The sequence below is a fragment of the Enterobacter sp. E20 genome (genome assembly GCF_000801755.2).
Classification (GTDB): Bacteria; Pseudomonadota; Gammaproteobacteria; order Enterobacterales; family Enterobacteriaceae; genus Enterobacter; species Enterobacter asburiae_B.
The window spans coordinates 2,909,060-2,966,730 of record NZ_CP012999.1; the positions used below are offsets into that span (position 1 = coordinate 2,909,060).

The 57,671-nt window shown below is 56.8% G+C and carries 52 protein-coding genes (2 of these 52 running past the window's edge); 17 read left to right on the plus strand and 35 right to left on the minus strand.

All coding sequences use genetic code 11. The features are described 5' to 3' along the window. A protein-coding gene (exoX, locus tag NI40_RS13590; protein ID WP_010432611.1) for an exodeoxyribonuclease X crosses the window boundary here: on the plus strand, positions 1-135 show its 3' end. It extends 528 nt beyond the left edge of the window; 135 of the gene's 663 nt are visible here — the last part of the coding sequence; its start codon lies beyond the left edge, outside the window; its stop codon occupies positions 133-135. Here the strand turns inward: exoX and ptrB are convergent. Both ptrB and NI40_RS13600 read right to left on the minus strand, forming a co-directional pair. Continuing rightward, entirely contained in the window at positions 132-2,192 is a 2,061-nt protein-coding gene (gene ptrB / locus NI40_RS13595) for an oligopeptidase B (protein WP_039263649.1), read from the minus strand. The genes exoX and ptrB overlap by 4 nt on opposite strands. An 85-nt stretch (positions 2,193-2,277) precedes the next feature. Further along, positions 2,278-2,925 carry a tellurite resistance TerB family protein gene (locus NI40_RS13600; protein ID WP_039263650.1) on the minus strand — a complete coding sequence of 216 codons (648 nt, stop codon included), beginning with the start codon at positions 2,923-2,925 and terminating at the stop codon, positions 2,278-2,280. 170 nt (positions 2,926-3,095) lie between these two features. Between NI40_RS13600 and purT the strand changes: the two genes are divergently transcribed. Continuing rightward, the gene (purT, locus tag NI40_RS13605) at positions 3,096-4,274 is read left to right on the plus strand and encodes a formate-dependent phosphoribosylglycinamide formyltransferase (protein WP_039263651.1); all 1,179 of its coding nucleotides are present in this window, start codon (positions 3,096-3,098) and stop codon (positions 4,272-4,274) included. A gap of 41 nt (positions 4,275-4,315) precedes the next feature. Here the strand turns inward: purT and kdgA are convergent, their stop codons facing one another. The 3 genes from kdgA to zwf all read right to left on the minus strand — a co-directional run bounded on the left by kdgA (position 4,316) and on the right by zwf (position 8,516). Next, the gene (kdgA, locus tag NI40_RS13610; RefSeq protein ID WP_014884307.1) at positions 4,316-4,957 is read right to left on the minus strand and encodes a bifunctional 4-hydroxy-2-oxoglutarate aldolase/2-dehydro-3-deoxy-phosphogluconate aldolase; all 642 of its coding nucleotides are present in this window, start codon (positions 4,955-4,957) and stop codon (positions 4,316-4,318) included. 39 nt (positions 4,958-4,996) lie between these two features. Further along, a complete protein-coding gene (edd, locus tag NI40_RS13615) occupies positions 4,997-6,808 on the minus strand; it encodes a phosphogluconate dehydratase (RefSeq protein ID WP_039263652.1) in 1,812 nt (603 codons plus the stop codon). A 232-nt stretch (positions 6,809-7,040) separates the two neighbouring features. Then, positions 7,041-8,516 (minus strand): glucose-6-phosphate dehydrogenase, encoded by a 1,476-nt coding sequence (gene zwf, locus NI40_RS13620; RefSeq protein ID WP_023312228.1) that lies wholly within the window; start codon positions 8,514-8,516, stop codon positions 7,041-7,043. Positions 8,517-8,872: 356 nt separating this feature from the next. Between zwf and NI40_RS13625 the strand changes: the two genes are divergently transcribed. Both NI40_RS13625 and pyk read left to right on the plus strand, forming a co-directional pair. Further along, positions 8,873-9,742 (plus strand): MurR/RpiR family transcriptional regulator, encoded by an 870-nt coding sequence (locus NI40_RS13625; protein ID WP_023312229.1) that lies wholly within the window; start codon positions 8,873-8,875, stop codon positions 9,740-9,742. Positions 9,743-9,882: 140 nt separating this feature from the next. Beyond that, positions 9,883-11,325: a pyruvate kinase gene (pyk, locus tag NI40_RS13630; RefSeq protein ID WP_039263653.1), complete on the plus strand. Its 1,443-nt coding sequence runs from the start codon at positions 9,883-9,885 to the stop codon at positions 11,323-11,325. Between the two features lie 45 nt (positions 11,326-11,370). Here pyk and lpxM read toward each other — a convergent pair whose 3' ends face one another. The 3 genes from lpxM to znuA form a co-directional block, all read right to left on the minus strand. Further along, positions 11,371-12,342 carry a lauroyl-Kdo(2)-lipid IV(A) myristoyltransferase gene (lpxM, locus tag NI40_RS13635; RefSeq protein WP_023312230.1) on the minus strand — a complete coding sequence of 324 codons (972 nt, stop codon included), beginning with the start codon at positions 12,340-12,342 and terminating at the stop codon, positions 11,371-11,373. Between the two features lie 121 nt (positions 12,343-12,463). After that, positions 12,464-13,783, minus strand: coding sequence for a murein DD-endopeptidase MepM (gene mepM / locus NI40_RS13640; RefSeq protein ID WP_024909694.1), 1,320 nt, complete (start codon positions 13,781-13,783; stop codon positions 12,464-12,466). A 15-nt stretch (positions 13,784-13,798) separates the two neighbouring features. Then, complete coding sequence (znuA, locus tag NI40_RS13645; RefSeq protein ID WP_039263684.1) at positions 13,799-14,743, minus strand: zinc ABC transporter substrate-binding protein ZnuA; 945 nt, start codon at positions 14,741-14,743, stop codon at positions 13,799-13,801. 77 nt (positions 14,744-14,820) lie between these two features. On the opposite strand from znuA, the gene znuC reads away from it, so the two are divergent. Together znuC and znuB are read left to right on the plus strand one after the other, a co-directional pair. Then, the gene (znuC, locus tag NI40_RS13650; RefSeq protein WP_023312233.1) at positions 14,821-15,576 is read left to right on the plus strand and encodes a zinc ABC transporter ATP-binding protein ZnuC; all 756 of its coding nucleotides are present in this window, start codon (positions 14,821-14,823) and stop codon (positions 15,574-15,576) included. Beyond that, complete coding sequence (gene znuB / locus NI40_RS13655; protein WP_039263654.1) at positions 15,573-16,358, plus strand: zinc ABC transporter permease subunit ZnuB; 786 nt, start codon at positions 15,573-15,575, stop codon at positions 16,356-16,358. The genes znuC and znuB overlap by 4 nt, the downstream gene beginning before the upstream one ends. A 57-nt stretch (positions 16,359-16,415) precedes the next feature. Here the strand turns inward: znuB and ruvB are convergent, their stop codons facing one another. The 6 genes from ruvB to aspS form a co-directional block, all read right to left on the minus strand. After that, entirely contained in the window at positions 16,416-17,426 is a 1,011-nt protein-coding gene (gene ruvB / locus NI40_RS13660; protein WP_023312235.1) for a Holliday junction branch migration DNA helicase RuvB, read from the minus strand. A gap of 8 nt (positions 17,427-17,434) precedes the next feature. Further along, positions 17,435-18,049 carry a Holliday junction branch migration protein RuvA gene (gene ruvA, locus NI40_RS13665; protein ID WP_023312236.1) on the minus strand — a complete coding sequence of 205 codons (615 nt, stop codon included), beginning with the start codon at positions 18,047-18,049 and terminating at the stop codon, positions 17,435-17,437. Between the two features lie 80 nt (positions 18,050-18,129). After that, the gene (ruvC, locus tag NI40_RS13670; protein ID WP_003859749.1) at positions 18,130-18,651 is read right to left on the minus strand and encodes a crossover junction endodeoxyribonuclease RuvC; all 522 of its coding nucleotides are present in this window, start codon (positions 18,649-18,651) and stop codon (positions 18,130-18,132) included. Between the two features lie 34 nt (positions 18,652-18,685). After that, positions 18,686-19,426: a YebC/PmpR family DNA-binding transcriptional regulator gene (locus NI40_RS13675; protein ID WP_008500447.1), complete on the minus strand. Its 741-nt coding sequence runs from the start codon at positions 19,424-19,426 to the stop codon at positions 18,686-18,688. A 27-nt stretch (positions 19,427-19,453) separates the two neighbouring features. Further along, complete coding sequence (nudB, locus tag NI40_RS13680) at positions 19,454-19,897, minus strand: dihydroneopterin triphosphate diphosphatase (RefSeq protein WP_033145850.1); 444 nt, start codon at positions 19,895-19,897, stop codon at positions 19,454-19,456. Between the two features lies 1 nt (position 19,898). Continuing rightward, on the minus strand, positions 19,899-21,671 hold the full coding sequence (gene aspS / locus NI40_RS13685) for an aspartate--tRNA ligase (RefSeq protein WP_039263655.1): 1,773 nt from the start codon (positions 21,669-21,671) through the stop codon (positions 19,899-19,901). A 263-nt stretch (positions 21,672-21,934) separates the two neighbouring features. Between aspS and NI40_RS13690 the strand changes: the two genes are divergently transcribed. Genes NI40_RS13690 through cmoB form a run of 5 tightly spaced genes read left to right on the plus strand, consistent with a single transcriptional unit; the run spans position 21,935 to position 25,515 of the window. Further along, positions 21,935-22,501 (plus strand): hydrolase, encoded by a 567-nt coding sequence (locus NI40_RS13690; protein ID WP_039263656.1) that lies wholly within the window; start codon positions 21,935-21,937, stop codon positions 22,499-22,501. After that, positions 22,498-23,316 carry a DUF72 domain-containing protein gene (locus NI40_RS13695; protein WP_039263657.1) on the plus strand — a complete coding sequence of 273 codons (819 nt, stop codon included), beginning with the start codon at positions 22,498-22,500 and terminating at the stop codon, positions 23,314-23,316. The genes NI40_RS13690 and NI40_RS13695 overlap by 4 nt, the downstream gene beginning before the upstream one ends. Before the next feature lie 51 nt (positions 23,317-23,367). After that, positions 23,368-23,763 (plus strand): MAPEG family protein, encoded by a 396-nt coding sequence (locus NI40_RS13700; protein WP_021240443.1) that lies wholly within the window; start codon positions 23,368-23,370, stop codon positions 23,761-23,763. A gap of 40 nt (positions 23,764-23,803) precedes the next feature. Continuing rightward, the gene (gene cmoA, locus NI40_RS13705; protein WP_029741772.1) at positions 23,804-24,547 is read left to right on the plus strand and encodes a carboxy-S-adenosyl-L-methionine synthase CmoA; all 744 of its coding nucleotides are present in this window, start codon (positions 23,804-23,806) and stop codon (positions 24,545-24,547) included. After that, on the plus strand, positions 24,544-25,515 hold the full coding sequence (gene cmoB, locus NI40_RS13710) for a tRNA 5-methoxyuridine(34)/uridine 5-oxyacetic acid(34) synthase CmoB (RefSeq protein ID WP_039263658.1): 972 nt from the start codon (positions 24,544-24,546) through the stop codon (positions 25,513-25,515). Before cmoA ends, cmoB begins: the two co-directional genes overlap by 4 nt. A gap of 189 nt (positions 25,516-25,704) precedes the next feature. Here the strand turns inward: cmoB and cutC are convergent, their stop codons facing one another. Further along, positions 25,705-26,448: a copper homeostasis protein CutC gene (cutC, locus tag NI40_RS13715; RefSeq protein WP_039263659.1), complete on the minus strand. Its 744-nt coding sequence runs from the start codon at positions 26,446-26,448 to the stop codon at positions 25,705-25,707. 78 nt (positions 26,449-26,526) lie between these two features. Continuing rightward, positions 26,527-27,087, minus strand: a complete 561-nt coding sequence (locus NI40_RS13720) for a VOC family protein (protein WP_033145857.1) — start codon at positions 27,085-27,087, stop codon at positions 26,527-26,529. 239 nt (positions 27,088-27,326) lie between these two features. Between NI40_RS13720 and argS the strand changes: the two genes are divergently transcribed. Continuing rightward, a complete protein-coding gene (argS, locus tag NI40_RS13725; RefSeq protein WP_039263660.1) occupies positions 27,327-29,060 on the plus strand; it encodes an arginine--tRNA ligase in 1,734 nt (577 codons plus the stop codon). Positions 29,061-29,094: 34 nt separating this feature from the next. Here argS and bglB read toward each other — a convergent pair whose 3' ends face one another. From bglB to flhB, 5 genes are all read right to left on the minus strand, one after another. Next, on the minus strand, positions 29,095-30,234 hold the full coding sequence (gene bglB / locus NI40_RS13730; RefSeq protein ID WP_039263685.1) for a beta-galactosidase BglB: 1,140 nt from the start codon (positions 30,232-30,234) through the stop codon (positions 29,095-29,097). A 4-nt stretch (positions 30,235-30,238) separates the two neighbouring features. After that, on the minus strand, positions 30,239-31,822 hold the full coding sequence (locus NI40_RS13735; RefSeq protein WP_039263661.1) for an MFS transporter: 1,584 nt from the start codon (positions 31,820-31,822) through the stop codon (positions 30,239-30,241). Between the two features lie 261 nt (positions 31,823-32,083). Continuing rightward, on the minus strand, positions 32,084-32,476 hold the full coding sequence (flhE, locus tag NI40_RS13740; protein WP_039263662.1) for a flagellar protein FlhE: 393 nt from the start codon (positions 32,474-32,476) through the stop codon (positions 32,084-32,086). Further along, a complete protein-coding gene (gene flhA / locus NI40_RS13745) occupies positions 32,476-34,554 on the minus strand; it encodes a flagellar biosynthesis protein FlhA (RefSeq protein WP_033145862.1) in 2,079 nt (692 codons plus the stop codon). The genes flhE and flhA overlap by 1 nt, the downstream gene beginning before the upstream one ends. Continuing rightward, a complete protein-coding gene (flhB, locus tag NI40_RS13750) occupies positions 34,547-35,695 on the minus strand; it encodes a flagellar biosynthesis protein FlhB (RefSeq protein ID WP_033145863.1) in 1,149 nt (382 codons plus the stop codon). The genes flhA and flhB overlap by 8 nt, the downstream gene beginning before the upstream one ends. A gap of 505 nt (positions 35,696-36,200) precedes the next feature. On the opposite strand from flhB, the gene NI40_RS13755 reads away from it, so the two are divergent. From NI40_RS13755 to NI40_RS13770, 4 genes are all read left to right on the plus strand, one after another. Then, on the plus strand, positions 36,201-36,776 hold the full coding sequence (locus tag NI40_RS13755) for a fimbrial protein (RefSeq protein ID WP_039263663.1): 576 nt from the start codon (positions 36,201-36,203) through the stop codon (positions 36,774-36,776). 129 nt (positions 36,777-36,905) lie between these two features. Further along, positions 36,906-37,598: a fimbrial biogenesis chaperone gene (locus NI40_RS13760; RefSeq protein ID WP_039263664.1), complete on the plus strand. Its 693-nt coding sequence runs from the start codon at positions 36,906-36,908 to the stop codon at positions 37,596-37,598. 9 nt (positions 37,599-37,607) lie between these two features. Continuing rightward, a complete protein-coding gene (locus tag NI40_RS13765) occupies positions 37,608-40,148 on the plus strand; it encodes a fimbria/pilus outer membrane usher protein (RefSeq protein ID WP_039263665.1) in 2,541 nt (846 codons plus the stop codon). Positions 40,149-40,152: 4 nt separating this feature from the next. Continuing rightward, positions 40,153-41,319: a fimbrial protein gene (locus NI40_RS13770; RefSeq protein WP_039263666.1), complete on the plus strand. Its 1,167-nt coding sequence runs from the start codon at positions 40,153-40,155 to the stop codon at positions 41,317-41,319. A gap of 48 nt (positions 41,320-41,367) precedes the next feature. On the opposite strand, the gene cheZ is transcribed toward NI40_RS13770, so the two are convergent. From cheZ to NI40_RS13825, 11 genes are all read right to left on the minus strand, one after another. Then, positions 41,368-42,012, minus strand: a complete 645-nt coding sequence (gene cheZ / locus NI40_RS13775) for a protein phosphatase CheZ (RefSeq protein WP_023312251.1) — start codon at positions 42,010-42,012, stop codon at positions 41,368-41,370. A gap of 10 nt (positions 42,013-42,022) precedes the next feature. Then, entirely contained in the window at positions 42,023-42,412 is a 390-nt protein-coding gene (gene cheY / locus NI40_RS13780; RefSeq protein ID WP_008500431.1) for a chemotaxis response regulator CheY, read from the minus strand. Between the two features lie 17 nt (positions 42,413-42,429). After that, positions 42,430-43,479 carry a protein-glutamate methylesterase/protein-glutamine glutaminase gene (locus NI40_RS13785; protein ID WP_029741783.1) on the minus strand — a complete coding sequence of 350 codons (1,050 nt, stop codon included), beginning with the start codon at positions 43,477-43,479 and terminating at the stop codon, positions 42,430-42,432. Then, positions 43,476-44,342, minus strand: a complete 867-nt coding sequence (gene cheR / locus NI40_RS13790; protein ID WP_023312253.1) for a protein-glutamate O-methyltransferase CheR — start codon at positions 44,340-44,342, stop codon at positions 43,476-43,478. The genes NI40_RS13785 and cheR overlap by 4 nt, the downstream gene beginning before the upstream one ends. 19 nt (positions 44,343-44,361) lie before the next feature. After that, on the minus strand, positions 44,362-45,963 hold the full coding sequence (gene tap / locus NI40_RS13795; RefSeq protein ID WP_039263667.1) for a methyl-accepting chemotaxis protein IV: 1,602 nt from the start codon (positions 45,961-45,963) through the stop codon (positions 44,362-44,364). A 44-nt stretch (positions 45,964-46,007) separates the two neighbouring features. Further along, complete coding sequence (gene tar, locus NI40_RS13800) at positions 46,008-47,675, minus strand: methyl-accepting chemotaxis protein II (RefSeq protein WP_039263668.1); 1,668 nt, start codon at positions 47,673-47,675, stop codon at positions 46,008-46,010. Between the two features lie 84 nt (positions 47,676-47,759). Beyond that, positions 47,760-48,722, minus strand: coding sequence for a Csu type fimbrial protein (locus NI40_RS13805; RefSeq protein WP_033145871.1), 963 nt, complete (start codon positions 48,720-48,722; stop codon positions 47,760-47,762). Continuing rightward, positions 48,719-51,103 (minus strand): fimbria/pilus outer membrane usher protein, encoded by a 2,385-nt coding sequence (locus NI40_RS13810; protein ID WP_039263669.1) that lies wholly within the window; start codon positions 51,101-51,103, stop codon positions 48,719-48,721. Before NI40_RS13810 ends, NI40_RS13805 begins: the two co-directional genes overlap by 4 nt. Further along, positions 51,079-51,834, minus strand: a complete 756-nt coding sequence (locus tag NI40_RS13815) for a fimbrial biogenesis chaperone (protein WP_039263670.1) — start codon at positions 51,832-51,834, stop codon at positions 51,079-51,081. Before NI40_RS13815 ends, NI40_RS13810 begins: the two co-directional genes overlap by 25 nt. Before the next feature lie 16 nt (positions 51,835-51,850). Beyond that, positions 51,851-52,399, minus strand: coding sequence for a Csu type fimbrial protein (locus tag NI40_RS13820; RefSeq protein ID WP_039263671.1), 549 nt, complete (start codon positions 52,397-52,399; stop codon positions 51,851-51,853). A gap of 12 nt (positions 52,400-52,411) precedes the next feature. Then, positions 52,412-52,984: a Csu type fimbrial protein gene (locus NI40_RS13825; RefSeq protein ID WP_023312260.1), complete on the minus strand. Its 573-nt coding sequence runs from the start codon at positions 52,982-52,984 to the stop codon at positions 52,412-52,414. A 429-nt stretch (positions 52,985-53,413) separates the two neighbouring features. Between NI40_RS13825 and NI40_RS13830 the strand changes: the two genes are divergently transcribed. Then, the gene (locus NI40_RS13830; RefSeq protein ID WP_039263672.1) at positions 53,414-54,679 is read left to right on the plus strand and encodes a dicarboxylate/amino acid:cation symporter; all 1,266 of its coding nucleotides are present in this window, start codon (positions 53,414-53,416) and stop codon (positions 54,677-54,679) included. A 104-nt stretch (positions 54,680-54,783) separates the two neighbouring features. Here NI40_RS13830 and cheW read toward each other — a convergent pair whose 3' ends face one another. The 3 genes in view from cheW to motB are tightly spaced (at most 19 nt apart) and all read right to left on the minus strand, a layout consistent with a single transcriptional unit that may run on beyond the window. After that, the gene (cheW, locus tag NI40_RS13835; RefSeq protein ID WP_023312262.1) at positions 54,784-55,287 is read right to left on the minus strand and encodes a chemotaxis protein CheW; all 504 of its coding nucleotides are present in this window, start codon (positions 55,285-55,287) and stop codon (positions 54,784-54,786) included. 19 nt (positions 55,288-55,306) lie between these two features. After that, a complete protein-coding gene (gene cheA, locus NI40_RS13840; protein ID WP_039263673.1) occupies positions 55,307-57,343 on the minus strand; it encodes a chemotaxis protein CheA in 2,037 nt (678 codons plus the stop codon). Between the two features lie 4 nt (positions 57,344-57,347). Next, positions 57,348-57,671, minus strand: the 3' end of a protein-coding gene (gene motB, locus NI40_RS13845; RefSeq protein ID WP_032658606.1) for a flagellar motor protein MotB. 606 nt of this gene lie beyond the right edge of the window; only the last 324 of its 930 coding nucleotides appear in the window; its start codon lies beyond the right edge, outside the window; the stop codon is at positions 57,348-57,350.

Sequence of the window (57,671 nt, forward strand, 5' to 3'; positions counted from 1 at the left end):
GGTAAATATCGCGGGAAGCCGGTGTCCGAGGTGGCGGATAAAGACCCGGGCTATTTGCGCTGGCTGTATAACAACCTCGACAGAATGAGCCCGGAGCTGCGCTTAACACTAAAACATTATCTGGGCGACGCTTAACGCTCCGCACGGCCTGGCAGCGTGTCCTGCGCCAGGCCTATTAAAAAGGCATATTCCAGCGCAACCCCTTCGTACGATTTAAATCGCCCCGATTTCCCTCCGTGTCCGGAATCCATATCGGTACACAGCAGCAGCAGATTGTCATCGGTTTTCAGCTCACGCAGTTTTGCCACCCATTTTGCCGGCTCCCAGTATTGCACCTGAGAATCATGCAAACCGGTGGTGACCAGCATATGCGGGTAGGCTTTCGCCTCCACGTTATCGTACGGGCTGTACTCTTTCATATAGCGGTAGTACATCTCATCCTGCGGATTCCCCCACTCCTCAAATTCCCCGGTAGTAAGGGGAATGGATTCATCGAGCATGGTCGTGACCACATCGACAAAGGGAACCTGCGCGACAATCCCCTTAAAACGGTCGGGACGCTGGTTGATTGCCGCCCCCATCAGCATGCCGCCCGCGCTGCCCCCCATCCCAAAGCAGAGCTGCGGATCGCCGTATCCCTGCTCAATCAGCGCATCGCAGACGTCGAGGTAGTCATTGAAGGTGTTTTTCTTCTTCAGGAATTTCCCGTCTTCATACCAGTGCTGGCCCAGCTCACCGCCGCCGCGAATATGGGCGATGGCGAAAACAAAACCGCGATCGAGCAGGCTTAGCCGGCTGCTGCTGAAATCGGCGTCCATGCTTGAGCCATACGAGCCGTAGCCGTACACCAGAATCGGGTTTTTGCCTTTCTGGAAATGAGCCCGATGGTAAACAAGAGAGACCGGCACCTCCACGCCATCACGGGCGGTGACCCACAGGTGCTCGCTGCGGTAGTTTTCGGACTCAAACCCTTTTACCTCGGTCTGTTTAATCACCTGGCGCTGCCCGGTATCCATATCCAGCTCAAACAGGGTGTCCGGCGTGGTCATGGAGGAGTAGCCGTAGCGCAACCGCGACGATTCGGGTTCAGGGTTGAATCCAATCCACGTCACGTAGGCCGGGTCATCAAACGCAATCCCCACCACTTCCCGGGTTTTACGGTTGATTTGCCGGATACTGGTCAGCCCGCGCTGACGCTCTTCCACCACCAGCCAGTCGGTAAACAGGGTGAACCCTTCCAGCATTACCTGATCCCGCGCGGGGATAAGCACCTCCCACTTGCGCTCATCGCGGACTTTGGTTTTATAGAGACCAAAGTTTTTGCCCTCGCGATTGGAGCGCAAATAAAAGCTGTGCTGGAAGTGATCCAGGCTGTACTCGTGATCCTTGCGGCGCGGCAGGAAACAGAGCGGCTGGGCGTCCGGCAGTTCGGCATCCAGCAGCAGGACTTCCGACGTCGTCGCGCTGGCAAGGAAGATAATCACATAGTGGCGTGAGGAGGTTTTATGCAGGCTGACATAAAACGTTTCGTCTTTCTCTTCATAAACCAGCTCGTCGTCAGCGGAGTCTGTTCCCACGGTATGTCGCCACACCTGGTAAGGCAGCAGCGTCGACACGTGCTTTTTAACGTAGTAAACCGTCTCGGAATCATTCGCCCAGACAAAATCCGGGGAGACGTTTTCCAGCATTTCCGGATACCAGTTGCCGGTCTCCAGATTGCGAAACCGCAGGCCGTACTGGCGGCGGGAGAGATAATCCTCCGCCAGCGCCATCACCGCGTTGTCAGGGGAAATGGACATGCCGCCCAGGGTATAAAACTCGCTGTGGGCGGCGCGCTGGTTGGCATCCAGCAGAATATCCCACTCATCCCATTCGGCGCTTAACACCGACTGACGCTGGTAGATGGGATACTCATTGCCGGGCTCGTAAATATGGCGATAGCGATAGCCATTTTTGGTCCAGGGCGCGGAGATATCGCGCTGAGGAATACACTGCACCATTTCATTCAGGAGCTGGTCCTGAAGCGTCTGCTGGCTGGACATGACCTTGCGGCCATAGTCGTTTTCCTCGTGCAGGTAGTCGAGTACCTCTGGCCGGGAGCGAGAATCGTCCCGCAGCCAGTAATAGTTGTCTATACGCGTATCGCCATGCGTGGTGATCGCATAAGGAGTACGTCGGGCTTTCGGTGGCATGTCATCATTCTTTTAAGATTTACACCCTATAAGGTTGGCAAAACCCACGCATGATGCAAGCGAAACAGCGTCGCGACGGCGACGACTATCCCTGTAACGCCTGTTTTTGCTCCCGGATATCCCGCTCAATGCCCTCGCGCACGTCCTGAGGGATCTTTAACGCATCGCCCAGGGCGTTAAGGTAGCTCCGCTCCATAAAATGATCGATATCGATGGCTGCGCAGCTGAGGAAATAGAGCTCCAGCGCCTCTTCCTCATTTTTCACACTTTGGGCAAGACGCTGCGGCTCGAGCGGCTGTTCTATCGCCTGCGCCACCAGCACTCTTCCCTTCTCTTCAACGCCGGCTTCGCGCAGCTGCTGCTCGATCGCCGCTCGTTCCTTATCGTCAATATGCCCGTCGCTTTTCGCGGCAAAAACCAGCGCAAGAATGAGCCGTTCGGTACGCAGATCCAGCGGCGAGGTGTGCTCGCCGTAATGCGGTTCATCGCTGTGCGCGGTCCGTATTCTGTCCTTGTATTTATTCCACAGCACGGTGCCCGCGATGGCGCCGCCGCCGGCCAGCAGCGCGCCTGTACCATACTTTGCCAGCAGCTTGCGTGAGGATTTATTCGCGACCAGCAGGCCTGCAAGCCCGCCGAGCGCTCCGGGTACCAGCAGTTTGCTGAGGTCCCGCTCGCCAGACGATGTTTTCTGCCCTAACAGGGATTGCAGTTGATTTAACCAGCCAGACATGGTTTCCCTCGCTTAACGGTGAACATGTTTCACAGCGTAAGCGAGCGGGCGTCAGGAAATGTCTGGTCGGGCTAAAGAAGCGCAAATTTCTCTCCCCTCGCTTAGCCGTGCACGAGACAGACGCAAACGTTTTCGTTTATACTGCGCGCAACTTTTTCAGGGGGATTGTTATGATTCGTTTAGGAACTGCGCTGCGGCCTGCGGCGACGCGAGTGATGCTGTTGGGATCGGGCGAGCTGGGGAAAGAGGTCGCCATTGAGTGCCAGCGTTTAGGTGTGGAAGTCATTGCCGTAGACCGTTACGCCGACGCACCCGCCATGCACGTCGCCCATCGTTCTTATGTGATTAACATGCTGAATGGCAATGCCCTTCGCGAACTGATTACGCGCGAAAAACCCGATTTTGTCGTGCCGGAAATTGAGGCCATCGCCACCGATACGCTGATCGCTCTGGAGCAGGAAGGCCAGCGCGTGGTGCCCTGTGCGAAAGCCGCAAAGCTGACCATGAACCGCGAAGGCATTCGTCGCCTGGCGGCGGAAGAGCTGGGATTGCCCACCTCGAGCTACCGTTTTGCTGGCGATAAGGCCGCGTTTCTGCAGGCCGTCGAGGAAATTGGCTACCCGTGCATCGTTAAGCCGGTGATGAGCTCCTCCGGAAAAGGACAGAGCTTTATTCGCGACAGCGGTACCCTGGATAACGCGTGGGATTATGCCCAGCAGGGTGGCCGTGCCGGAGCCGGTCGCGTAATCGTCGAAGGCGTCGTGAAGTTTGATTTCGAAATCACCCTGCTGACCGTCAGCGCCGTTGACGGCGTCCATTTCTGCGACCCGATTGGTCACCGTCAGGAGGATGGCGATTACCGCGAATCCTGGCAGCCGCAGCAGATGAGCACCCTGGCGCTGGAGCGTGCTCAGGAGATCGCCCGTAAAACCGTCCTGGCGCTGGGCGGCTATGGCCTGTTCGGCGTGGAGCTGTTTGTGTGCGGTGATGAGGTGATTTTCAGCGAAGTCTCCCCTCGCCCGCATGACACCGGCATGGTCACGCTGATTTCGCAGGATCTCTCCGAGTTCGCCCTGCACGTGCGCGCCTTCCTCGGCCTGCCCGTCGGCGGTGTTCGTCAGTATGGCCCTGCCGCCTCGGCGGTGATCCTGCCGCAGTTAACCAGCCAGAACGTCACGTTTGATAACGTCGACGGGGCGGTGGGCGCAGGATTGCAGGTACGCCTGTTCGGCAAGCCGGAGATCGACGGAACTCGCCGTCTTGGCGTGGCATTAGCCACCGGGGATAACGTTGACGACGCCGTGGCGAGAGCGAAAGCGGCCGCTGCGAGCGTCAAGGTTGCAGGATAAAAAAACGGGCCGTAAGGCCCGTTTTTCATGCGGCGAGTGGCTTACTGCTTCGCGCCTTCAACCGCTTCACGAGCCAGTTTGGTGATGCGATCCCAGTCGCCCGCTTCCAGCGCATCCGCCGGAACCAGCCATGAACCGCCGATGCACAGCACGCTTTTCAGCGCCAGGTAGTCACGGTAGTTGGCAGGAGAGATACCGCCCGTCGGGCAGAAGCGTACCTGAGAGAAAGGACCCGCAATCGCCTGCAGCGCTTTGGTGCCGCCGTTCGCTTCAGCCGGGAAGAATTTGAATTCTTTCAGACCGTAGTCCATGCCCAGCATCAGTTCAGAGACGGTGCTGATGCCAGGGATCAGCGGAATAGTACCTTCGGTGGCGGCTTTCAGCAGCGGCTCGGTCAGGCCAGGGCTGATGGCGAACTGCGCGCCCGCTTCGGTCACTTCCGCCAGCTGCTGCGCGTTGAGAACGGTACCCGCACCGATGATGGCGTCAGGCACTTCTTTCGCGATAGCGCGGATAGCATCCATCGCGCAGGCGGTGCGCAGGGTCACTTCCAGAACGCGAACGCCACCCGCAACCAGCGCTTTCGCCATCGGTACAGCGTGCTCCAGCTTGTTTACCACGATAACCGGCACGACAGGGCCAGTGGTCAGGATTGCTTCTGCACTTGTTTTCCAGTTTTTCATCAGAGTTTTCTCTCGCCAGATCGTTAAAATCAAGTCGTCTTAAAACGTAATACAGGTTGCGCCCTGCTCCGCACCGGAGAGTTTCTCACGCAGCGCGCTGAACATTTCGCGCCCGGTCCCCACGCGCGATGCGCTCAGGTCAGGAATATGAGGCTGACGTGCCGCCAGCTCGGCTTCATCCACCAGCAGTGTTAACTCGCCCGTCTGGCCGTTCACGCGGATCATGTCACCGTCGCGTACTTTCGCCAGCAGACCACCGTCGTAGGCTTCCGGCGTCACGTGGATGGCTGAAGGCACTTTACCGGATGCCCCGGAGAGGCGTCCATCGGTGACTAGCGCAATTTTGAAACGGCGGTCCAATAATACACCAAGTGGTGGCATAAGTTTATGTAATTCTGGCATCCCGTTGGCTTTAGGCCCCTGGTGACGCACCACGACCACGCAGTCTTTATCAAGAAGACCGGCGTCAAAGGCCGGTAACACGTCGTGCTGGCTTTCAAATACCACCGCCGGCGCTTCGATCACCTGGTTCTCTTCCGGTACGGCAGAGGTCTTCATTACCGCGCGGCCGAGGTTGCCGCTCAGCACTTTGGTGCCGCCATGAGGAGAGAACGGTTTGTCGATAGTGGCAATCACCTGCGCATCAAGAGACGTGCTCGCCCCTTCACGCCAGTCCAGCTCGCCGTTGTTCAGCCACGGCTCCTGGGTGTAGCGCTGAAGGCCAAAGCCCGCCACGGTATTCACGTCTTCATGCAGCAGTCCGCCTTTCAGCAGCTCGCGCATCAGCAGCGGTACGCCGCCAGCAGCCTGGAAGTGGTTAATATCCGCCGGACCGTTCGGGTACAGGCGCGCCATCAGCGGCACCACGGAAGAGATCTCGGAGAAGTCATCCCAGTTAATCAGAATGCCCGCCGCACGCGCCATGGCCACCAGGTGCATGGTGTGGTTGGTTGACCCCCCGGTTGCCAGCAGCGCGACAATCCCGTTGACGATGACTTTTTCGTCGACCATTTTGCCCATCGGCATCCATTCGTTGCCGTTGCCGGTCAGACGCGTGACCTGACGGGCCGCGGCCTCGGTCAGCGCCTTGCGCAGCGGCGCATCTGGCTGGATAAAGGACGAGCCCGGAAGCTGCATTCCCATAAATTCCACGACCATCTGGTTAGTGTTAGCCGTACCGTAGAACGTACAGGTCCCCGGCGCATGATAGGACGCGGCTTCCGCCTCCAGCAGCGCCTGACGGTCTGCTTTCCCTTCCGCGTACAGCTGGCGGATACGCACTTTTTCTTTGTTCGGCAGACCGCTCGCCATTGGGCCGGACGGGACGAAGATCGCAGGCAGATGCCCAAACGACAGCGCCGCCATCACCAGGCCCGGGACAATCTTGTCGCACACGCCGAGGTACAGCGCGCCATCAAACATGTTGTGTGACAGGCCCACCGCGGCAGACATCGCAATCACTTCGCGGCTCAGCAGGGACAGCTCCATGCCGTCCTGCCCCTGCGTCACGCCGTCGCACATGGCAGGTACACCGCCCGCCACCTGGCCCACCGCATTTACGCTGTGCAGCGCGTTGCGGATGATAGTGGGATAGACCTCATACGGCTGGTGCGCGGAAAGCATATCGTTATAGGAGGTAATGATGGCGATATTGTTACGCAACATGCTTTTCAGCGACGCTTTATCATCAGGCTGGCAGGCGGCGAAGCCGTGCGCCAGGTTCCCGCAGGCCAGCTGAGATCGGTGGACGGTGCTGCTCTTTGCCTGTTCAATCCGGGCGAGGTAGGCCGAACGGGTCTCTTTCGAGCGCTCGATAATGCGCTGTGTTACGCGTAACAATGTCGGATTCATAAAAGCTCCTCTAAATTATCTGTCCGGCTCGGGAGTTTACAAAGTCGCTGGCAGTTGTTAACAACGCTGAAACGCTTGCTGTCCGGAGCTCAGGGGCAAAATCACTTCCGGCAGTGTAATAAAAAAAGCTCCGCGGGTGAATCCACGCGGAGCTTAAAAGTTGAAAATTGTGCCACTAGCTGTGTTAGATCATGTTACCGGTAAAATAACACTTTCGAGCTAGAGGATTATTTTACTCAAACTCGTTCCAGGAGCGGCCATCGCGGGTGATCATCGCCACCGACGCGACCGGTCCCCAGGTCCCCGCCTGATACGGTTTTGGCGCATCCTGATCGGCCGCCCAGGCTTCGGTGATGGAGTCGACCCATTTCCACGCCTCTTCCACTTCATCGCGGCGCACGAACAGCGCCTGGATACCGCGCATGGTTTCCAGCAGCAGACGCTCGTAAGCATCGGCCAGGTGCGTCTGGTTGAAGGTTTCGGAGTAGCTCAGATCCAGCTTGGTGGTCTGCAGGTTGTGTTTATGATCCAGCCCCGGCACTTTGTTCAGGATCTGGATATCCACGCCCTCGTCCGGCTGCAGACGAATAGTCAGCTTGTTCTGCGGCAGTTCCTGCCAGGACTCTTTGAACAGGTTCAGTTCCGGGTTTTTGAAGTAAACCACCACTTCGGAACATTTGGCTGGCAGACGTTTACCGGTGCGCAGGTAGAACGGAACGCCCGCCCAACGCCAGTCGTCGATATCCACGCGGATCGCCACGAACGTCTCGGTGTTGCTGGACTTGTTCGCGCCCTCTTCTTCCAGGTAGCCCGGCACTTTTTTGCCTTGCGCAAACCCGGCGGTGTACTGGCCGCGGACGGTCTTCTCACGCACGTTGGAGCGATCGATGCGGCGCAGTGACTTCAGCACTTTCACTTTTGCATCACGGATGCTGTCAGCCGTCAGGTCAGACGGTGGAGACATGGCAATCATGCATAGAATTTGCAGCAGGTGGTTCTGGATCATGTCGCGCATCTGACCGGCCTGGTCAAAGTAACCCCAGCGACCTTCAATCCCCACCTCTTCCGCCACGGTGATTTCCACGTGGTCGATAGTGCGGTTATCCCAGTTATTCACAAACAGGGAGTTAGCGAAACGCAGCGCCAGCAGGTTCAGTACCGTCTCTTTACCGAGATAGTGGTCGATACGGTATACCTGGCACTCTTCAAAGAACTCGCCCACCTGGTCGTTGATTTCACGCGAGGTTGCCAGCGACGTACCCAGCGGCTTCTCCATCACGACGCGCGCCGGTTTGGCGTTCAGTTTGGCTTCGCCCAGACCTTTGCAGATGGCGCCGAAGGTGCTTGGCGGCATGGCGAAATAGTTAATGGTGACACGGTTTTTCTGATCCAGCATCGCGCCTAAGCGGGTAAACGCGCTGACGTCATTAACGTCCAGGTTGCAGAAATCGAGGCGTCCACTCAGGGTATCCCACAAACTTTCATCAATTTTTTCTTTCATGAAAGTTTCGAGCGCCTCGCGGACGACTTTGGTATAAGCGTCCTTATCCCAGTCGGCGCGCCCGACACCCAGGATACGGGTATCCGGATGAATTTGGCCCGCTTTCTCCAGTTGATACAGGGAAGGCAGCAATTTTCGGCGTGCAAGATCGCCTTTCGCGCCGAAAATGACCAGGTCACATGCCTGGGCTGTTTGCGTTACCGCCATGTCATTCTCCTCAGTTGGATCACCTGGTACTTCTGCCAGGTATCGTTGTAATTTTATTACAATGCACTGTACTGCTTTTACGTCATTCCCGAAACCATTAGCGCTTATCGTCGCGTGCGATAACGCGATTTTTCCTCCTTTGGAGGATTACGACGGCGCAATGACGCAACAACCGTCGTTTCTTTGCGCAACGGGGTCACAGCAAAACCCGACACCGATCAAGTAATGAAAAAAAACAACAACATTATCTTGTCGATTGTTACCCTTAATGGAAGCCACAAGGGTAATATCGGCTAAATCGAATCACGATTTCATCAATTTATGAAATCGTTTACACCCATGAGCGTCCTGTTAACATGAACATGCTGGAAAAAATCCAGTTTCAACTGGAACACCTTAGCAAATCCGAGCGAAAAGTGGCCGAGGTCATTCTCGCCTCCCCCGCTCAGGCGATTCATTCAAGCATCGCCGCTCTGGCACAGGAAGCGGGTGTTAGCGAACCGACGGTCAATCGCTTTTGCCGCAGCCTGGAAACGCGCGGCTTTCCTGATTTTAAACTGCATCTGGCACAAAGTCTGGCTAACGGCACCCCATATGTTAATCGTAATGTGGATGAAGACGACAGCGTTGATGCCTATACCGCGAAAATTTTTGAATCGGCCATGGCTTCGCTTGACCACGTGCGCCAGTCTCTGGACATGAGTTCCGTGAATCGCGCGGTGGATTTGCTCACCCAGGCCAAGCGGATTGCGTTCTTTGGTCTCGGGTCGTCGGCCGCCGTGGCGCATGACGCCATGAACAAATTTTTCCGCTTTAACGTCCCGGTTATTTATTCCGATGACATTGTGCTGCAACGCATGAGCTGTATGAATTGCAGTGAAGATGACGTCGTGGTACTGATTTCGCACACCGGGCGCACCAAGAGTCAGGTAGAGCTGGCGCAGCTAGCCCGTGAAAACGATGCCATGGTGATTGCCCTCACCACGGCAGGTACGCCGCTGGCGCGTGAAGCGACGCTGGCGATCACCCTCGACGTGCCGGAAGACACCGACATTTATATGCCGATGGTCTCCCGACTGGCGCAGCTCACCGTGATTGACGTGCTGGCAACCGGTTTTACCTTGCGTCGGGGCGCAAAATTCCGGGATAACTTGAAGCGGGTCAAGGAAGCGCTGAAGGAATCGCGTTTTGATAAAGAATTGCTTATAAAGAGCGATGTTCCCTGATAGTTGATAACGAAGACGTAACCAATAATTACGATGTAACGATTTACGGCATTCGGTCCTCTCTCCGCTGCCTTGCAGCAGATGAAGGCCGATTCAATGTTCACGCAACACCAAAGTTGTTTCAGTCAACGGAGTATTACATGTCCAGAAGGCTTCGCAGAACCAAGATCGTAACCACCTTAGGCCCGGCCACCGATCGCGATAATAATCTTGAGAAAATTATCGCCGCCGGCGCCAACGTGGTGCGTATGAACTTCTCTCACGGTACGCCAGAAGACCATAAATTACGTGCCGATAAAGTGCGTGAAATCGCAGCCAAACTTGGCCGCCACGTTGCTATCCTCGGCGATTTGCAGGGTCCAAAAATTCGTGTATCGACCTTTAAAGAGGGTAAGGTTTTCCTCAATATCGGCGACAAATTCCTGCTTGATGCCAACCTGGGCAAAGGCGAAGGCGATAAAGAGAAAGTCGGTATCGACTATAAAGGCCTGCCGGCTGACGTGGTGCCGGGCGATATCCTGCTGCTCGACGACGGTCGCGTACAGCTGAAGGTGCTGGAAGTTCAGGGCATGAAAGTGTTCACCGAAGTCACCGTCGGCGGCCCGCTCTCCAACAATAAAGGCATCAACAAACTGGGTGGCGGCCTCTCTGCAGAAGCGCTTACCGATAAAGACAAAGCGGACATCGTGACGGCTGCGCTGATCGGCGTTGACTACCTGGCGGTCTCCTTCCCGCGCTGCGGTGAAGATCTGAACTATGCGCGTCGTCTGGCGCGTGATGCAGGCTGCGATGCTAAAATCGTCGCGAAAGTTGAACGCGCGGAAGCCGTTTGCGATCAGGATGCCATGGACGATGTGATCCTCGCGTCCGACGTGGTGATGGTTGCGCGTGGTGACCTGGGCGTGGAAATTGGCGACCCTGAGCTGGTAGGGATCCAGAAAGCGCTGATCCGTCGCGCACGTCAGCTGAACCGCGCGGTGATCACCGCGACTCAGATGATGGAATCGATGATCACCAACCCAATGCCAACCCGTGCAGAAGTCATGGACGTGGCTAACGCCGTGCTGGACGGTACCGATGCGGTGATGCTCTCTGCGGAAACCGCTGCGGGCCAGTATCCGGCAGAAACCGTGGCCGCCATGGCGCGCGTCTGCCTGGGCGCTGAAAAGATCCCAAGCATCAACGTCTCTAAACACCGTCTGGACGTGCAGTTTGACAACGTGGAAGAAGCGATTGCGATGTCTGCGATGTACGCGGCAAACCATCTGAAGGGCGTTACCGCGATCATCACCATGACCGAATCTGGCCGCACCGCGCTGATGACCTCTCGTATCAGCTCTGGTCTGCCGATCTTCGCCATGTCCCGTCACGAACGTACGCTGAACCTGACCGCGCTGTACCGCGGCGTGACGCCGGTTCACTTCGACAGCACCAGTGACGGCGTAGCTGCGGCGCACGATGCCGTAAACCTGCTGCGCGATAAAGGCTATCTGGTGTCCGGTGATATCGTCATCGTGACCCAGGGCGACGTGATGAGCACCATCGGCTCAACCAACACCACGCGCGTTATGACCGTCGAGTAATAATGTCTGTGTTAAAAAGCCCTCTCCAGATGGAGAGGGCTTTTTTTATTTCCGCGGATAAAGCTCTTTGCGTTTATAGGGCTCAGTTTCACCCGGCTTACGCGTTTTAAGCAGCTTCAGGATCCACGTGTACTGTTCGGCATGCGGCCCCACCAGGATTTCCACCTCTTCGTTCATTCGACGCGCAATGGTGTGGTCGTCCGCGGTCAGCAGATCATCCATCGGCGGACGGACCTCAATACTCAGGCGATGCGTTTTGCCGTCATAGACCGGGAACAGCGGGATCACGCGGGCACGACAGACTTTCATCAGGCGACCAATCGCGGGGAGCGTCGCTTTATAGGTCGCAAAGAAATCGACAAACTCGCTGTGCTCTGGGCCGTGGTCCTGATCCGGCAGATAGTAGCCCCAGTACCCCTGACGCACCGACTGAATGAAGGGCTTAATGCCATCGTTACGCGCATGCAAACGTCCGCCAAAACGACGACGCACCGTATTCCAGACAAAATCGTAGATTTTATTTCCCTGGTTATGGAACATCGCCGCCATTTTCTGGCCCTGAGACGCCATCAGCATCGCCGGAATATCAACGCCCCAGCCGTGGGGAACAAGGAAAATGACTTTCTCGTCATTGCGGCGCATCTCCTCGATGATGTCCAGCCCTTTCCAGTCAACGCGATCGACGATTTTATCCGGCCCTTTCAGCGCCAGTTCAGCCATCATCGCCATTGCCTGCGGCGCGGTGGTATACATCTCATCAATGATTGCCTCGCGCTCGGCGTCGCTTTTCTCAGGAAAACAGTAGTAAAGGTTGATCTGCGCGCGACGGCGGGCGCTCTTGCCTAAACGCCCGGCCAGACGGCCAATTTTCCCCAGAACGGGATCGCGTACGGAAGCAGGCAGCATCGCCATCCCCGCAAAGGCGTAGACACCAAGCCAGGCGCCCCAGTTGCGCGGATGGCGGAAGGATTTTTCAAACTCAGGAATGTATTCAATATTGTTTTTTTTGGTTTCCATGCTGGATCCAGGGTCTGATGACGCAAAATTTTATTCAGATAGTGTAGCGAGGCAGTCGTCCACGCACAAAAGAAAAAGCCGGCGTCAGTGTGCGCCGGCTTTTTTAACAAAAACAGAGGGCTTAGTTTAAGCTCAGCTGCGGCATCACCTCTTTCACCTGCGCCAGATAATCAGTACGATCTTTACCTGTCAGGCCTTCGGTGCGCGGCAGTTTCGCCGTCAGCGGGTTCACGGCCTGCTGGTTGATCCACACTTCATAGTGCAGGTGTGGGCCGGTAGAGCGTCCGGTATTGCCGGAGATCGCGATACGGTCACCACGCTTCACCTTCTGGCCCGGCTTCACCAGCAGCTTACGCAGGTGCATATAGCGGGTCGTATAAGTACGACCATGACGTACCGCGACATAATATCCGGCGGCACCGCTACGCTTGGCCACCACAACTTCACCATCTCCAACCGCCAGTACCGGCGTGCCCTGCGGCATGGCAAAGTCAACGCCACGGTGCGGCGCGACGCGCCCGGTTACCGGGTTCAGACGACGCGGGTTAAAGTTAGAGGAAACGCGGAACTGTTTTGCCGTCGGGAAACGCAGGAAACCTTTTGCAAGGCCCGTACCGCTGCGGTCATAGAACTTACCGTCTTCGGCACGAATCGCGTAGTAATCTTTGCCTTCGGAGCGCAGACGTACGCCCAACAGCTGGCTTTGCTCGCGCTTGCCGTCCAGCATTTCGCGGGACATCAGGACGGAGAACTCATCGCCCTTCTTCAGCTTGCGGAAATCCATCTGCCACTGCATGGCTTTGATCACCGAGCTGATTTCAGCGCTGGTCAGGCCTGCATCGCGCGCGCTGGAGACAAAGCTCGCGCCCACGGTGCCTTTCAGAACGCTGTTGACCCAGTCGCCCTTCTGCATTTCGCTGGTCATCTTGAAACCGTTTGCAGTGCGATCGTAGGTGCGGGTTTCGCGGCGGGACATTTCCCAGGTCAGACGCTGGAGATCGCCATCCGCCGTTAATGTCCAGGAGAGCTGTTGTCCGATTTTCAGGTTACGAAGATCTTTATCCGCAGCCGCCAGCTGGCTGATATTGCCCATGTCGATGCCGTACTGGTTCAGCACGCTGCTCAGCGTGTCCCCGGTAGAGACAACATATTCGTGGATACCCGCCTCGTTCTCGGTTTTATCGTCCAGCTCATCCTGCGGAATAGCTTCATCTTCCTGAGCCGCCTGGTCGATAGGCTCACTGGCTTCAGGCAGCAAAGAACGGATTTCGCTCTTTTCAAGCTCAATGGTTTTAATGATAGGGGCAGAACTCGGGTGGTAAACATAGGGCCGCCAGACGGCGACCGCTAAGGTGAGTACTGTAAGCGACCCCAGCATAACGCGATGGGGTCGTGGCAGATTGTTAAATGCCAGGGCGACAGAGCGGGCTATCTGTTGCACGTATTCACTTCCTCGTTAATCTCCTTTCAGGCAGCTCGCATACTGGTTCGCCAGTTGGCTGAGAAACTGCGAATAGCTCGCTTTGCTCAACTGGATATTCGTACCTAGCGGGTCAAGGGTTCCCATGCGCACGGATGTTCCCCTGGCCACGGCTTCTACGACCGCTGGCCTGAACTGTGGCTCAGCAAAAACGCATGTCGCTTTTTGCTCAACCAACTGTGTTCTGATTTCATGTAAACGCTGCGCACCAGGCTGAATTTCAGGGTTGACGGTGAAGTGGCCCAGCGGGGTCAAACCGTAGTGTTTTTCGTAATAGCCGTAGGCGTCATGAAAAACGAAATACCCTTTACCTTTCAACGGTGCGAGCTCATTACCAACCTGCTTATCGGTTGCGGCTAATTGTGCCTCAAAATTCTTCAGGTTGGCGTCTAGTTTGGCTCGACTTTGCGGCATAAGTTCCACTAATTTGTCGTGGATTGCAACCGCTGAAAGCCGCGCTATCTCTGGGGATAACCAAAGATGCATGTTGTACTCGCCGTGATGGTGATCTCCATCACCTTTTTCGCCGTCTGCGGCATGATGGTCATGTTCGTCGCCGTCGTCATCCGCCCCTTTCATGAGCAACGGTTTCACGCCGGAGAGTTCGGCAATCGCGACCTGTTTTTCGCCAGCAACCTGTTTTGCTGACTTTTGCATAAACGCTTCCATTTCAGGGCCAATCCAGACAACTAAGTCCGCGTTTTGTAAGCGTTTTACATCTGACGGGCGCAGGGAATAGTCATGCTCGGATGCACCATCAGGGAGCAGAACCTGGGTTTCCGTTACCCCGTCTGCAATGGCAGACGCGATGAATCCGAGTGGTTTAAGCGAAGCGACAACCGCAGCGTTAACATCTTGTGCGGTTGTACCCCAAAGGGCAGCGGATAATGCTGCGAAAAGAAGCGTATTTTTATGTAACATAATGCGACTAATCATCGTAGTGAATGCGTGGAATGTGATATTATAACATTCGTTGACTTCTTCAAGCTTAAAATGACATGACGACATTGGTTTCTCTTGAAAATATTTCGGTCTCATTCGGGCAGCGCCGCGTCCTCTCTGACGTGTCGCTCGATCTGAAGCCCGGCAAAATTCTGACGCTGCTCGGCCCCAATGGCGCAGGTAAATCCACCCTGGTGCGCGTGGTGCTGGGTCTGGTCGCCCCCGATGAAGGCGTAATTAAGCGCGAGGAAAAATTGCGTATTGGCTATGTGCCGCAAAAACTTCATCTCGACGCCACGCTGCCTCTGACGGTCAGCCGTTTCCTGCGCCTGCGCCCCGGCACCCGTAAAGCCGATATTCTCCCGGCGCTGAAACGCGTGCAGGCGGGCCATCTTGTCGATGCGCCGCTGCAAAAACTGTCCGGCGGTGAAACTCAGCGTGTTTTACTTGCCCGCGCGCTGCTGAGCAGCCCGCAGCTGCTGGTACTGGATGAACCAACTCAGGGTGTGGATGTGAATGGTCAGGTTGCGCTTTATGATTTGATCGACCAGCTCCGTCGGGAGCTTGATTGCGCCGTGCTGATGGTGTCGCACGACCTGCATCTGGTGATGGCAAAAACCGACGAAGTGTTGTGTCTCAACCACCACATCTGCTGCTCCGGTACGCCTGAAGTGGTGTCAATGCACCCGGAGTTTATCTCCATGTTCGGCCCCCGCGGCGCTGAACAGCTGGGTATTTACCGTCATCATCATAATCATCGCCATGATTTACAGGGACGAATCGTACTGCGTCGGGGAAATGGACACTCATGATTGAACTGTTACTGCCCGGCTGGCTGGCCGGGATTATGCTTGCCTGCGCCGCGGGCCCGCTCGGCTCGTTTGTTGTCTGGCGCAGAATGTCCTATTTTGGCGATACCCTGGCGCACGCGTCTCTGCTGGGCGTTGCCTTTGGTCTGCTGCTGGATGTAAACCCCTTCTACGCGGTGATTGTGGTCACGCTGCTGCTGGCCGCCGGTCTGGTCTGGCTGGAAAAACGCCCTCACCTCGCGATTGATACGCTGCTTGGCATTATGGCGCACAGTGCGCTGTCTCTGGGCCTTGTGGTGGTCAGCCTGATGTCGAACATCCGCGTGGATCTGATGGCCTACCTCTTCGGGGACCTTCTGGCCGTGACGCCGGAAGATCTCATCGCTATCGCCATTGGCGTGGTGGTGGTGCTCGCTATTCTGCTCTGGCAGTGGCGGAATTTACTGGCCATGACCGTCAGTCCGGATCTGGCATTTGTCGACGGCGTGAAGCTGCAGCGCGTGAAACTGCTGCTGATGCTGGTGACGGCGTTAACAATTGGCGTCGCGATGAAGTTTGTCGGCGCGCTGATTATTACGTCTCTGCTGATCATCCCTGCCGCCACGGCGCGTCGTTTTGCCCGTACGCCGGAGCAGATGGCTGGCGTAGCCGTGATTATCGGAATGATTGCGGTAACGGGTGGGTTAACCTTCTCGGCGTTCTACGATACGCCTGCGGGGCCGTCAGTGGTGCTGAGTGCGGCGGTGCTGTTTATCTTCAGTATGATGAAAAAGACCGCGAATTAACATGGAGGGCGCTGAAGCCCTCACCTGGCCCTCTCCCTCGGGAGAGGGAACAAAACATTACGGCATTGCCGGTGGCGTAATGCCGAAATGATTCCACGCCCGCACCGTTGCCATACGTCCACGCGGGGTACGCTGTAGGAAGCCCTGCTGGATCAGATACGGCTCCAGCACATCTTCAATCGTCTCACGCTCTTCTCCGATTGCCGCCGCCAGGTTATCCAGCCCGACAGGGCCGCCAAAGAACTTATCCAGCACCGCCAGCAGCAGTTTACGGTCCATATAGTCAAAGCCTTCAGCATCGACGTTCAGCATATCCAGCGCCTGAGCGGCGATCTCCGCGGAAATCGAGCCATCGTGCTTCACCTCGGCAAAGTCACGCACGCGGCGCAGCAGGCGGTTGGCGATACGCGGCGTACCGCGGGAACGCTTCGCCACTTCAAACGCGCCCTCTTCGCTCATTTCGAGCCCCATATAGCGGGCGCTACGGCCAACGATGTGCTGGAGATCCGCCACCTGGTAAAACTCGAGACGCTGCACGATGCCGAAGCGGTCGCGCAGCGGAGAGGTCAACGAGCCGGCGCGAGTGGTGGCGCCAATCAGGGTAAAGGGCGGCAGATCGATTTTGATAGAGCGCGCGGCCGGGCCTTCACCGATCATGATATCCAGCTGGTAATCTTCCATCGCCGGATAGAGCACTTCCTCCACCACCGGGGACAGGCGGTGGATCTCATCGATAAACAGCACGTCATGCGGTTCGAGGTTGGTCAGCATCGCCGCGAGATCGCCCGCCTTCTCCAGCACGGGGCCGGAGGTGGTGCGCAGGTTGACGCCCATTTCATTGGCGACGATATTCGCCAGCGTGGTTTTGCCTAAACCGGGAGGGCCAAAAATGAGCAGGTGATCGAGCGCATCGCCGCGCAGCTTTGCCGCCTGGATGAAAATCTCCATCTGGGAACGAACCTGCGGCTGGCCGATATACTCATCAAGCAGTTTTGGGCGGATCGCGCGATCCACCACGTCATCTGCCTGAATAGTGCCTGCCGACACCAGGCGGTCTGCTTCAATCATCCTTTACCTCACAATGCAGCGCGCAGCGCTTCACGAATCAGGGTTTCACTGCTGGCGTCCGGTTTGGCAATTTTGCTCACCATACGGCTGGCCTCCTGAGGTTTATAGCCCAGCGCCACCAGCGCGGCAACCGCTTCCTGCTCGGCGTCATCATCCGTCGCAGGGCCTCCAGGAGAGGTCAGTACCAAATCGGCAGCCGGAGTGAACAGATCGCCATGCAGACCTTTAAAGCGGTCTTTCATTTCGACAATCAGGCGCTCGGCGGTTTTCTTACCAATGCCCGGGAGCTTAATCAGCGCCGCAGGATCTTCGCGCTCGACGGCATTCACAAACTGTGGTGCCGACATGCCGGACAAAATCGCCAGCGCCAGCTTCGGACCGACGCCGTTGGTTTTAATCAGCTCGCGGAACAGGGTGCGTTCCTGCTTGTTATTGAAGCCGTACAGCAACTGGGCATCTTCACGCACCACAAACTGGGTAAAGACAATCGCCTCTTTGCCCGCGTCCGGCAGCTCGTAGAAGCAGGTCATCGGCATATGGACTTCATAGCCCACGCCACCTACTTCCAGCAGCACTAACGGGGGTTGTTTTTCAATGATGATGCCTCTGAGTCTGCCTATCACGTGACGCTCCTGCGTTCTGAGAGAAATTAACTGCCGACATAATAAAAAAAGGCTGGATGTTTATCCAGCCTGATTTCTGATTATCGTAACCTGCCTCGCGCCAGATTGAGCCGCGACTCGCTCATTTGCATCGCATTCTGGCTGACGTGACAGTGGGTAATCGCAATCGCCAGCGCATCCGCGGCGTCGGCCTGCGGGTTCGCGGGAAGCTTCAGCAGGGTACGCACCATATGCTGCACCTGGCTTTTCTCCGCGCTCCCAATGCCCACTACCGTCTGCTTGACCTGACGTGCCGCGTATTCGAATACCGGCAAATCCTGGTTCACGGCAGCGACGATGGCGACACCGCGCGCCTGACCGAGCTTTAGCGCTGAATCGGCGTTTTTCGCCATAAAGACCTGCTCAATGGCGAAATAGTCCGGCTGAAACTGGGTGATGATCTCCGACACGCCCGCATAAATGAGCTTCAGGCGCGAAGGAAGATCGTCCACTTTGGTGCGAATACAGCCGCTGCCCAGGTAGGTTAACTGGCGTCCCACCTGACGGATAACGCCATAACCGGTGACGCGTGAGCCTGGGTCAATTCCGAGAATAATCGACATCACGCGTCTCCTGTAACGGGTTTAAACGCTCTCATCAGAGAGTCGCTGCAACCTCATCAGAGATTTCACCGTTGTGGTACACTTCCTGAACGTCGTCGCAGTCTTCGAGCATGTCGATCAGACGCAGCAGTTTCGGTGCAGTTTCAGCATCCATGTCCGCTTTGGTGGACGGGATCATGGACACTTCAGCGTTGTCCGCTTTCAGGCCAGCCGCTTCCAGCGCATCGCGCACGGCACCCATCTCTTCCCACGCGGTATAAACGTCGATAGCGCCGTCATCGAAGGTCACTACGTCTTCCGCACCGGCTTCCAGCGCCGCTTCCATGATCGCATCCTCGTCGCCTTTCTCGAAGGAGATGACGCCTTTTTTGCTGAACAGGTAAGCAACGGAACCGTCAGTACCCAGGTTGCCACCGGTTTTGGTGAACGCGTGGCGCACTTCCGCAACGGTACGGTTACGGTTGTCGGACAGACACTCAACCATCACCGCAGTACCGCCAGGGCCGTAACCTTCATAAATGATGGTTTCCATGTTCGCGTCTTCGTCACCGCCCACGCCACGTGCGATAGCACGGTTCAGGGTGTCACGCGTCATGTTGTTTGACAGCGCTTTATCTACCGCCGCGCGCAGACGCGGGTTAGATGCCGGGTCGCCGCCGCCCAGACGCGCTGCTGTCACCAGCTCGCGAATGATTTTGGTAAAGATCTTACCGCGCTTGGCATCCTGTGCCGCTTTGCGGTGTTTGGTGTTGGCCCACTTGCTATGACCTGCCATAAAAAGTTCTCCAAAAATCGCGCCTTCTCAGGCTGCGTTAATTACAAATTCTTCAATCGCCTGCCGGTTGCTCCACGACTTGGTCAGTGCGGCGGCATCCGCCGCATTCACCCAGCGGTAGGTCAGGTGTTCGGTAAACACGATCTCCCGTTCATGGGGGAGCGCGAGACAGAACCACGACTCCGTATTGCGCTCGGTACCCGGCGCGTAGCGATGACGTAAATGGCTAAAAATTTCAAACTCCACCGTGCGCTGGCAGTCCTTCAGGGTCAGTTGCTCGCGGGCAACGTCAATGGTGACCTCTTCCTTTACTTCGCGCGCGGCGGCCTGCGACGCGGTTTCCCCCTCTTCCAGACTGCCGGTAACCGACTGCCAGAAATCAGGGTCATCGCGCCGCTGCAACATCAGCACCCGCTTCGTGTCTTCTGCATAAATGACCACCAGGACCGAAACGGGAAGCTTATATGCCATATCAGTTTTTCTCTTCCTTCTTCACCACTTCAATGCCCAGTTCGGCCAGAGAGGCCGGGTTGGCAAAGCTTGGCGCTTCGGTCATCAGACACGCTGCGGCAGTGGTTTTCGGGAAGGCAATAACATCACGAATGTTATCGGTGCCGGTCAGCAGCATGGTCAGTCGGTCAAGACCGAAGGCCAGGCCCGCGTGCGGCGGCGTACCGTATTTCAGGGCGTCCAGCAGGAAGCCAAACTTCTCGCGCTGCTCCTGCTCGTTGATGCCCAGAATGCCGAACACGGTCTGCTGCATTTCGCCGCTGTGAATACGCACGGAACCGCCGCCCACTTCGTAGCCGTTGATGACCATGTCATAAGCGTTGGCGACCGCATCTTCCGGTGCCGCTTTCAGCTCTGCCGCCGTCATGTCTTTTGGCGAGGTGAACGGGTGGTGCATTGCGGTCAGGCCGCCTTCACCGTCGTCTTCAAACATTGGGAAGTCGATAACCCACAGCGGCGTCCATTTGTTTTCGTCGGTCAGGCTCAGGTCTTTGCCAAGCTTCAGACGCAGCGCGCCCATCGCATCCGCCACGACTTTCTTGTTGTCTGCGCCGAAGAAGATCATGTCGCCGTCCTGCGCGCCGGTGCGCTCAAGGATCGCTTCCACGATGTCCGCGTTCAGGAATTTCGCTACCGGGCTGGTGATGCCTTCCAGACCTTTCGCACGCTCGGTCACTTTAATATAGGCCAAACCTTTCGCGCCGTAGATCTTGATGAAGTTGCCGTAGTCGTCGATCTGCTTGCGGCTCAGTGCCGCACCGCCCGGTACACGCAGCGCTGCTACGCGGCCTTTAGGATCGTTAGCCGGGCCAGCGAAGACGGCAAACTCAACGCCTTTCACCAGGTCTGCTACGTCCACCAGCTCCATCGGGTTACGCAGGTCTGGTTTGTCGGAGCCGTAACGACGCTCGGCTTCAGCGAAGGTCATGATAGGGAAATCGCCCAGCTCAACGCCTTTCACGTCGTTCCACAGGCTACGCACCAGAGCTTCCATCACTTCACGCACCTGCTCGGCAGTCATGAAGGAGGTTTCCACGTCGATCTGGGTAAATTCTGGCTGGCGGTCAGCGCGCAGGTCTTCGTCGCGGAAGCATTTCACGATCTGATAGTAGCGATCGAAGCCGGACATCATCAGCAGCTGTTTGAACAGCTGCGGAGACTGCGGCAGCGCGTAGAATTTGCCTTTATGAACGCGGGATGGGACCAGGTAATCGCGCGCGCCTTCCGGCGTGGCTTTGGTCAGCATCGGGGTTTCGATGTCGAGGAAACCGTGGTCATCCATAAAGCGACGCACCAGGCTGGTGATTTTCGCACGGGTTTTCAGGCGCTGAGCCATTTCCGGACGACGCAGATCCAGGTAGCGGTATTTCAGACGCGCTTCTTCAGTGTTGACGTGGTTGGAGTCCAGCGGCAGCGCTTCTGCACGGTTGATGATCACCAGATCGGACGCCAGCACTTCGATGGCACCCGTCGCCATGTCGGCGTTGACGTTTTTCTCGTCACGCGCGCGCACGGTGCCGGTAACCTGAATGCAGAACTCATTACGCAGCTCAGAGGCCAGCTTCAACGCATCTGCGCGATCTGGATCGAAGAACACCTGAACGATACCTTCGCGGTCGCGCATATCGATGAAGATAAGGCTACCAAGATCACGACGACGATTGACCCAACCACACAGGGTGACCTGCTGTCCGACGTGGGACTGACGCAGCTGCCCGCAATATTCTGTACGCATGAGATATCCCTTAATTAGCCGCAGGCTAAATGTCGCCTGGTATGCAGGCTACTATGTCGCAGCTTTCTGTATGTCACAACTGGATGAAAAAAGGCGGCTATTATACTGGAAATTCCGCCGGACGATAAGAGCGAACCACGGCCAGGCGGTCGTTTGCTGCACTCTTATTGCGCATTCTCACAAAAATTAACAAAATTATCCGCCCAGGAACAGGCCATCACATCGTATGGTGTCTGGAAGTGATTCATTTAACGGGAGTAACGATGTTAACACTTGATGCCAGTAAAACCGCACTTGTCGTGATTGATTTACAGGAAGGCATTCTGCCCTTCGCCGGTGGCCCGCATACCGCGGATGATGTGGTCAGCCGCGCAGCTCGCCTGGCGGAAACATGTCGTGCCAGCGGTGCGCCTGTTGTCATGGTGCGCGTCGGCTGGTCTGCGGATTACGCTGAAGCGTTAAAACAGCCCGTTGATGCCCAGGCTCCTGCACGCGCCCTGCCGGAAAACTGGTGGACGTACCCGGCCGCACTTGGCAAACGCGACAGCGATATTGAAGTGACCAAACGCCAGTGGGGCGCATTTTACGGTACCGATCTCGAGCTGCAGCTCCGCCGTCGCGGCATCGACACCATCATCCTGTGCGGCATTTCCACCAACATCGGCGTGGAGTCTACCGCCCGCAACGCGTGGGAGCTGGGCTTTAATCTGGTGATTGCCGAAGATGCCTGCAGCGCGGCCTCCGCGGAACAGCACCAGGGCAGCATGACCCATATCTTCCCGCGCATCGGCCGCGTGCGCAGCACGGATGAGATTGTCAGCGCGCTATGATGTACGTGGGCCTGCCCCAGTGGTCGCACCCGAAATGGGTGCGCCTTGGCATCACCAGCCTTGAGGAGTATGCCCGGCACTTCAACTGTGTCGAGGGTAACACCACCCTGTATGCGCTCCCTAAAGCCGAGATTGTTGCGCGCTGGCGGGAACAAACGACCGACGACTTCCGCTTCTGCTTTAAGTTTCCGTCCACCATTTCCCACCAGGCCGCGCTGCGCAACTGCGGGGATTTGACCGAAGAGTTTTTTACGCGCATGTCGCCGCTGGCGAACCGCATCGGTCAGTACTGGATCCAGCTGCCCGCCACGTTTGGCCCGCGCGATTTACCTGCGCTCTGGCAGTTCCTGGATGCCCTGCCCCGTGAATTCACCTACGGCGTTGAAGTCAGGCATCCTGAATTTTTTGCGAAGGGCGAAGCAGAAAAAGCGCTCAATCGCGGCCTGCTTGAGCGTTCCGTTAACCGGGTGATCCTCGATAGCCGGCCGGTGCACAGCGCTGTCCCCCATAGCGAAGCCATCGTTGAAGCTCAGCGTAAAAAACCGAAAGTGCCGGTCCATGCCATCGTGACCGCGCATAACCCAATGGTCAGGTATATCGGCAGCGATAACATGCAGCAAAATCAGGCGATGTTCGCCGTCTGGCTGCAAACGTTAGCGAAGTGGGAACACACCACCACGCCGTATCTCTTTTTGCATACGCCGGATATCGCCCAGGCGCCCGAACTGGTCGATGCTCTGTGGCAGGCCTTGCAGGCTGCGGTGCCGTCCGTGGGCAGCGCCCCTTCCATCCCACAACAATCTTCTCTTTTCTGATATCACCCCCTATCATAGTGAAGTGCCATCTGCCAAAAACAGGGAGTTTGTATGGTCAGCGCGCTGTATGCGGTGTTAGGTGCATTACTGCTGATTAAGTTTTCATTTGATGTTGTGCGCCTCAGAACGCTGTACCGCGTCTCTTACGGTGACGGCGGATTTTCCGAGCTACAAAGCGCTATCCGCATTCATGGCAACGCGGTCGAATACATCCCCGCAGCCTTAATCCTGCTGCTTTTTATGGAGATGAATGGCGCAGAAACCTGGATGGTGCACATCTGTGGCCTGCTTCTTATTGCTGGCCGCCTGATGCACTATTACGGTTTTCACCACCGCTTAATCCGCTGGCGTCGTTCCGGCATGAGCGCGACCTGGTGTTCGCTTTTGCTGATGGTGCTGGCTAACCTGTGGTATATGCCGTGGGAGTTGGTTTTCTCCCTCCATTAGCGCACAATACGCCACTTTATTTTTCCCGGATTTTTACGTTATGTCAGATCGCGACACGCTTTTTTCCGCGCCTATCGCCAGCCTGGGCGACTGGACCTTCGATGAACGGGTAGCCGAAGTCTTCCCGGATATGATCCAGCGCTCTGTTCCCGGTTATTCCAATATTATCTCTATGATCGGCATGCTGGCTGAGCGCTTCGTTCAACCCGGCACGCAGGTCTATGACCTGGGCTGCTCGCTCGGCGCGGCAACGCTGTCGGTTCGTCGTAACGTTCACCACGAAGGCTGCCGAATCATTGCCGTCGATAACTCCCCGGCGATGGTTGAGCGCTGCCGTCGCCACATTGACGCGTATAAAGCCCCTGTTCCGGTAGACGTGGTGGAAGGCGATATCCGCGAGATTGAGATCAATAACGCGTCGATGGTGGTGCTGAATTTCACCCTGCAGTTCCTGGTGCCTGAAGACCGCCAGCTGCTGCTGGACAAAATTTATCAGGGGCTGAATCCCGGCGGCGCGCTGGTGCTCTCGGAGAAATTCAGCTTCGAAGATGCCGAGGTTGGCGAACTGCTGTTCAATATGCACCACGATTTCAAACGGGCGAACGGCTACAGCGAGCTGGAGATCAGCCAGAAGCGCAGCATGCTCGAAAACGTGATGCTGACGGATTCCGTAGAAACCCACAAAGCGCGTCTGAGCAAAGCCGGGTTTGAGCACAGCGAACTGTGGTTCCAGTGCTTTAACTTTGGCTCTCTGGTGGCGCTGAAAGCGGGAGAATCCGCATGATCGAATTCAGCAACTTCTATCAGCTGATTGCCAAAAACCAGCTTTCCCACTGGCTGGAAACCTTGCCCGCGCAGATTGCCGCCTGGCAGCGCGATCAGCAGCACGGCCTGTTAAAGCAGTGGTCAAACGCGGTGGAGTATCTGCCCGAACTGACCCCGCATCGTCTGGATCTTCTGCACAGCGTAACCGCCGAGAGTGAAGAGCCGCTCCCGGCCGGGCAGATCAACCGCATCGAAACGCTGATGCGTAACCTGATGCCGTGGCGCAAAGGGCCGTTTTCACTTTACGGCGTGAACATCAATACCGAATGGCGCTCGGACTGGAAATGGGATCGCGTGCTGCCCCACCTTTCCGACCTGACCGGACGTACCATTCTGGACGTAGGCTGCGGCAGCGGTTACCACATGTGGCGCATGATTGGTGCGGGGGCGCATCTGGCGGTAGGTATTGACCCGATGCAGCTGTTCCTGTGCCAGTTTGAAGCGGTGCGTAAGCTGCTGGGTAACGACCAGCGCGCGCACCTGCTGCCGCTGGGCATTGAACAACTGCCTGCCCTGAAAGCCTTTGATACCGTCTTCTCCATGGGCGTGCTGTACCACCGTCGTTCCCCGCTGGAACACCTGTGGCAGCTGAAGGATCAGCTGGTCAGCGGCGGCGAGCTGGTGCTGGAAACGCTGGTGATTGAAGGCGATGAACATGCCGTTCTGGTGCCGGGCGATCGCTACGCGCAGATGCGCAACGTTTACTTCATCCCTTCCGCGCTGGCGCTGAAAAACTGGCTGGAGAAGTGCGGGTTTGTGGATGTGCGGATTGCCGACGTCAGCGTGACCTCAATTGAGGAACAGCGCCGCACCGACTGGATGATCACCGAATCGCTGGAGCAGTTCCTCGACCCGGCCGACCACAGCAAAACCATCGAAGGCTATCCAGCCCCGATGCGTGCGGTGTTGATTGCGACCAAGCCGTAGTTTTCCCCTCACCCCGGCCCTCTCCCCTATGGGGCGAGGGAGAAAAACCGCACCGAGCCGTCCCCTCTCCCCTATGGGGAGAGGGTTAGGGTGAGGGGATAAAAAAAGGCCCCTGTTGAAATTGCAGGGGCCTGGTACAAGCAAGCATCATATTGGGCGACATGATGCGCGGTAAAAATCGGTACGTTGCTACACGTGATGGCGCTCAATCAGCGACTTCATTTCCGCAACCGACTCTCCCTCTACGCCATAGCGTGAATACTCATCCGCTTCAGCATCCGTCGACATTGACAATCCTGTATTGCGATAACGCATGGGCGAAGGTATCCATTTACCCGCGGAGCTGTGCAGCTCTTCTACCCCTGCGTTTAAAAACCGTTCCAGATTGCTGGCGCGGACTCCCGCACCCGCCATTATTATTGGAACACCGGAATGTGCTTTTAGTTCCGTAATTAATTGCAGTCCTTTTTCAGCTGACGCCTGCTGACCCGATGTCAGGATGCGCGCTACGCCAAGTTCTCCAAGCGTTTCAAAGGCCTGAAGCGGATCTTTACACATATCAAATGCGCGATGAAAAGTGACGGCCAGCCCCTGCGCGGCGCTCATAATCTGACGCATGCGCGGTATATCGATATTGCCGTCTTCATCCAGCAGGCCGGTCACCAGCCCTGGAAACCCCAGGTCCCGAACGAGTGCGATATCATCAAGCATGGCACTGAACTCGCCCGCCGTGTAACAAAAATCACCGCCGCGCGGACGAATAATCGGGTGTATGGGAATGGTGACGGCCTGACGGGCAGACTTCAACACGCCGTAGGACGGCGTCAGCCCGCCCTCTTTGGGTGCCGCGCACAGTTCAATGCGGTCAGCCCCGTGCTTTTGCGCGGTCACGGCACACTCCACGCTGTAACAACAAATCTCCAGCAGCGCCATTTAATCCTCCTGAAATTCCACTAAACGAAACATCATGACACGCCGTCCGTTTTCAGTCCCGGCGTGAACTCACATCTCTTACGCTTCGCTGGCAACGATCTGCTCAATGGTCCACGGATGAAACTTCACCGTGACCTGTCCGTCCGTAACGGCCAGCGTCGGGTTTGGTAACCGCTCGCGCTCGCCTTTGGGTGAACTCGTCTTCACAAAAATCCCCGGCTTGCTTAAGCCTTCGTCGGAAAGGAGGGCCAGCGCGCGCGCGTTCAACGTTTCCGGCTCACCCGGCAGGACTATTTCGATATGCTCCCAGCCTTCGTGCGGATAGCGTTTCTCGCCCGGCCACGGCAGCTCAACCACGCTGAATTGCCAGTGCGCCACGTTCACCGGTTCATGCAGTTTGAACAGGCAAATGGGGCGACCATTGATGATGTTCTCGGAGAGCAACTCGCCGCACCGTTCGAACCCGCGACGCCAGCGCTCGGCCGTGGCATTCTGATGACAGCGCAAAGAGATGTGATCGGCCTCAAGCGGCGCGATATCCAGACCAAGACGGGTGGCAAGTTCTGTGAACGCCTGGGTGAAGCGCGGTAAATCTGCGGAAATATCATGCAGTTCGTCAATGGATTGCCAGTTCGCCATAAGTCACTCTCTTTTCATGTCGCAAAGCCGCTAATTTACTCTGTTGCCCTGTTTTGACCAACCGCAGAATCCGGCTTTTTGCGACTGCATGATTATGCACACCTTCACCGCCTGGATTCTGAGCAATCTTCAGGCCCCGCAATGCTGACGCCAGAGGGCATTTGCAGTATACTCCCGCCCTAAATTCTTTAACTGGCGCGGGCGGTTGTAAGCCCGCATCAAAAACGTAAGGTATCCAGGTGAATATTCAGGCTCTTCTCTCCGAAAAAGTCAGTCAGGCACTGATTGCCGCAGGCGCACCTGCTGATTGCGAACCGCAGGTTCGTCAGTCAGCAAAAGTACAGTTTGGCGACTATCAGGCTAATGGCGTGATGGCAGTGGCTAAAAAACTGGGCATGCCGCCGCGACAGCTCGCTGAGCAGGTACTGACGCATCTGGATCTTTCCGGCATTGCCAGCAAAACCGAAATCGCCGGTCCGGGCTTTATCAACATCTTCCTTGAGCCTGCATTCCTGGCAAGCCACGTTGACGCGGCCCTGAAATCTGACCGTCTGGGCGTTTCCCAGCCGGAAGCGCAGACCGTCGTGATCGACTACTCTGCGCCGAACGTGGCGAAAGAGATGCACGTTGGCCACCTGCGCTCCACTATCATCGGTGATGCCGCGGTGCGCACGCTCGAGTTCCTCGGTCACAAGGTGATCCGCGCGAACCACGTGGGCGACTGGGGTACCCAGTTCGGCATGCTGATTGCTTACCTGGAAAAACAGCAGCAGGAAAACGCGGGTGAAATGGCGCTGGCGGACCTGGAAGGGTTCTACCGCGAAGCCAAAAAACACTACGACGAAGACGAAGCCTTTGCCGAGCGCGCGCGCAGCTACGTGGTTAAACTGCAGGGTGGCGACCAATACTTCCTCGAGATGTGGCGCAAGCTCGTCGACATTACCATGTCTCAGAACCAGCTGACCTATAACCGTCTGAACGTCACCCTGACCCGTGACGACGTGATGGGTGAAAGCCTCTATAACCCAATGCTGCCCGGCATTGTGGCTGACCTGAAAGCCAAAAACCTGGCGGTAGAGAGCGAAGGCGCAACGGTGGTGTTCCTTGATGAGTATAAAAACAAGGAAGGCGAACCGATGGGCGTGATCATCCAGAAAAAGGATGGCGGCTACCTCTACACCACCACTGACATCGCCTGTGCGAAATACCGTTACGAGACGCTGCATGCTGACCGCGTGCTGTACTACATCGACTCCCGTCAGCACCAGCACCTGATGCAGGCGTGGACCATCGTGCGTAAAGCCGGTTACGTGCCGGATTGCGTTCCGCTGGAACACCACATGTTCGGCATGATGCTGGGTAAAGACGGCAAGCCGTTCAAAACCCGTGCGGGCGGTACCGTGAAGCTGTCCGACCTGCTGGACGAAGCGCTGGAACGCGCCCGCCGTCTGGTGGCCGAGAAGAACCCGGACATGTCTGCCGATGAGCTGGAAAAACTGGCCAACGCCGTGGGTATCGGTGCGGTGAAATACGCGGATCTCTCCAAGAACCGTACCACCGACTATATCTTCGACTGGGATAACATGCTGGCGTTTGAAGGCAACACGGCGCCTTACATGCAGTATGCCTACACCCGCGTGCTCTCGGTGTTCCGTAAGGCGAACATTGATGAAAACGTACTGGCGAATGCGACAGTGATCATCACGGAAGATCGTGAAGCACAGCTGGCAGCGCGCCTGCTGCAGTTTGAAGAGACGCTGACGGTTGTCGCGCGTGACGGCACGCCTCACGTGATGTGTGCTTACCTGTACGATCTGGCGGGGCTGTTCTCCGGCTTCTACGAACACTGCCCTATTCTGTCTGCGGAAAACGAATCGGTCCGCAACAGCCGCCTGAAGCTGGCGCAGCTCACGGCGAAGACCCTGAAGCTGGGTCTGGATACCCTGGGTATCGAAACCGTAGAACGCATGTAATACAAAAAACCCGGCAAGCGCCGGGTTTTTCTTATCAGAAATACTTCCGCAAATATTCCGTTAAACAGAGAATCGCCATCGCCTGTCCGTACGGCATCGACGTCAGCGGGATCTGGCGATAAAACTCAAGATCGCTGCCCATGCCCGTGCCGAACGACGTTTGCAACAGCTCGCCTTCCGGCGAAATATTTTTGACGATACCGCGAATCGCTTTTTCTGCCACTCCGGCATACTCCGCGCCAACGTAGCGCTTGCGCACGGCTTTCAGAATACCGTAGGCAAACCCTGCCGTGGCGGACGCCTCAAGATAAGAATGTGGATCGTCGAGCAGCGTATGCCATAGCCCGCTGTCGTCCTGATATTTCGCCAGCGCGGCAATCTGCGCATTCAATACCTGCACCAGGTAGCGGCGCACGGCGCTGTTTTCCGGCAGATCCACAAGCTCGAGGAAGTCCGGGATCGCGATGGTGAGCCAGCTGTTGCCGCGCGCCCAGCGGGCACGGGCAAAGTTATGGTTGCCGTCGTAGCTCCAGCCGTGGAACCACAGCCCGGTCTCCCGGTCCATCAGGTTCTGCACGTGCAGCAGGAACTGATACACCGCCTCTTCTACATATTCCGGTTTGTTGAGCAGCTTGCCGATTTTCGCCAGCGGCAGCACCGTCATCATCAGCGTGTCATCCCACATCTGTTGATGGTTTTCTTCCGCCAGGGTGATGTGCTGCATCCCGCCGTGTTCCGTGCGCGGCATCTCGGCCATCGCCCATTCCGCCCAGCTTTCCAGCCACGGCCGCCAGGCCTGATTTTTGGTCTCTTCGTAGCGATAAGCCAGCGTCAGGAACGGCGACATGGTATTCACGTTTTTGGTGGTCGCGCCTTCCGCAAAGCGGTCGGCAAACCAGCTGTCGATGATGTCTCGCATACCTTCGTCGCCGGTCTGGCAGTAATATTGCCAGATACCGTACAGGCCAACGCCGTGCGTCCACTCCCATCCGGCCCAGCCTTTAGTGTCGATCACGCGCCCGTCGTCCAGCCGCAGCAAAAATTCACCCGTTTTGTCGTGGATATTGACCAGGCTATGCGTCACCTTTTGAATCAGCGATTTCAGTTCGTCCCGGGCGATAAAGCGCTCTGGCTGACGTAATAACGGGCTATGTTTGACAGGCCAAACTTTCATCATCTTAACCTCTGTTGTATGTCGAATTCAGTACCGCGCGATCCTTCAGCGAGGGTGCCGCTGGCTTATTGCGATTCAGATAACCGATGTTGTTATTGCCCCACAGTGACTCATAAGGCATACCGGCCAGCATCTCAACGGTGGCGCGGGCGTGTGGCGTCGCTGACTCAGGCATCGCATGACCACACTCACGCATTTTCGCGGTCTCCTCGCGCAGCGTGCTGTGGGTCTGCAAATTGAGCCTGAAGCGCAGGGAAACGAGGAAGCCGCAGAACAGGACCAGGATGGTGCCCACGCTCAGGATCGTCAAAATGGTGTGGCTCACTTCCGCAGGCTGTACTTTCTGACCGCTAACAAAGCCGGACATCTGCATCACGATGCCCACCAGCATCACCGCACCGGCCTGTGACGCCTTACGGGTCAGGGTCATGATGCCCGCGAAGATCCCTTCGCGGCGCTGGCCGGTGATCGCTTCATCCACGTCAGCAATGTAGGTATAGGTGTTCCACGGCACGTAGTTGATACCGCCGCGACCGAGACCGGCAACCGCTGAGATCAGCAACAGCAGAGCGTAGACGTCACTCAGGCCCGCGTAATAGAGCATGGCGTAAGAGAGAGACGCCAGACCAAACAGCACCACGACCATGCGGTAGGACGGTGCAGGCCCGAAACGGATGCACAGCGGGATCATGGCGATAACCGCAAAGAACTGGAAAATAGCCATCGTGCCCAGCAGATTGGACGCCATTGACGCTTCCTGCATCAGCACGAACACCACGTAGTAGGTGAATACCGCATTAAACACGTCCTGCGCGATATAGCCGCCAAGGTACATGCCCAGATGCTGACGGAAAATCTTGATGCGCAGCGTGGAGCTTAACTCAACGATCAGGCGGTTGAGGCTCTGCCCCAGCGTCAGCTTCTTCTTCTCTTCTTCAGCACGCAGCGCCGCTTCTGACCACTCTTCGCGCGGGCGTTCCCAGGTAAAGAACCAGACGAAAGTTAGCATCAGCGCGCAGAGCAAGGAGAAGACCAGGCTTGCGTAGAAGAAGGAGATGGCGTTTTCTTTCCCGAAGTGGGTTAACAGGATCCCCGGCAGGAAGGAGGCCAGAATGGCGGACATCTGCGCCATTGAGATACGCGCCCCGGAGAACTTGGTTTTCTGTTTAAAGTCATCAGTCATTTCCGGCACCAGCGTTTCGTACGGCACCAGAATCATGGTGTAGACAATATCAAACACCAGATAGGTCAGCAGGTAGTACCAGAAGCTCATGTCCCCAACCCACATCAGCGAGTAGCTGAACACGCACGGAATCCCCAGCAGGATAAAAAACTTACGGCGGCCGAAGCGCTTACCGAGCCAGGTCGTCCCAAAGTTATCGGTTAAAAAGCCCATTAACGGGCTAACGACGGCATCAAGCACCCTTGCAGCGGCAAAGATAAACGTTGCTTCGATCGGTGAGAGCCCGCAGAAGGTGGTATAAAAATATAAAAGCCAGGCCGCCGTCAGGGCGGTGGTACCCGCCCCGAGGAAATCGCCTGACCCGTAAGCGAGATAATTTGCGAGCCCAATTTTACGTGTTCTCATTGCCGTCACCCCTAATCAGTTTTGGGAGACTCCCTGCAAGCAAGCGTCTTTCGGGAGCTTTTAGACGGCTACAGTAAATGCATCGACCGGTTGATACCTTTCTGTTTCTGCCATCCCTAAGAGGGTCAATGGCAATAATGCAAAGAGTACCGTCACGCGCGTCACTGATTTATAAAACAGCGTTTCTATTTGATCAAAAGGTGAGGTCAATTTTGAGAGCCAGCCATCAAAATTGCTGATGGCTGGTGAAAAGGCAGGGTGTTAGCGGTAGTTCACGATGACTGAATTACTCTGTACTTTCAGCGCCGGGATTAAACGTCCCCCGCCCGGCACTTCCCAGATGAAACGCAAAGGTTCAATGGCCGGTACGCCGTTGAACGCCTGCGTCGTGCCATTTTCGCCGTCAATTTCCGTGCAGCGCGTCTGAGAACAGAGGCGCACCCGCAGCCCTGCGGGCGTTGGGCCAATCAGCCGGTAATTCCAGACCACAAGGCCCATCTGACCGGAAACGCCTTCAGAAGGCGACAGCGGGTTAGATGACATAGCAACGCCCCGGTTGCTGAGGGTCACGCCCATGCTGCTTGCCTGCCAGGAGCCCTCCCCGGCCGCGTGCGCCGCCAGCGGGAAGAACAAAATCCAGAGCCATTTACGCATTATTTTCCTCCAATCGTCGCAGTCATGCGGATGTGACGGTTATCCGACAGCTCCATATTCGACAGCACGACCAGCTGGTTCAGGCTACGACGCAGGAAGCGCGACAGCAGCGGACGCAGCGCATGGTTCACCAGCAGCACCGGCGGCGCGCCCAGCATCTCCTGGCGCGCCAGCGCCTCCTGCGTTTGCGCCAGCAGACGGTCCGCCAGGCCCGGCTCCAGGCCGCCCCCGCCCTGCAGGGCCTGCAGCAGCAGGCGTTCAAGCGGCGTATCGAGGCCAATGACCTGCACTTCTCCGGTTCCCGGGAACCACTGCTGGGTGATCGCACGACCCAGCGCCACGCGTACCACCGCCGTCAGCTCGTGCGGATCGCTTTGTATCGGCGCATGCTCGGCAAGGGTTTCGAGAATGGTGCGCATATCGCGGATCGGCACTTTCTCTTCGAGCAGGTTTTGCAGCACCTTGTGCAGCGTAGTCAAAGTCACCACGCCCGGGACCAGATCTTCCGTCAGCTTCGGCATCTCCTGCGTGACGCGGTCCAGCAGCTGCTGCGCTTCCTGACGGCCAAACAGCTCTGCCGAGAATTGCCCAATCAGGTGATTAAGATGGGTCGCCACCACGGTACTGGCTTCAACAACCGTATAGCCCTGGATTTGCGCCTGCTCTTTCAGGGCACTTTCAATCCAGATAGCGGCCAGGCCAAAGGCCGGATCGATGGTTTGCTCGCCCGGCAGCGTGCCTGCGGCGGTACCCGGGTTAATCGCCAGCCAGCGGCCCGGATAGGCATCACCGCTGCCAATTTCGACCCCTTTCATCAGAATGCGGTAGCGCGCGGGCGGCAGGTCCATATTGTCGCGGATGTGTACAACCGGCGGCAGGAAACCCATATCCTGCGCGAATTTTTTACGGATACTGCGGATACGGCCAAGCAGCTCGCCATCCTGCTGGAAATCGACCATCGGAATCAGGCGATAGCCCACTTCCATTCCCAGGGAATCTTCCAGCTGAACGTCGTTCCAGGTCGCTTCGACGGCCTGGGTATTCTCCGGCATTTTTACCTGAACAGGCTCCGCTGCCGGTTTGATTTCACGACCGCGCATCCACCAGGCAAGCCCCAGCAGACCCGCCGTAAACAGCAGGAACACCAGGTTTGGCATCCCCGGCACCAGGCCGAGCAAACCCAGAACGGCAGCGGCCAGCAGCATAACGCGCGGGTTGCTGAAGAGCTGGCCCACCATCTGCTCGCCAACGTCCTGATCGGTACTCACGCGGGTCACAATCACACCCGCCGCAGTAGAGATAACCAGCGCCGGGATCTGCGCAACCAGACCGTCACCAATGGTCAGCAGCGTATAGCTTTCCGCCGCGTGGCCCATGTCCATCCCGTGCTGCAATACCCCCACCAGCAGGCCGCCGACCACGTTAATCACCATGATCAGAATGCCCGCGATGGCGTCACCGCGCACAAACTTGCTCGCACCGTCCATGGAGCCGTAGAAGTCCGCCTCCTGCGTCACTTCCGAACGGCGTTTTTTGGCTTCATCCTCGGCAATAAGGCCGGCGTTCAGGTCGGCGTCGATCGCCATCTGCTTGCCCGGCATCCCGTCCAGCACAAAACGCGCGCCCACTTCCGCGATACGCCCTGCACCTTTGGTGATAACCATAAAGTTGATGATAACGAGGATAACGAACACCACGATACCGATAGCGAAATTGCCGCCCACCAGGAAGTGGCCGAACGCCTCCACCACTTTACCTGCCGCTGCCGCACCGGTGTGACCTTCCATCAGGATGATACGCGTGGACGCCACGTTCAGCGCCAGTCGGAGCAAGGTGGTAAACAGCAGAATGGTCGGGAATGCGGCGAACTCCAGGGTACGCTGGGTGAACATCGCCACCAGCAGCACCATAATGGACAGCGCAATGTTGAAAGTGAAAAGCAGATCGAGGATGAACGCCGGGAGCGGCAGTACCATCATCGACAGAATTAGCAGGATCAGAATCGGCCCGGCAAGGATTTGCCATTGGGTCGATTTCAGGTTGCCGGGCAGGCGCAACATTGCCACCAGATTAGCCATCAGTGTCCTTCTCGTTCATAAAATCCAGCGCGGCAGGCACCGGAAGGTTTTCAGGTTTCACAGGCCGCTGACCGCCAGCCAGACGCCAGCGCTTCAACTGCCACACCCAGGCCAGCACTTCCGCCACGGCGGCGTAGAGTTGTCCCGGGATCTGTTGTCCGATATCCGCATGGCGGTACAGGGCACGCGCCAGCGGAGGGGCTTCCAGGATCGGCACGCGGTTTTCAGTGCCAATTTCCCGGATACGCAGTGCGATCAGCCCCGCCCCTTTCGCAACGACTTTCGGCGCGCTCATTTTGTTTTCGTCATAGCGCAGCGCAACGGAATAGTGTGTCGGGTTGGTGACGATGACGTCGGCCTTCGGCACATCGTCCATCATCCGGCGACGGGCGGCGGCACGCTGCATCTGGCGGATGCGCCCTTTCACGTGCGGGTCACCTTCCATCTGCTTATATTCGTCACGGATATCCTGACGCGACATGCGCAGCTTTTTGAAGTGGGTATAAAGCTGGAAGATCACGTCAAAACCCACCATCGGGATAATGCTGAGCACCACCAGCAGCGCGCAGAGCCCGACCAGATTCAATGCGTTGCTCATCGCGGTGAGCGGCGATTCGCTGATAAGACGCATCATTTCCGGCCAGTGGTACCAGAGGTAAAACCCCGCGGAACTGCCCATCAGCACCGATTTGAGAACGGCTTTGAGCAGCTCAGCCCCGGTCTGCGCAGAGAACATTTTCGCGATACCCGGCAGCGGGTTCAGTTTGGAAAATTTCGGTTGCAGCGATTTGGCACTAAAAACCAGACCGCCGAGCATCACCGGAGAGACCAGCGCGACCAGCACAACCCCGGTAATCAGGGGCAGCAGCGCGACCATGGCCCCTTTAATAAGCTGAATAATCTGGCTGAGGATCAGATTCGGATCGTTGACCATGCTGTGGTCAAAACGTAAGCCGGTGGACAACATTCCCGCCAGCTTGCGGGCGAGCGACTCCCCGCCCCACCAGATAATGCACACCCCTACGATAAGGATCAGCAGGGAGGTCAATTCTCGGGATCGGGGGATCTGCCCTTCCTCACGCGCCTTTTCTAGTCGGTGGGGTGTGGGGGCTTCCGTTTTGTCGTCGTTCTCTTCTGCCACAGTGCATGCTCAGCCCATTACGTCACGGGTATCATGCCAGCACCGCCTTTCATCAATGGGTTGATAAACCCCTATAACCGGGTCTTTTTATCCAGTTTAAGACCACCCTCCGCAATTCGGGTGAGTGAAGAGAGGGCAAGTAATGTTCGAACGAACATTCTCCAGCTTTTGTGATGTGTTTCATATTACAAAATGAATTAAGCGCAGTTTTAAAGAACATCTACTCTAAAAATATTCCGAAAGAAAATTAACATAACCGTCGATTTTAACTACCTGGTATTGCAGGAATGATGTAATTATGTAAATTCAATAATTCAGAGCAATCGATAACATATAAATTATTACCCCACACAATCCTAAAAAGGATAAATCTGCATAACATTAATCCTGAGACTCAATTACCCGCAGAAAATTAAATGTTATAATTTCACGCGACATAATTTACTTTCCACCAGAAAGCAAAATGCATGCCAGATAATTATTTTTACTTAAAGGAACATTTAAGATGGATTTGAAAAAGAATATTATTGCGGGCTTAGCCCTTGCAACACTGTCGATGAATGGTTTCGCCGCAGAAATGAATGCTGGCACTATTCACTTCACGGGTGAAATTATCGAATCAAGCTGCACCGTTCAGGGTGACGACGGCACGGACAGTACTATCCCACTGGGAACCTATCCTTCATCATTGTTTACAACCGTTGGGACGGAAACCGCACTTATGCCATTCTCCATTACGTTGGCGAATTGCCCGTTAAAAAGCGATGGACTTCCGGCTGTACAGTTAACCTTTAACGGCCCGACGACCCTGACCAAGACCAAGACGCTGCTGGATGTCAGTAAAATTACCACCACGGGCGAAACCGCGGCTACCGGTATCGGCATTGCCGTCAGCCCGTCGGGTAAAGATGATCAACTCGTTACGATGGACGGCGCTGAGGGGCAGATCTATATCGAACTGGCGACAAAATCCGAAGATACAATTAAAGCTGATTTTAATGCCCGCTATAAATCATTTGCAGATGCGGTTACCGCCGGTCCGGCAGATGCTGATATGACGGTAAATATTCTTTACCGTTAACAAACGCATTACTGATATTCATAATATATATATTTAGGCGTCATGACGTTTAAGGAGTCATGATCTGATAATAGTCCGGACTCGGACTATTATCATTTCCCTTCAACCTCCTTTATTAAAGGTTTCACCATGCGCATTTTACTCCAGGTCTTATTATGCATTCCTGTTATTGCGAGCACCTTTTGTCACGCAGCAGGTATTCAGAACGGTCGCACACGCATAATCTACGATGCCGCGAAAAAGGAAGTTGCCCTGCCCTTACAAAATAATGATAAAGAGCTTCCATGGTTAATACAGTCATGGACGGATACAGGTGATGGTAAAACGCACGGACCGTTTATCGTGACACCGCCTCTCTTTCGGCTCGATCCGCAAAAAGAGCAAAGCCTGCGTATTACCTGGAACGGGACAACCTTAGCAGGCGATAAAGAGTCTCTGTTCTATATGAACGTACGAACCGTTCCTGCCACGGCTACGGATGAGGGAGACAAAAACGTCCTGCGGTTAATCTATAAAACGCGTCTGAAACTGTTCTGGCGCCCTGTCGGACTGAGCGGTACGCCCTCTGAATCCTGCAAAAACCTGCGCTTCGCTCGTCATGGTCAACAGCTCACTGTCATCAACGAGGGGGCGTTCTACAGCGTCTTTGATTCACTTGCGCTGGGAGCGCACAAAGTGGAGAAAGCCGACATGGTTGCCCCTAAATCCCGCGCTGACATTCCTCTCCCTGACAATGCTCAGGGGACGAGCGTCACCTGGCGCTGCATAACCGATTATGGCAATGCTTCCGAAAAATACACCGCCACCCTGGCGCAGGATTAAAAGACCGCGATGATGACAGGACGTAATGATATGTCATACGAGCGGCTCTTTAGACCGAATCCGCTTCTTCGCTGCCTTGGCGGTGTCTTGCTCATCGCGAGCTTCTCGACGCTGGCCCGTGAGTATCGTTTCTCTCCCTCATCGCTTGAAGGGGACATGCTGGCCCAGCAGGATATCGACCTTTCACTCTTTTCAAAGTCGAATGCTCAGTTACCCGGCACCTATTCTTCACGAGTGCAGGTGAACGAACACCGCCTGAGCACCACCAGTATCGCTTACGTCAGCTCCCCGGAAGGGTCACTGATACCGCAGCTCACACCGGATATGCTGCGGGCATGGGGGGTTGCTATCGACCAGTATCCCGCCTTGCTTGCGTTACCCGCCAATAAGGCTTTGCCTAAAGATATCAGCAACTATATCCCCCAGGCCTCCGCGCGGCTTGATTTTTCAAACATGACATTAGCGTTGAGTATTCCTCAGGCCGCGTTAAGGGGTACCGGTCGCGATTACATCGATCCTTCGCGGTGGGACGACGGTGTTCCCGTGTTGTTCAGTGACTACGCTTTCTCAGGATCAAAAAATCAGGAGAGCGGCGACAACAGCGCCACCAGTCAGTATCTGAATTTGCGCACCGGCGCCAACCTGGGTGGCTGGCGAGTGCGCAATTATTCAACGTGGAGCAATTCAGAGAATGAAAACCTGTGGGAAAACATCAATAGCTTCCTCCAGCATGACGTTGACGCCATCAAGGCACAGTTCACGGCCGGAGAAAGCAACACGCGGGGCGAGGTATTTGATAGCTTACAGTACCGGGGCGTTAACCTTGCGTCGGATGAAGAGATGCTTCCCTACAGCCAACGCGGCTATGCTCCTGTCATACGCGGCATCGCCAGTTCAAATGCGGAAGTCTCGGTGCGCCAGAATGGCTACCTCATCTATCAGCAAAATGTCGCGCCGGGCGCGTTCGAAATCGACGATCTCTACTCCACGACCAACAGCGGCGATCTGGACGTTACGGTGAAAGAGGCTGACGGCACCGAGCATCACTTTACGCAGCCCTACTCCAGTATCGCGGTTATGCTGCGGCCTGGGCATATGAAGTACGAAATGACAGCAGGCCGTTATCGTGCTGAAAGCGGGAGCGACCAAAAGGAACCCGACTTTTTCCAGGGAAGCATGATTTACGGTTTAAATAACCTTCTCACCTGGTTTGGAGGGCTGACGCTCTCGAAAGACTATAACGCAGCCAATACCGGTGCCGGTCTGGCGCTCGGTCCGCTGGGCTCGCTGTCCGCTGACGTTACCATGGCCGATACCCGGCTAGACGATAACAGCCAGCATACCGGCCAGTCATGGCGTTTGCTTTATACCGGTAAACTGGATTCGACCGATACCAACTTCAGCCTCGGCAGCTACCGATACTCCAGCCGCGGGTATTACAGCTTTGCCGACGCCAACCAAAAACTTGACGCTCACGAAGACGATCTGCAGTTTCGTTACAATAAACGCAACCGCATTCAGGCCAGCGTTAGCCAAACCGTTGCTGGGGTGAGTTTGTATCTTAACGGTTATCAGCAGGATTACTGGGGCACCTCTAAAAAAGAGCGCAGCCTGTCCCTGGGATTCAATACCGTTGTTGCCGGCACGAGCTATCACATTGCCTATACGTACAGCAAAACCAACGGCGACGAGTCTGACAGGATGGTCTCTTTGGGATTTAGCATTCCTCTCGCCAGATGGCTGCCACGCGCCTGGAGTAGCTACAACATCAGCAACACTAAAAATGGCTATACGCGGCAAAACGTGGGCCTCAGCGGCACGCTTCTGGAGGATGAGCGTCTGAGCTACTCGTTGCAGCAGAGCCACTCCAACCACGACGGGGAAGATATCAGCAGCGTCTATGGCAGCTACCGCTCGCAGTACGCCAATCTGACCGCAGGCTATTACGCTTCCACCGATCACTCTCAGCAGCTTAACTACGGCATTGGCGGCGCTATTGTAGCCCATCCTCAGGGCATCACGCTGGCTCAACCTTTAGGAAGCCAGTTTGCTATCGTGAACGCCAACGACGCTTCCGGCATCCGTTTCCTGAACCAGCGGGGTATTCGGACCGACTGGCAGGGTAACGCAGTCATTCCATCGCTCACTCCCTACCAGGAGAACAATATTCGTATTGATACCTCGAGCCTGCCGGAAAATGTGGACAGCAGTGATACCGCCATCACCGTCATTCCCTCGCGCAACGCGGCGGTGCTGGCCAGATTTGACGCCCACACAGGCTACCGGATGCTGGTCACCCTGAAGCGTCCAAGCGGCCTCCCCGTTCCGTTCGGCGCCATCGCGACCAGTAGCGACCCGGTGATGAGCGGGATTGTCGATGAAACTGGCACCGTCTATCTGGCAGGCGTTGGAGAGACCGCGCAAATCACCGTGAAATGGGGCAACGGCACGGGCCAACAGTGCCGCGCCAGCATTACGCAACAGTCAGCCAACCAAACCGAAAGCCCTAACGGTATTCGCTCGGTTAGCGAGCTTTGTCAGCAGGAATAAGCACATGATAACTATACTCAAGAAACAGGCCGCCTGGGCTTCATTGGCCACGGCACTGAGCCTGAGCGCAGCCAGCCCGAGCAGGGGAGCAGTGACTTTACTTCATAGCTGCTTTAGTGCACCACAAGCCTACACCACGACGTTCGATCATGAGTTTTCGTCCAGCGAAAATATCGCCAATCATGACTATGATGTGCCAAATCATCTGGTCGGCAATGGCCCGGAGATAGTGGCCAACTGCAGCTGTCCCGCAAATATGTTTTCTTCGAGTATGGTCTATGAAAAAACGTTTGCCGGAAGTCCGCTGAATCCGGGAACAAACGGATACGGCTATTTGACCGAAAAAATCGATGCCGATATCACCGCCTACGCTGATGCAATCAACTCTCCGGACGGCACTTCTTTGACCCCGATAGCTGTCAATGAATACCCGACGCCCAGAGCTAATATGCGTAGCACTACCGAGAATGCACTCGCCAAAACGGAGGGAGATGCCAACGTTTGCAGCAGAGGCACCCAGCCGAGTTATGCCGCTGCAACAAAGCGTAATTTCCGCTGGAACGTCGTTGCGATCCTGCTTCACATTAAAAAACCCATCCTGGGCCAAGAGGTGATCCCTTCGACGATTGTCGCGCAAAACTATGCCTGCCTCTATTTCGGTACGGGGACAAGCTGCGATTCGGGGCAGGCAGAACAGGTCTCTGATATCTGGTTTGGCGGCACGCTGTCTGCGCCGCTAAGCTGCACCATCAACGCAGGCAGCACCATTGAGGTTGAGTTCGGCGGCATCGTCAGCAAGCAATTCGTCATCAAGGGGCAACCGCCAAAACGTTATGCCATCAAAAACGTCGATATTGCCTATCACTGTGATGATAACGCAGTGGGAAACACGGACCGGATAAAGCTCACGCTCACAGCAGATCAGGGCGTGGCGGACAGCAGTACGCCGTACATTGCTAAACTTCTGGACAGGGACGATCTCGGGGTGCGTGTATATGATGAAAACAGTCAGAACGTCGCGCTGGACGGGACCTATGAGTTTCCGGTGACGATGGACGCGCAGGGAAACGGTGTGGTCAAAATTCAGGCTGTACCGGTCAGCACGACCAATGCCCCTCCGGCCCCGGGCCGCTTTGAAGGTAACGTGACGGTGAAGATGGATCTTCGCTAACCGAAATACCCTCAGGTTGACGCCGCAGCCTGAGGGTAATCAGAACAATCAGAAGCCGAGGCTGTCCAGCAGATCGTCGACCTGATCCTGGCTTGCCACAACGCCCGCCTTGCTGGCGTCAAGCTGTGGACCATTGAGCAGGCTTTCGTTCTCGCGTTTTGGACGGGCCGCCGGTTCCGGGATGTTCTCCAGCAGAACCATCAGCAGCTGACGCTCAATCTCCTGGATAACATCCATCATGCGCTTGATCACCTGACCGGTCAGGTCCTGGAAATCCTGCGCCATCATGATGTCCAGCAGCTGGGCGTTGGTGAAGCTGGTGTGGCCCGGCACATCACCCAGGTACTGACGGGTATCCGTCACCAGCTCGCGGGCATCCGCCAGCTCGATAGGATTTTCAAACCACTCGTCCCAGCGTTTGCTCAGCGCTTTCGCCCCCTTTTCCATCGCATCCTGGTGCGGCTGTGACGCTTCAACGCTGTTCAGCGCACGCTCCGCGGCCTGAGCGGTCATCTGCACAACATAGTCCAGACGATCGCGGGCATCAGGAATAGCTTCTGCCGCTTCGGCAATCGCCTGATCCAGACCCAGCTCACGCAGGCTGTCACGCAGCATGCGCGTCAGGCTGCCGATGCGGACGATGATATCGCTCGGCGAGTGTTCTTCAACGGGTTTCATAGCAGGTTGCAACATTTCCATCACCTCACATGCCGAGTTTCTCGAAGATCTTACCGAGCTTCTCTTCCAGGGTTGCCGCGGTGAATGGCTTCACCACATAGCCGCTTGCGCCCGCCTGTGCAGCGGCAATGATGTTCTCTTTTTTCGCTTCTGCAGTAACCATCAGAACCGGCATAGACGCCATTCCGGCATCGGCACGAATGGTTTTCAGCAGTTCCAGACCGTCCATGTTTGGCATGTTCCAGTCGGAGATAACAAAACCAAACCCGCCAGCCTGCAGTTTGTTCAGCGCATCAACGCCGTCTTCTGCTTCTTCAACGTTGTTGAAGCCCAGCTCTTTCAGCAGGTTGCGCACGATGCGACGCATGGTGGAAAAGTCATCCACAACCAAAAACTTAAGCTCTTTATCCGCCATAAAATAATACTCCTGAGTCAAATACGTATTGCCTGTCCGGCACTGATTTTCGCCAGCATCTGCTGGCTTACCTGGCTAAGATCGACCACTTCGCTCACGCCACCCATATTGATGGCCTCGCGCGGCATGCCGAACACCACACAACTTGCTTCATTCTGCGCAATCGTCCAGGCGCCAGCCTGGTGCATTGCAAGCATTCCGGCGGCACCATCGTTGCCCATCCCCGTCAGGATCACCCCAACGGCGTTGCGCCCCGCATGTTTCGCCACCGAATGAAACAGCACATCCACCGACGGACGGTGCCGGTTGACCGGCGGTCCGTCATGAATTTTGATTTGATAGTTAGCGCCGCTGCGCGACAGCTCCATATGCTTGTCGCCCGGGGCGATATAGGCATGTCCCGGGAGCACGCGCTCGCCGTCTTCCGCCTCCTTCACGCTGATCTGGCACAGCTTGTTCAGGCGTTCGGCGAACGAACGGGTAAAGCCTGGCGGCATATGCTGAGTGATCAGAATACCCGGACTTGAAAGCGGCAATGGCTGGAGTACATGACGAATTGCCTCTGTTCCTCCGGTTGACGCCCCAATAACCAGCAGTTTTTCCGAGCTGAGTAAGGGACCGGCCTTCAGGGTCGCAGGCGCGGCCAATGGCGTATGGGCAGCAAGCTTCGCCCGCGACGCGGTGCGGATCTTCTCCGCGATCATTTCGCTGTAGGCCAGCATCCCTTCGCGAATGCCGAGCTGCGGTTTGGTGACAAAATCCACCGCCCCCAGCTCCAGCGCGCGAAGGGTGATTTCCGATCCTTTTCCGGTAAGGGAGGAGACCATCACCACCGGCATGGGCCGAAGCCGCATCAATTTTTCGAGGAAATCTATGCCATCCATGCGCGGCATCTCGACATCCAGCGTTAGCACGTCGGGGTTATATTTTTTAATTAAATCCCGCGCTACCAGAGGATCGGGCGCAGTCGCCACCATCTCCATGTCGCTGTGGCTATTGATAATTTCAGTCATGATCTGACGCATCAGCGCTGAATCATCGACAGACAACACCCTGATTTTACTCATGCTTTTTCCTTACTCAGCGCATATACCGTTTGCCCACGCAGGCTAAACTCACGCGCGAGGTTGCTGAAGTTTTCCGAGTGCCCGGCAAACAGTAAACCGTCAGGCTTGAGCAACGGAACAAACCGACGCAAAATGTCCTGTTGCGTCGTTTTATCAAAATAGATCATGACGTTACGGCAAAAAATGGCGTCGAACGGCCCCGGCACGTTGTACTGCTTATCCAGCAGGTTAACGGGCGCGAATTCGACGCAGTTCGCCAGCTCCTGGCGTACGCGCACCAGGCCTTCATGCGGGCCCGTGCCGCGCATGAAATAACGCTGCAGCTGCTGCGGCGACAGCGTTTTCAGTTCATCCTGGCGATACACGCCGTTACGCGCCTTCTCCAGCACCTCGGTATCGATATCGCTGGCGTAGACTTTCCAGCGTCCGGGCGTCATGCCCAGGGTGTCAGCAAGGGTTATCGCCAGCGAGTACGGCTCTTCACCCGTCGAGGCGGCCGCGCTCCATACGCGATACTCCCCGGTGCGACGGCGGGCGTGCTCGGCCAGGACCGGGAAGTGGTGAGCTTCACGGAAAAACGCCGTCAGGTTGGTGGTTAACGAGTTAATAAAAGCCTGCCACTCTGCGCTGTTCTGGTTCGCCTCGAGCATGCTCAGATAGCGGCCAAAATCATCCAGCCCCAGCGTACGCAAGCGCCGCACCAGGCGGTTGTAGACCATGTCCCGCTTATGATCCGCAAGCACGATCCCCGCACGCTGGTAGATTAACTGACATATCCGACGAAAATGCGCGTCGGACAGCGCGAGGCGCTGTGTCATCTGCAACAATAATGACGTTTGCCCAGGGGGCATTGGTGATGTCATAGCGCCTTCTTAATTACATTCAGGATACAACTGGCACGGCCTGCGACCGCCCGACTTCTGTTACTGCTTCAACGTGCTCTTTCACATTAAATACCGCGACCAGTCCGGTCAGACGATCCGCCTGGCTGGCCAGCTGATCGGTTGCCGCTGCCGCTTCCTCAACTAACGAGGCGTTCTGTTGCGTCACCTGATCCATCTGGCTGACGGCCTGGGCAACCTGCTCAATCCCGCGGCGCTGTTCATCCGACGCAGAGGCAATCTCGCCCATGATGTCGTTCACCCGCGTCACGGAGGTGACGATCTCGTGCATGGTTTTCGCCGCCGTATCCACCAGCGTTGAGCCCTGCTGAACGCGCGAAACCGACTCTTCGATCAGCACCTTAATCTCTTTCGCCGCGTTGGCGCTGCGGCTCGCCAGGTTACGCACCTCCCCCGCCACCACCGCAAACCCGCGCCCTTGCTCACCGGCGCGCGCCGCTTCCACGGCGGCATTCAGCGCCAGAATGTTGGTCTGGAACGCGATACCGTCAATCACGCTGATGATGTCACCAATTTTCTGCGAGCTGGTGGCAATCTCCTGCATGGTGCTGGCGACATGGGACGCCTGGTCGCCGCCTTTCTTCGCCGTCATCGCCGCCTGTTTTGACAGGTCAGACGCCTGACGCGCGTTATCGGCGTTCTGGCCTACCGTCGCGGTTAACTGCTCCATGCTGGCCGCCGTCTGCGCCAGCGAGGCCGCCTGCTGCTCGGTGCGGGACGAGAGATCGTTGTTCCCCGCCGCAATCTCAGAGATCCCGGTGTGCATGGCATAGCTGCCCTGCCGCACGTCGCTCACCGTTTCCCGCAGGGATCCCTGCATCGCCTTAAGGCTGGCAAAGATCGCCGAAATTTCGTTCTTGCCGAACACCGCCACCGGACGCGCCAGGTCCCCTCTCGCAATACTGTCGAAGTGGCTGCTGATAATCGCCAGCGGCTGCACGATCATTCTGCGCGACCAGAGCAGCGCCCCGCCGGTCAGCAGCCCTGCCAGGATCACCACCACGGCAAAGATGACGCCCGACATGTGATAGCTTTGACGGCTCTGGTCACCGGCACGCTGAACAGACTGGTTAATATCCTGCTGCCACGCGTTAAAGCTGCCGTCAAACGCCGCCTGAGACGCCTGAACCGGTGCAGTCATAAAGTCCGAAAGCTGGTTGTTCTCAAGCCACGTCGCCTGGTGGTCCAGATCGCTGTACCACTGCTCAAAGTTCGTCTTCATGGCGGCCTTCAGCGCTTTCTCTTTCTCACTGTCGGCGGCCTGCGCCGTAAAGGCTTTAAACTGTGCGTCAGCCTGCTTCAGGCTGTCGCGCGCGGTCGCCATCAGCGCTTTAATGTCATCCGGCGGATAACTCAGCGCGGTTAAGGTTCCCGCCTTGTTCAGCTCAGTGCTTGCCTGCAACAGCACGGCACGCGTTTGTGCCAGTGCGGAGCGCTGCTGATTACTCGCCTCAACTTCCTGCAAATTCTGATAGCCATCGCGAAACGCCCAAAAAGACAACCCGTTACTGCCAACCTGCAACACACCGCAAAGGATCAGAATCAAAAACAGTGTGGTCGAGATACGAATACGATTTAACATCCACGCTCCCATCAAGCGGCAAGCAGCCGCGGTTTAATTGTCAGTCAAAATGTTTCCCAGTTTTCATCTTGTCCGGTCGTCGCGGTGCGCGTACGGTGTGCAGCCGATTCAGCGGCTGGCGCTCGATACGTCGCCTGCGTGGTGACCGTGTTTCCAGCGAGTGAAGCGAGACGAAACGCCGAGACGGCCATCTTCAGACGGCTCGCCTGGTCTTCCAGAGCAGCGGCCGCCGCAGCGGACTCCTGCACCAGCGCGGCGTTTTGCTGTGTCACGCGATCCATTTCCGATACCGCCAGAGCAACCTGGTCGATACCACGACTCTGCTCATCGGACGCAGAGGCGATTTCACCCATGATGTCCGTCACGCGGGTGACGGCATTCACGATGTCATTCATGGTCTCCCCGGCGCTTTCCACCAGCACGGAGCCGGTATCCACGCGGGAGACGGAATCTTCAATCAGGGACTTGATCTCTTTGGCCGCGTTGGCGCTGCGGCTGGCCAGGTTGCGTACTTCCCCGGCCACCACGGCAAACCCGCGCCCCTGTTCACCCGCGCGCGCCGCTTCCACGGCGGCGTTCAGCGCCAGAATGTTGGTCTGGAAGGCAATGCCGTCGATAACGCTGATGATGTCGGCGATTTTCTTCGAGCTGTCGGCGATTTCGTGCATGGTTTTAACCACGCCATCCACCACGCGGCCGCCGCGCTGCGCCGTCTCGGAGGCGCTTTCCGCCAGCTGAGACGCCTGGCGGGCGTTATCGGCGTTCTGCTTCACGGTCGCGGTGAGCTGCTCCATGCTGGCGGCCGTCTCTTCCAGGGCGGACGCCTGCTGCTCGGTACGGGATGAGAGGTCGTTATTCCCCATCGCAATTTCGCTGGTGCCGGTGTAGATAGCCTCCGACCCGTTGCGCACGTTCGCGACGGTTTCGATTAACGAACGCTGCATATGGTCAACGCTGTTTGCCAGCTCGGTGATCTCATTGCGCCCGGAAACGGTCAGCGTTTTGGTCAGGTCACCGCCGGCAATTTCACGAATGTGGGCAATGACGCGGCCGAGAGGGTTCAGCAGGATATGGCGAATGCCGTACCAGACCGCGACCAGCACAATGACCAGCGCCAGCGCCATCACGGCCATCTGCCATTTTGCAAAGCGGTAGTCATTCTGGCTTGCCGTAAAGGCCGAGTGATAGAGATCGCCACTGACCTTCGCGTATTCCCCCAGCGCCGCGCCGAGTGCGTTTTGCATCCCCTGCGTTGGCTGCGCGAAATAGGCGTCCATATTGCCGCTCTCCAGGAACTGAATCAGCTCTGTCAGGCCGGTATGGTAGGCATTGTATTTTTCATCGATATTCTGGCTCACCTGCTCCATAGCAGGCTGCGGGGCGATCTTTTTGAAGGCGTCGTAGTGTTTCGCGGCGTCAGCGAGGGTGGCACGGGCATTTTTCAACAGATCGGTTTTCGCGCTGCTCTGCTGATTGTTGGGGTCCATCATCATGCGCGCGGACGAGCGGCTCAGGTTGATACGCGTTTGCAGCATCAGATCCCACGTCGACGTGAGTTCACTCTGCTGCAGGCGGAGATCGTTCGAGGCCGCGAAGCTGTCCTGGTTCTGTTTTAATGACGAGAAAAAAAGCCCGCCGGAGATGAGCTGAAGAAGTGCGAAAATGACCAGCACCATCATGAGCATTGTGACAACGCGGATACGGTTCAACATACAACACCTTCTCATAGATTTATTAACGGTGTTATCGGCACAGCCCACAGGAACTTTACATTTGCGAAAGGGAAAAGCGCGGGGTTAAAACGCCACGTCGACAATCAGCGTGTCTGTGTAGGTTCCGGCGGGCGGCGTGGCCTGATTGGTCAGGACTTTCGCGGTGTAGTTGTAGGTGCGCAGTAAACCGTCGGTACTGACCTGGGACGATACCGCGCTTGACCAGCGCTCGCTGCCGCTGCCGCCCCAGCGGTTACCGGTGGCTTCCTTATAGATGTCGTAGCTCATGGCGTTGCTGCCGCTCACCATCCGCCGCACGTTGTTCAGCGCGTTGGCACCGTTATTAATGCCGATGGTATACGAACTTCCTTTGGTACAGGTGACGGCAATCGCCTGCGAGACGGTGGGGAAACTTTGCACCAGCGGCGCGCTGTTGAAGTTCACATCTGGCGTGGTCATGGCGCTGCAGTCGTTGGTAACGGTCATATCCAGCAGGATGGTGGTTGTCGCGGTTCCCGTCTGATTGATTGTGCAAATGCCGAGCGCGCCGACGGAGCAGACGCTGTAGTTAATGCTGAAGGTTAACTGCACCTGATATGGCCCGGCAGTGACGTTTTGCCCGGCGACGGTGCGGAAATAGAGCGGAATGTTGTACTGCTTTGACCCCAGCAACCCCAGCAGGGTACTCCCGCTCCAGGTATACGATTTACTTATCTGTACCTCGCTGCTGCTCGCGCATCCCGATAATCCGCACAGCCGGGTGGGGATCACGTCGGTGATGGCCGCATTATCCGTGCGTTTCATCGTGGCCCGGCTGCTGCCCGAGACAGATGCCGCGGTGTAGGTCAGCGTTACCGAGTCGCTGGTCAGCAGATTCAGTACGGCATCGCAGGCCACCACCAGCGTGCCGGTGGTTTGAACTTCTCCGGTTCCGCTAAGCGCGAACGAGGTGACGCTGCCAAACGACGCATTAACCGTACTGACGGTACACGCCGCCCAGCCGCCGCCGGAGAACAGCAGCAGGATGAATAGCAGCAGGCGCGTCATGGCTCCTCCCGGCAAACCAGCGGCCCGTAGGTTTTCAGCTTGTGCTCCGGATTGGCCCCCACGGTCAGGGTAGTCTTACAGCGCCTCCCGTCAGGTGCGATCACCTCCAGCGGGTTCACATCGCTGAGATTTTCCAGCCAGGCGATGCCGTCATACCCCACCACCGCATTGCTGCGCGAGGCGCGTCGAACCTGGCTTCCCACCGGCAACGCCTTCCCGCGCGCGTCATGCAGAATAACGCTGGCCACCCGTTCCTGCTCCATCGGGAAATCGACCAGATAGCCGCTGTGGCGCCGAATCGCGATCCGCCGCTCGGTCTCTTTCAGACGGGTATCCGCCGGCAGATTCAAAGTATCAATCCGGTAGCTTGCCGGGTAATACGCCGACACCCCGCTGACCAGCAGGTAGCCGTTGTTATTGGTTTTACCGACGGGCTGGTTCTCATAGCTGACGGGCACGTCCGGGTGGCCGTCGGTACTGATGACCACAAACGCATCGTTGATCTTATTCGCCGCGAACAGCTCGCCGTCCATCAGCACAACGGCGCCCATCGCCTCGCCCCACCAGGTCATGGTATCCCTTTCGCCATAGCCGCCGCCCTGCAGCTCGATGTTGTTATTGCGCCAGCCCAGCGTACCCTGCTGATAATCACTGGATCTTGACTGGTTGGCCCAGGCCATGTTCCAGCTGAACCCACCGTCAGAAGGCATGGAGTGGTTGTAGTTAATGCGCTGGGTACTGCCTGCATCCGGGGTGTTTTCAACGGTGACGGCAGCGCTGTCGCGCGCACCAAGCGGCACCTGCAGCGACAGCGCGACCGTCCAGTCTCCCCGCTGCCGATCCCGGCTGCCGGCCAGGTAAATGCTGCTCGCCCCCCACAGGTTGCGGCTCCAGGAGAGATTGAGCAGCTCGGTTTTTTGGCTGTCAAAACTCTCCACGCCGATCCAGGCAGCACCGATGTTGCCGTACCGTCCCAGATTGAAGGTCAGCGAATACTGGTCCGTATTACGGCTAAAGCTGGCGATGGGCTTATCGCTTTCGTCATACACCGTCGGCTGATCGTAAAGGGCGAGATTGCCAAAGCCGCGGTCGCGACGCGTGTGCTGGGTGGCGACGCTAAACTCGCTGGTACTGTACTGGTAACCCCAGTTGATTTGCCCGCCCGTATCACCGCGCATGCGGCTTTGCGAGTAAGAGGTATTCACCACGCCAAACTGGCCGAGTTTTATCACCGTCCCCGCGCCGCCCAGCGCCAGCTCCTGCGCCCCTTCCGCGTGGCCCTCGAGGGTTAGCCAGTCCGTCATTCCGTAGCGATACGAGCCGCTGCCGGCTGCCGGACCGTAGTCAAAATTCTTGATACCGTAATTACGCCGCAGGCTGCCGAGCGTCACGGCGCCGTCGCTCAGCCCTTGCTTAAGCAGGTCGCTGGTGACGTAAAACGGTAGCGTGGTGCTTACCTGGCGCCCCAGCGCATCCGTTGTGACCAGCACCGCATCCCCGGCGCCGTTGATATAGGGCAGATTAGTCAGGGTGAAGGGGCCCGGCTGAAGCTGGGTTGAGCCGGAGCGATAGCCGTTGATAAAAAGATCGACCGAGGTGGGTACCGCGGCTTCCCCCGCGAACTCGGGCAGCGGCCATGTCACCAGGTCAGGACGCAGGGAAAAATCCCGCCCGACGCTTATCCCCCCCATCCGCACGCTGGAGCTCCAGCTCAGGGCATCGCTGATCACGTCCCCGGCGCTCCAGCTCATCGCGTCATCTTCGTTGGTGAACAGCAGGGTCGTGTCATAGCGGACATACCCTTCCTGCTGTCCGTCGTTACCGGTGAAATTTTCCCGCGCGTAACCGGTCGAGGAAAACGAGCCGTTTTCGTTGAAGTAGCGGAACTCATGCCAGATCGACGCCTGACCACCGATATGTTCCGTGTGGTTGGTGTAGAGATCGTAATTCAGCAGCGCCCCGCGCCCGTAGTGCGGTTTGGCCTGCGCCGCTTGCGCGCTGAAAGGCGTCACGCGGGCCGTCACCCAGTCGCGGGGAACGTTAAGCAGCAGGCGCTGCGCGGCGCTGTCGTACTCCACCCGAACCTGAGCAAGCGAGGAGAGATTTACCTCGCCGGTGGGAACGTGCGCCGGGGGCAGCCCCGCGCGCAGCAAATCGGCGCTGGAGATAAAGAAAGCGCCTTTACGCTGCGTCACGGGCACGACCAGGCCGGTGTCGTAGTGATTGACCACGATGGCCAGCTGGAAAACCGCTTCATCATTTACCGCCTGTGCCTGGGGAGGCGGCGGTAAACTGTCGTCGCCGGGCCCGGCCAGGGTCGCGGAACTGACGCATAGCAGTATCATCATCGCCGGCTTCAGTTGACGGGCGTCGACTGCCATTGTTCGTCCCTGGCATTAATCTGCGCGCTCATCCGCTCTGGCTGACGAACGCCAGCGGGTATAGGCCAGCTGCGGGTGCTGCCCGGCAGAACGTAACCCAGCAATCCTTCCGCCACCGTGCGTTTCTGACCTCCCTGCTCCAGCGCCACCTGGCTCAGCCTGACGTGGACATCTCCCCGATTTTTGACCTCCAGCGCAGGCTTCCCCTCCGCATGCGTCACCCGCCAGCTCAGGTTTTGGGTCTCCGCCAAAGCGTGATGCGCACCCTCTTTGATGGTCGGGATCCCCTGCCCATATACGAACAGAGGGATGGAGTAACGCATCTGCAATTTCAGGCCGATGGCGGGTTCGGCTTTGGCATCTGGCTGGGGAATTTCATCGACGATAATGCGATAGGCCTGTTCGACCCCTGCGGGAACCGAAGCCTGTTTGATAAGGCGAATAAGCTGCTTGCTGCCCGTGCCAATCGTGACGATGGGCGGGCTGGCGACCACGTCCTGCTGCGCGGTATAGCGCTCGTGTCCGTCCTCCTGCTTCCAGCGCACGATGCGAACCTGCATCGTCGTGGCGCTGTTTCCCTGATTCTGGATCCACAGTTCCGTGGCGTTGGCGTCTGCAGCAAGCCAGGGATCGATGGGCCAGAGCAGGATGGTAGCCGCCGCCTGCGCCTGGCCGGCAACCGCCATTACCAACGCGCCCGCCAGACAAACCGGTCTGAAAAATGGCTTCATCAACACTCTCCCTTTATTACCATGACAAGGTCACGGTGAGCTGATCGGAATAGGTTCCCGCCGGGCTAAACCCGGTCAGTAGCGCCACGCCAAAAAGCGGCAGCGCGATGTTATTGCTGTTGGTATAGGTCACCGCTATCGCCTGGTTGACGCCAATTTCGCTGTTCGCGGCCAGCGAGCTGCTGCTGTAGAGCCGGTATGGCACCATATCGACGCCGTTCGCGCGCTTCATGCGGCGAACGGATGAATAATTTTGACCGCCATTAATGCTCATGCTCAGCGCCACGCCTGGCGTACAGGCAATAGACAACGCCCCGTTTGGCACAAAGCTGGTGCTCACCGGCGCGCTCTCGACGCCGTTATGGCTGCCAAAATCCAGCGTACCGAGAAGCCCTCCGCTACCGGTGGCCACCGCGCATCCCGGGACAATCGTCGCGCTGACCTTAAACGACTGGGATGTCACCGCATCCGCCGTGGGCATCGTGAGCAATCCGACGATCAGCGCGAAAAAAGGCTGCACGCGTCCCTCTGCGCGTTTGCGCAGACCTGTGAGAGATGCCTTCATGGCGGTTCGGGACTAGTAGGTGACGCTGACGTTAATCGTGTCGGTGTAGGTTCCCGGAACGACCGTCACGCTGTTACCGCCGCCGGTAATCCGTCCGTAGAGGGTGTAACTGTCCACCCCTCCGGCCGTAGACGCGATCGGCAGCGCGGCGTTATTGGCAATCACGGTGTTAAACCCGCTGTCGCTGTACAGGCTGTAAGCCACGCCCTGTGCCGCGTTGGCCGTATTCACCAGATAGCGTTCAGGCGTGCCCGGCGAACCGACAACGGAGCCGGGCGCGGTGGAGTGGGTATTACCGGTGATCGCGACCGTATAGCTGGCGGTCGTACATTGAATGGTGAAGGTGTTTCCGCCGCTGGCGCCGCTCAGCTGCGTCGTAAGCGTGGAAAAGGTTGCCGGATGGGTACCGAAATCGAGCGTACCGAAGTTAATACCACTCTGCGCGGGCGAGCCGTTTATCAGACACCCGTTTGTCAGCGTCAGCGTTGCACCGATGGTGCCGCTGCTGGTGACGGCCAGCGCCTGATGGGCCGTTGTCGCAGCCAGTAAGGTGCCTGCGCAGATCAAAAGAAGTTTTCTTTTCATTTACCACCCTCCAGAAGACGTCTCCGTTCCCTTGCCACATTTTATTTTTGTCGTTCAAGATGTTAGCCCCGCTTAACGTTCCTCTGAGGGGGTTATTGAGAATTTAGTTTACGGATATCGCTTCGACCACCCGACCCTTAACGCATAATGCATATGTCTTATTGACACTATTTTCTTATAAATAACAGCAAGTTAAATTAATTCAGGCAGCAATTTTATTCTTCACGGGGAGAATATATCCATTAAAGTGTGACGACGATCACAATATATCGTCGACGCATTAACAACAAATTTAATAAAAATTAAAAAGGAGTTGTATCCCCCTACACTTTGCGTCAATTTATGTGCCGAATAATTTCCCGCATCGTAATAAAAAATTTATATGTATCGACGCGGGCTACATCTGAAGCGCATAGAGGGTCTTTTTTCGTGGCAAGTGCAAACAAACTCACACTCTTCATCGTGATATTCATGCTGGCGGGTATTCTTTCAGGGGCAGCAATTCATGAGTACGCATCTGCGGATGCCATCACAGCCTGGTCGGATAATATTACCCTTCTGACCGATATTTTCCTCCGTCTGATCAAAATGGTCATTGCCCCCTTGGTCTTCAGCACGCTCACCGTCGGCATTATGAAGCTGGGCGAAACCTCCACTATTGGCCGCGTTGGCGGCAAAGCGATGGTGTGGTTTATCAGCTCATCCGTGCTCTCTATTCTGGTTGGCCTGTTCATCGTCACGCTGGAGCATCCGGGAAGCGGTCTGAACCTGACGGTTCCGACAGAAGCGGTGGATACCGGCCTGGCCGTGGGCGGCATGACGCTGAAAGCATTCCTGTCGCACACCATTCCGACCAGTATCGCGGGGGCGATGTCGAACAATGAGATCCTGCAGATTGTGGTGTTCTCAATGTTCTTCGGCATCGGCGGCGCGTCGCTGGGGCAGAAATTCAACGCGCCGCTGGTGGCCGCGCTGGATGTGGTTTCCCATATCATGCTGAAGGTAACGGGTTACGTGATGTACGTTGCTCCGCTGGCCATTTTCGCGGCGATTTCATCCGTCATTGCCACGCAGGGTCTCGGCATTCTGCTGAACTACGCCTCCTTTATTGGCGGCTACTATGTTGCCATTCTTCTTACCTGCATGGTGCTGCTGGCCGTGGGCTACATGGTGCTGAAAAAAGAGGTGTTTCGCCTGGTCAGCATGCTGAAAGATCCGGTCCTGGTGGCGTTTACCACCAGCAGCTCTGAAGCCGCCTACCCGAAAACGCTGGAACAGCTGGAGCGTTTTGGCTGCTCGCGCAACATCGCCTCTTTCGTTCTGCCGATTGGCTACTCCTTCAACCTGGTAGGTTCGATGGTGTACTGCTCTTTCGCCTCGATGTTTATCGCTCAGGCGTACAACATTCACCTGAGCTTCTCTGAAGTGACGGTGCTGATGCTGACCCTGATGCTGGCGTCGAAAGGGATTGCCGGCGTACCGCGTTCTTCACTGGTGGTGCTGGCAGCAACCATTCCGAGCTTTAATATTCCGGTGGCGGGTATTCTGCTGCTGATGGGGATCGACCACTTCCTGGACATGGGCCGTTCCGCAATTAACGTGCTGGGGAATGGGATCGCGACCGCGATGCTGTCGCAGAATGAAGGCGCGCGGGAAGCGGAAGCTGAAGCCGAGCTGGTAAAGCAGGAAGCGTAAGGTGAAAAAAAGGGTGAGGCCTGATGCCCTCACCCCTGCCCTCTCCCACAGGGTGAGGAAGCAAACACAAAAAACGGCAACCTGGGTTGCCGTTTTGCATTTACCTACGCTACGTGACTCGCGGCGATATCCAGCAGCGCCATCTCATCGCTGTTCAGCAGCTTCTCGATGTTCACCAGAATCAGCATACGCTCGCCGAGCGCGCCCAGGCCGGTCAGGTATTCGGTCGACAGCGTGACCGCAAACTCCGGCGCAGGACGAATTTGGTCAGAGGTCAGGGAAAGCACATCAGATACGCCGTCCACCACGATACCTACCACGCGCTGCCCCAGATTCAGAACGATCACCACGGTGTTGTCGTCGTAGTCAACGTCGCCCTGGCTGAACTTCACGCGCAGGTCCACGATTGGCACAATGACGCCACGCAGGTTGGTGACACCTTTAATAAAAGCAGGCGTGTTAGCGATGCGGGTAACCTGGTCGTAACCACGGATTTCCTGCACTTTCAGGATATCGATGCCGTACTCCTCATCGCCTAAAGTGAATACCAGGAATTCCTGCCCTGATGGCTCGCCCGCCAGTTTCGTTACATTACTCATACCGGTCATGTTATTACCTTCTACTTAATCAGGCGGCTGTGTACGCCACACGTTGTTCACGATTTAATCCCTGAAGCGCCGACACATCGACGATCAGCGCCACGCTACCATCACCCAGAATGGTGGCGGCAGAAATACCCGGCACTTTGCGGTAGTTGCTTTCGAGGTTCTTCACTACCACCTGGTGCTGACCAATCAGCTGATCGACCAGCAGCGCGTAGCGGCGGCCCGCGCTTTGCAGGATCACAACGATGCCCTGCGTGGCCTCTGTCTTCGCCCCGTCCACTTCGAACACTTTCCACAGTTCCACCAGCGGCAGGTATTCACCGCGCACTTCGAGGACGCGCTCGCCGCCCGCCAGCGGATGCAGATCTTCTTCACGCGGCTGCAGGGATTCCATCACGGCGTTCAGCGGCAGGATAAAGACTTCGTCCGCCACTTTGACTGACATGCCGTCGAGGATCGCCAGCGTCAGCGGCAGCAGGATGCGAATGGTGGTGCCGGAACCTTGTTTAGACTGGATCTCAACGTGGCCGCCCATCTCCTGGATGTTACGTTTCACCACGTCCATGCCCACACCGCGTCCGGACACGTCGGTCACCTGCTCCGCGGTAGAGAAGCCCGGCGCGAAGATCAGCATGCCCACCTCTTCGTCGGTCATGTTTTCATTGACCGCCATCCCCTGCGAAATCGCTTTTGCCAGGATGCGCTCGCGGTTAAGACCCGCGCCATCATCGGTCACTTCGATGCAGATATTCCCGCCCTGGTGTTCCGCAGAGAGGATCAGGTTGCCGACCGGCGATTTTCCGGCGGCGATGCGGTTTTCCGGCAGTTCAATACCGTGGTCGAGGCTGTTACGCACCAGGTGCGTTAACGGGTCGATAATGCGCTCGATCAGGCTCTTATCCAGTTCGGTTGAGCTGCCCATCAGAGTCAGTTCAATCTGTTTATTCAGCTTGCTGGCAAGGTCGCGAACCAGACGCGGGAAGCGGCTGAAGACATATTCCATCGGCATCATACGGATGGACATGACCGATTCCTGCAGGTCGCGGGCGTTACGCTGCAGCTGACCCATGCTGGTGATCAGATCGCCGTGCGTGACCGGGTCCAGTTCGTTAGAACGCTGGGCCAGCATCGACTGGGTGATCACCAGTTCGCCCACCAGGTTAATCAGCTGGTCGACCTTCTCAACGGCAACGCGGATACTGGTTGACTCGCTGGAGCGCGCGGCAGGTTTCTCAGCACGGCCTGGTGCCGCGGCCTCTTTTGGCACTGCCTTCAGCGCCGGAGCCGCAGGAGCCACAGCCGGTGCGGCGGCCTGAGCGACAACGGCCACCTCTTCCGCAGCGGCAGGGGCGTCAACCGCGGCCGTTTCGGTTTCGAAGGCGATCTGGTCAGCTTCAATCACAAAACACAGTACCGCCACGATATCGTCCTGGCCAATACCGTCATCAAGCGTCGCGGCAAGGCTGTCTTTGCCTTTTACCACGTTGCTTAACTTCGCCAGGTTACCCAGCTCTTCTTCCAGCAGGTTAACTTCACTCTCTTTAAGGCGTGACAGCACAACGCGCAGTTTGCCCGCTTGTGCAGCGGCTGGCGCGGCCTCGTCGGCAGCAACCGCATCGACAACGCTCAGTTTCGCCGCAGGGACAACGGCTGCAGCGACTTCACCTTTTGCTTCCAGGGCGAGCTGGCGCAGCGCATTGCAGATGTATTCAAAGCTGGCGGCATCAGGCTCTGCCGAACTTTTATAGGCGTCGAGCTGTTCCTGCATAATATCTTTGGTTTCCAAAAACAGGTTGATAATGTCGGTATTGAGCTGCATCTCACCGCGTCGTGCTTCATCAAGCAGGTTTTCCATTAAATGGGTCGTTTCCTGCAGGATGGTAAATCCAAACGTTCCGGCTCCGCCTTTAATAGAGTGCGCCGCACGGAAGATGGCATTGAGCTGCTCGGAGTCCGGTGCTTCGGGCACCAAATCGAGCAAGTGTTGCTCCATATCGGCCAACAATTCGTCGGCTTCATCAAAGAATGTTTGGTAAAAATCGCTAATATCCATGCTCACGCTATCACCTCGGATTGGCTGGTGGCGATGTTGGAACGGCAGCCGAAGGAACGGCCCCAGGCTGTTTTAAATCGTCCAGTGACTCATTCTGACTTTCGGCGTTTTCATGCAGGATGGCCTGCTCCGCCTGCTGGTTCAGCACTAAAAGACTGATACGACGGTTGATGGCATCATCCGGCCCGCGGTCGGAAACGCGCATGGTTGCGGCCATGCCGACTACGCGCAGTACCTTGCCATCATCAAGCCCACCTACCACCAGCTCGCGACGCGAGGCGTTGGCACGATCGGCAGAAAGCTCCCAGTTGCTGTATCCCTTCTCCCCACTGGC

Excerpts from the sequence above, each read along its gene's own strand:
- ptrB (WP_039263649.1), bottom strand. The coding sequence starts at position 2,192 with ATGCCACCGAAAGCCCGACGTACTCCTTATGCGATCACCACGCATGGC.
- NI40_RS13600 (WP_039263650.1), bottom strand. The coding sequence starts at position 2,925 with ATGTCTGGCTGGTTAAATCAACTGCAATCCCTGTTAGGGCAGAAAACA.
- purT (WP_039263651.1), top strand. The coding sequence starts at position 3,096 with ATGATTCGTTTAGGAACTGCGCTGCGGCCTGCGGCGACGCGAGTGATG.
- kdgA (WP_014884307.1), bottom strand. The coding sequence starts at position 4,957 with ATGAAAAACTGGAAAACAAGTGCAGAAGCAATCCTGACCACTGGCCCT.
- edd (WP_039263652.1), bottom strand. The coding sequence starts at position 6,808 with ATGAATCCGACATTGTTACGCGTAACACAGCGCATTATCGAGCGCTCG.
- zwf (WP_023312228.1), bottom strand. The coding sequence starts at position 8,516 with ATGGCGGTAACGCAAACAGCCCAGGCATGTGACCTGGTCATTTTCGGC.
- NI40_RS13625 (WP_023312229.1), top strand. The coding sequence starts at position 8,873 with ATGAACATGCTGGAAAAAATCCAGTTTCAACTGGAACACCTTAGCAAA.
- pyk (WP_039263653.1), top strand. The coding sequence starts at position 9,883 with ATGTCCAGAAGGCTTCGCAGAACCAAGATCGTAACCACCTTAGGCCCG.
- lpxM (WP_023312230.1), bottom strand. The coding sequence starts at position 12,342 with ATGGAAACCAAAAAAAACAATATTGAATACATTCCTGAGTTTGAAAAA.
- znuA (WP_039263684.1), bottom strand. The coding sequence starts at position 14,743 with ATGTTACATAAAAATACGCTTCTTTTCGCAGCATTATCCGCTGCCCTT.
- znuC (WP_023312233.1), top strand. The coding sequence starts at position 14,821 with ATGACGACATTGGTTTCTCTTGAAAATATTTCGGTCTCATTCGGGCAG.
- znuB (WP_039263654.1), top strand. The coding sequence starts at position 15,573 with ATGATTGAACTGTTACTGCCCGGCTGGCTGGCCGGGATTATGCTTGCC.
- ruvB (WP_023312235.1), bottom strand. The coding sequence starts at position 17,426 with ATGATTGAAGCAGACCGCCTGGTGTCGGCAGGCACTATTCAGGCAGAT.
- ruvC (WP_003859749.1), bottom strand. The coding sequence starts at position 18,651 with ATGTCGATTATTCTCGGAATTGACCCAGGCTCACGCGTCACCGGTTAT.
- NI40_RS13675 (WP_008500447.1), bottom strand. The coding sequence starts at position 19,426 with ATGGCAGGTCATAGCAAGTGGGCCAACACCAAACACCGCAAAGCGGCA.
- nudB (WP_033145850.1), bottom strand. The coding sequence starts at position 19,897 with ATGGCATATAAGCTTCCCGTTTCGGTCCTGGTGGTCATTTATGCAGAA.
- aspS (WP_039263655.1), bottom strand. The coding sequence starts at position 21,671 with ATGCGTACAGAATATTGCGGGCAGCTGCGTCAGTCCCACGTCGGACAG.
- NI40_RS13690 (WP_039263656.1), top strand. The coding sequence starts at position 21,935 with ATGTTAACACTTGATGCCAGTAAAACCGCACTTGTCGTGATTGATTTA.
- NI40_RS13695 (WP_039263657.1), top strand. The coding sequence starts at position 22,498 with ATGATGTACGTGGGCCTGCCCCAGTGGTCGCACCCGAAATGGGTGCGC.
- NI40_RS13700 (WP_021240443.1), top strand. The coding sequence starts at position 23,368 with ATGGTCAGCGCGCTGTATGCGGTGTTAGGTGCATTACTGCTGATTAAG.
- cmoA (WP_029741772.1), top strand. The coding sequence starts at position 23,804 with ATGTCAGATCGCGACACGCTTTTTTCCGCGCCTATCGCCAGCCTGGGC.
- cmoB (WP_039263658.1), top strand. The coding sequence starts at position 24,544 with ATGATCGAATTCAGCAACTTCTATCAGCTGATTGCCAAAAACCAGCTT.
- cutC (WP_039263659.1), bottom strand. The coding sequence starts at position 26,448 with ATGGCGCTGCTGGAGATTTGTTGTTACAGCGTGGAGTGTGCCGTGACC.
- NI40_RS13720 (WP_033145857.1), bottom strand. The coding sequence starts at position 27,087 with ATGGCGAACTGGCAATCCATTGACGAACTGCATGATATTTCCGCAGAT.
- bglB (WP_039263685.1), bottom strand. The coding sequence starts at position 30,234 with ATGAAAGTTTGGCCTGTCAAACATAGCCCGTTATTACGTCAGCCAGAG.
- NI40_RS13735 (WP_039263661.1), bottom strand. The coding sequence starts at position 31,822 with ATGAGAACACGTAAAATTGGGCTCGCAAATTATCTCGCTTACGGGTCA.
- flhE (WP_039263662.1), bottom strand. The coding sequence starts at position 32,476 with ATGCGTAAATGGCTCTGGATTTTGTTCTTCCCGCTGGCGGCGCACGCG.
- flhA (WP_033145862.1), bottom strand. The coding sequence starts at position 34,554 with ATGGCTAATCTGGTGGCAATGTTGCGCCTGCCCGGCAACCTGAAATCG.
- NI40_RS13755 (WP_039263663.1), top strand. The coding sequence starts at position 36,201 with ATGGATTTGAAAAAGAATATTATTGCGGGCTTAGCCCTTGCAACACTG.
- NI40_RS13760 (WP_039263664.1), top strand. The coding sequence starts at position 36,906 with ATGCGCATTTTACTCCAGGTCTTATTATGCATTCCTGTTATTGCGAGC.
- NI40_RS13765 (WP_039263665.1), top strand. The coding sequence starts at position 37,608 with ATGATGACAGGACGTAATGATATGTCATACGAGCGGCTCTTTAGACCG.
- NI40_RS13770 (WP_039263666.1), top strand. The coding sequence starts at position 40,153 with ATGATAACTATACTCAAGAAACAGGCCGCCTGGGCTTCATTGGCCACG.
- cheZ (WP_023312251.1), bottom strand. The coding sequence starts at position 42,012 with ATGTTGCAACCTGCTATGAAACCCGTTGAAGAACACTCGCCGAGCGAT.
- cheY (WP_008500431.1), bottom strand. The coding sequence starts at position 42,412 with ATGGCGGATAAAGAGCTTAAGTTTTTGGTTGTGGATGACTTTTCCACC.
- NI40_RS13785 (WP_029741783.1), bottom strand. The coding sequence starts at position 43,479 with ATGAGTAAAATCAGGGTGTTGTCTGTCGATGATTCAGCGCTGATGCGT.
- cheR (WP_023312253.1), bottom strand. The coding sequence starts at position 44,342 with ATGACATCACCAATGCCCCCTGGGCAAACGTCATTATTGTTGCAGATG.
- tap (WP_039263667.1), bottom strand. The coding sequence starts at position 45,963 with ATGTTAAATCGTATTCGTATCTCGACCACACTGTTTTTGATTCTGATC.
- tar (WP_039263668.1), bottom strand. The coding sequence starts at position 47,675 with ATGTTGAACCGTATCCGCGTTGTCACAATGCTCATGATGGTGCTGGTC.
- NI40_RS13805 (WP_033145871.1), bottom strand. The coding sequence starts at position 48,722 with ATGACGCGCCTGCTGCTATTCATCCTGCTGCTGTTCTCCGGCGGCGGC.
- NI40_RS13810 (WP_039263669.1), bottom strand. The coding sequence starts at position 51,103 with ATGGCAGTCGACGCCCGTCAACTGAAGCCGGCGATGATGATACTGCTA.
- NI40_RS13815 (WP_039263670.1), bottom strand. The coding sequence starts at position 51,834 with ATGAAGCCATTTTTCAGACCGGTTTGTCTGGCGGGCGCGTTGGTAATG.
- NI40_RS13820 (WP_039263671.1), bottom strand. The coding sequence starts at position 52,399 with ATGAAGGCATCTCTCACAGGTCTGCGCAAACGCGCAGAGGGACGCGTG.
- NI40_RS13825 (WP_023312260.1), bottom strand. The coding sequence starts at position 52,984 with ATGAAAAGAAAACTTCTTTTGATCTGCGCAGGCACCTTACTGGCTGCG.
- cheW (WP_023312262.1), bottom strand. The coding sequence starts at position 55,287 with ATGACCGGTATGAGTAATGTAACGAAACTGGCGGGCGAGCCATCAGGG.